The sequence below is a fragment of the Providencia sp. PROV141 genome, from assembly GCF_028481645.1.
GTDB lineage: Bacteria > Pseudomonadota > Gammaproteobacteria > Enterobacterales > Enterobacteriaceae > Providencia > Providencia rettgeri.
The window spans coordinates 173,015-230,685 of sequence record NZ_JAMPPR010000017.1 but is presented as its reverse complement, the minus strand read 5'-3'; the positions used below and the strand labels follow the sequence as shown (position 1 = coordinate 230,685).

52 protein-coding genes and 1 other RNA gene (2 of these 53 running past the window's edge) are annotated in these 57,671 nt (G+C 40.2%); 17 read left to right on the top strand and 36 right to left on the bottom strand.

Annotation, left to right across the window (positions count from 1 at the left end; translation table 11 throughout):
- From PSF09_RS12125 to xerD, 7 genes are all read right to left on the bottom strand, one after another.
- Positions 1–854, bottom strand: part of the annotated coding region (locus PSF09_RS12125) for a hypothetical protein (RefSeq protein ID WP_272683952.1) (this coding region is incomplete at its 3' end). 748 nt of the annotated region lie to the left of the window's left edge; 854 of its 1,602 annotated nt are in view.
- A gap of 20 nt (positions 855–874) precedes the next feature.
- Positions 875–1,429, bottom strand: coding sequence for a hypothetical protein (locus PSF09_RS12120; protein WP_140170975.1), 555 nt, complete (start codon positions 1,427–1,429; stop codon positions 875–877).
- An 825-nt stretch (positions 1,430–2,254) separates the two neighbouring features.
- Positions 2,255–3,772 (bottom strand): lysine--tRNA ligase, encoded by a 1,518-nt coding sequence (gene lysS, locus PSF09_RS12115; protein ID WP_272683951.1) that lies wholly within the window; start codon positions 3,770–3,772, stop codon positions 2,255–2,257.
- 7 nt (positions 3,773–3,779) lie between these two features.
- A protein-coding gene (gene prfB / locus PSF09_RS12110; protein ID WP_210837139.1) for a peptide chain release factor 2 occupies positions 3,780–4,881 on the bottom strand; the annotation gives its coding sequence in 2 pieces (ribosomal slippage) (positions 3,780–4,802 and positions 4,804–4,881; 1,101 coding nt in all).
- A 129-nt stretch (positions 4,882–5,010) separates the two neighbouring features.
- A complete protein-coding gene (recJ, locus tag PSF09_RS12105) occupies positions 5,011–6,744 on the bottom strand; it encodes a single-stranded-DNA-specific exonuclease RecJ (protein ID WP_272665841.1) in 1,734 nt (577 codons plus the stop codon).
- Positions 6,745–6,753: 9 nt separating this feature from the next.
- Positions 6,754–7,458, bottom strand: coding sequence for a bifunctional protein-disulfide isomerase/oxidoreductase DsbC (gene dsbC, locus PSF09_RS12100; RefSeq protein ID WP_272665840.1), 705 nt, complete (start codon positions 7,456–7,458; stop codon positions 6,754–6,756).
- A gap of 21 nt (positions 7,459–7,479) precedes the next feature.
- Positions 7,480–8,382 carry a site-specific tyrosine recombinase XerD gene (gene xerD / locus PSF09_RS12095; protein WP_109912915.1) on the bottom strand — a complete coding sequence of 301 codons (903 nt, stop codon included), beginning with the start codon at positions 8,380–8,382 and terminating at the stop codon, positions 7,480–7,482.
- Between the two features lie 117 nt (positions 8,383–8,499).
- Here xerD and fldB point away from each other — a divergent pair, with 117 nt between their 5' ends.
- Positions 8,500–9,018 carry a flavodoxin FldB gene (fldB, locus tag PSF09_RS12090; protein ID WP_004913034.1) on the top strand — a complete coding sequence of 173 codons (519 nt, stop codon included), beginning with the start codon at positions 8,500–8,502 and terminating at the stop codon, positions 9,016–9,018.
- A gap of 90 nt (positions 9,019–9,108) precedes the next feature.
- On the opposite strand, the gene PSF09_RS12085 is transcribed toward fldB, so the two are convergent.
- On the bottom strand, positions 9,109–9,519 hold the full coding sequence (locus tag PSF09_RS12085) for a protein YgfX (RefSeq protein WP_042851636.1): 411 nt from the start codon (positions 9,517–9,519) through the stop codon (positions 9,109–9,111).
- Positions 9,500–9,766 carry an FAD assembly factor SdhE gene (gene sdhE, locus PSF09_RS12080; protein WP_004913039.1) on the bottom strand — a complete coding sequence of 89 codons (267 nt, stop codon included), beginning with the start codon at positions 9,764–9,766 and terminating at the stop codon, positions 9,500–9,502. The genes PSF09_RS12085 and sdhE overlap by 20 nt, the downstream gene beginning before the upstream one ends.
- A 247-nt stretch (positions 9,767–10,013) precedes the next feature.
- Here sdhE and ygfZ point away from each other — a divergent pair, with 247 nt between their 5' ends.
- From ygfZ to PSF09_RS12065, 3 genes are all read left to right on the top strand, one after another.
- Positions 10,014–10,997, top strand: coding sequence for a tRNA-modifying protein YgfZ (gene ygfZ / locus PSF09_RS12075; protein ID WP_272683950.1), 984 nt, complete (start codon positions 10,014–10,016; stop codon positions 10,995–10,997).
- A gap of 11 nt (positions 10,998–11,008) precedes the next feature.
- Positions 11,009–11,629, top strand: a complete 621-nt coding sequence (locus tag PSF09_RS12070; RefSeq protein WP_272665837.1) for an HD domain-containing protein — start codon at positions 11,009–11,011, stop codon at positions 11,627–11,629.
- A 243-nt stretch (positions 11,630–11,872) separates the two neighbouring features.
- Positions 11,873–12,769: a YncE family protein gene (locus PSF09_RS12065; protein WP_272683949.1), complete on the top strand. Its 897-nt coding sequence runs from the start codon at positions 11,873–11,875 to the stop codon at positions 12,767–12,769.
- Between the two features lie 96 nt (positions 12,770–12,865).
- On the opposite strand, the gene gcvP is transcribed toward PSF09_RS12065, so the two are convergent.
- The 7 genes from gcvP to PSF09_RS12030 all read right to left on the bottom strand — a co-directional run bounded on the left by gcvP (position 12,866) and on the right by PSF09_RS12030 (position 22,770).
- Positions 12,866–15,742 (bottom strand): aminomethyl-transferring glycine dehydrogenase, encoded by a 2,877-nt coding sequence (gcvP, locus tag PSF09_RS12060; protein WP_272683948.1) that lies wholly within the window; start codon positions 15,740–15,742, stop codon positions 12,866–12,868.
- A gap of 414 nt (positions 15,743–16,156) precedes the next feature.
- Entirely contained in the window at positions 16,157–16,549 is a 393-nt protein-coding gene (gene gcvH / locus PSF09_RS12055) for a glycine cleavage system protein GcvH (RefSeq protein ID WP_123382449.1), read from the bottom strand.
- A 45-nt stretch (positions 16,550–16,594) separates the two neighbouring features.
- Positions 16,595–17,689, bottom strand: a complete 1,095-nt coding sequence (gcvT, locus tag PSF09_RS12050; RefSeq protein ID WP_272683947.1) for a glycine cleavage system aminomethyltransferase GcvT — start codon at positions 17,687–17,689, stop codon at positions 16,595–16,597.
- Positions 17,690–18,208: 519 nt separating this feature from the next.
- The gene (gene ubiI, locus PSF09_RS12045) at positions 18,209–19,438 is read right to left on the bottom strand and encodes an FAD-dependent 2-octaprenylphenol hydroxylase (RefSeq protein WP_272683946.1); all 1,230 of its coding nucleotides are present in this window, start codon (positions 19,436–19,438) and stop codon (positions 18,209–18,211) included.
- Between the two features lie 26 nt (positions 19,439–19,464).
- Positions 19,465–20,643, bottom strand: coding sequence for a 2-octaprenyl-6-methoxyphenyl hydroxylase (ubiH, locus tag PSF09_RS12040; protein ID WP_272683945.1), 1,179 nt, complete (start codon positions 20,641–20,643; stop codon positions 19,465–19,467).
- Between the two features lie 34 nt (positions 20,644–20,677).
- Positions 20,678–22,000, bottom strand: a complete 1,323-nt coding sequence (gene pepP, locus PSF09_RS12035) for a Xaa-Pro aminopeptidase (protein ID WP_272665831.1) — start codon at positions 21,998–22,000, stop codon at positions 20,678–20,680.
- Between the two features lie 191 nt (positions 22,001–22,191).
- The gene (locus tag PSF09_RS12030) at positions 22,192–22,770 is read right to left on the bottom strand and encodes a YecA/YgfB family protein (protein WP_272683944.1); all 579 of its coding nucleotides are present in this window, start codon (positions 22,768–22,770) and stop codon (positions 22,192–22,194) included.
- A gap of 139 nt (positions 22,771–22,909) precedes the next feature.
- On the opposite strand from PSF09_RS12030, the gene zapA reads away from it, so the two are divergent.
- The 3 genes from zapA to PSF09_RS12015 all read left to right on the top strand — a co-directional run bounded on the left by zapA (position 22,910) and on the right by PSF09_RS12015 (position 24,245).
- The gene (gene zapA, locus PSF09_RS12025) at positions 22,910–23,239 is read left to right on the top strand and encodes a cell division protein ZapA (protein ID WP_004913067.1); all 330 of its coding nucleotides are present in this window, start codon (positions 22,910–22,912) and stop codon (positions 23,237–23,239) included.
- A gap of 111 nt (positions 23,240–23,350) precedes the next feature.
- Positions 23,351–23,532, top strand: a non-coding RNA gene (gene ssrS / locus PSF09_RS12020) — 6S RNA.
- A 119-nt stretch (positions 23,533–23,651) separates the two neighbouring features.
- Positions 23,652–24,245: a 5-formyltetrahydrofolate cyclo-ligase gene (locus tag PSF09_RS12015; RefSeq protein WP_272683943.1), complete on the top strand. Its 594-nt coding sequence runs from the start codon at positions 23,652–23,654 to the stop codon at positions 24,243–24,245.
- 38 nt (positions 24,246–24,283) lie between these two features.
- Here PSF09_RS12015 and serA read toward each other — a convergent pair whose 3' ends face one another.
- Both serA and rpiA read right to left on the bottom strand, forming a co-directional pair.
- Entirely contained in the window at positions 24,284–25,534 is a 1,251-nt protein-coding gene (gene serA, locus PSF09_RS12010; RefSeq protein WP_004913072.1) for a phosphoglycerate dehydrogenase, read from the bottom strand.
- Between the two features lie 444 nt (positions 25,535–25,978).
- Positions 25,979–26,641 (bottom strand): ribose-5-phosphate isomerase RpiA, encoded by a 663-nt coding sequence (rpiA, locus tag PSF09_RS12005; RefSeq protein WP_102137421.1) that lies wholly within the window; start codon positions 26,639–26,641, stop codon positions 25,979–25,981.
- Between the two features lie 203 nt (positions 26,642–26,844).
- On the opposite strand from rpiA, the gene PSF09_RS12000 reads away from it, so the two are divergent.
- Positions 26,845–27,756: a LysR family transcriptional regulator ArgP gene (locus PSF09_RS12000; protein WP_210837163.1), complete on the top strand. Its 912-nt coding sequence runs from the start codon at positions 26,845–26,847 to the stop codon at positions 27,754–27,756.
- Here PSF09_RS12000 and PSF09_RS11995 read toward each other — a convergent pair.
- The 4 genes from PSF09_RS11995 to PSF09_RS11980 form a co-directional block, all read right to left on the bottom strand.
- Positions 27,753–28,487, bottom strand: coding sequence for an oxidative stress defense protein (locus tag PSF09_RS11995; RefSeq protein WP_272665829.1), 735 nt, complete (start codon positions 28,485–28,487; stop codon positions 27,753–27,755). The two genes, PSF09_RS12000 and PSF09_RS11995, sit on opposite strands and share 4 nt — an antisense overlap.
- 151 nt (positions 28,488–28,638) lie before the next feature.
- Positions 28,639–29,274, bottom strand: a complete 636-nt coding sequence (gene argO, locus PSF09_RS11990; protein WP_198641443.1) for an arginine exporter ArgO — start codon at positions 29,272–29,274, stop codon at positions 28,639–28,641.
- A gap of 197 nt (positions 29,275–29,471) precedes the next feature.
- The gene (gene mscS, locus PSF09_RS11985) at positions 29,472–30,344 is read right to left on the bottom strand and encodes a small-conductance mechanosensitive channel MscS (protein ID WP_210837166.1); all 873 of its coding nucleotides are present in this window, start codon (positions 30,342–30,344) and stop codon (positions 29,472–29,474) included.
- A 142-nt stretch (positions 30,345–30,486) separates the two neighbouring features.
- On the bottom strand, positions 30,487–30,852 hold the full coding sequence (locus tag PSF09_RS11980; protein WP_272665827.1) for a YacL family protein: 366 nt from the start codon (positions 30,850–30,852) through the stop codon (positions 30,487–30,489).
- A 190-nt stretch (positions 30,853–31,042) separates the two neighbouring features.
- On the opposite strand from PSF09_RS11980, the gene PSF09_RS11975 reads away from it, so the two are divergent.
- Positions 31,043–31,420 carry a VOC family protein gene (locus tag PSF09_RS11975; RefSeq protein WP_210837168.1) on the top strand — a complete coding sequence of 126 codons (378 nt, stop codon included), beginning with the start codon at positions 31,043–31,045 and terminating at the stop codon, positions 31,418–31,420.
- A gap of 65 nt (positions 31,421–31,485) precedes the next feature.
- On the opposite strand, the gene acnB is transcribed toward PSF09_RS11975, so the two are convergent.
- The 9 genes from acnB to nadC form a co-directional block, all read right to left on the bottom strand.
- Positions 31,486–34,083, bottom strand: coding sequence for a bifunctional aconitate hydratase 2/2-methylisocitrate dehydratase (gene acnB, locus PSF09_RS11970; RefSeq protein WP_272683942.1), 2,598 nt, complete (start codon positions 34,081–34,083; stop codon positions 31,486–31,488).
- 441 nt (positions 34,084–34,524) lie between these two features.
- A complete protein-coding gene (locus PSF09_RS11965; protein ID WP_272665823.1) occupies positions 34,525–34,878 on the bottom strand; it encodes a VOC family protein in 354 nt (117 codons plus the stop codon).
- Between the two features lie 393 nt (positions 34,879–35,271).
- A complete protein-coding gene (locus PSF09_RS11960; protein ID WP_042851637.1) occupies positions 35,272–35,595 on the bottom strand; it encodes a hypothetical protein in 324 nt (107 codons plus the stop codon).
- 16 nt (positions 35,596–35,611) lie between these two features.
- Complete coding sequence (locus PSF09_RS11955; RefSeq protein ID WP_272683941.1) at positions 35,612–36,985, bottom strand: hypothetical protein; 1,374 nt, start codon at positions 36,983–36,985, stop codon at positions 35,612–35,614.
- Between the two features lie 294 nt (positions 36,986–37,279).
- Positions 37,280–38,707 (bottom strand): dihydrolipoyl dehydrogenase, encoded by a 1,428-nt coding sequence (gene lpdA / locus PSF09_RS11950; RefSeq protein ID WP_272665821.1) that lies wholly within the window; start codon positions 38,705–38,707, stop codon positions 37,280–37,282.
- A gap of 204 nt (positions 38,708–38,911) precedes the next feature.
- Entirely contained in the window at positions 38,912–40,771 is a 1,860-nt protein-coding gene (aceF, locus tag PSF09_RS11945) for a pyruvate dehydrogenase complex dihydrolipoyllysine-residue acetyltransferase (RefSeq protein ID WP_109912932.1), read from the bottom strand.
- A 13-nt stretch (positions 40,772–40,784) separates the two neighbouring features.
- A complete protein-coding gene (gene aceE, locus PSF09_RS11940) occupies positions 40,785–43,451 on the bottom strand; it encodes a pyruvate dehydrogenase (acetyl-transferring), homodimeric type (RefSeq protein WP_004913119.1) in 2,667 nt (888 codons plus the stop codon).
- A gap of 171 nt (positions 43,452–43,622) precedes the next feature.
- Positions 43,623–44,393 (bottom strand): pyruvate dehydrogenase complex transcriptional repressor PdhR, encoded by a 771-nt coding sequence (pdhR, locus tag PSF09_RS11935; RefSeq protein ID WP_004261987.1) that lies wholly within the window; start codon positions 44,391–44,393, stop codon positions 43,623–43,625.
- A gap of 726 nt (positions 44,394–45,119) precedes the next feature.
- Positions 45,120–46,022, bottom strand: coding sequence for a carboxylating nicotinate-nucleotide diphosphorylase (nadC, locus tag PSF09_RS11930; protein WP_272665819.1), 903 nt, complete (start codon positions 46,020–46,022; stop codon positions 45,120–45,122).
- Between the two features lie 107 nt (positions 46,023–46,129).
- Here nadC and ampD point away from each other — a divergent pair, with 107 nt between their 5' ends.
- The 7 genes from ampD (at position 46,130) to yacG (ending at position 51,704) form a co-directional block, all read left to right on the top strand.
- Positions 46,130–46,672: a 1,6-anhydro-N-acetylmuramyl-L-alanine amidase AmpD gene (gene ampD, locus PSF09_RS11925; RefSeq protein WP_272665818.1), complete on the top strand. Its 543-nt coding sequence runs from the start codon at positions 46,130–46,132 to the stop codon at positions 46,670–46,672.
- Positions 46,673–46,940: 268 nt separating this feature from the next.
- Positions 46,941–47,366, top strand: a complete 426-nt coding sequence (gene ppdD, locus PSF09_RS11920; RefSeq protein ID WP_272683940.1) for a prepilin peptidase-dependent pilin — start codon at positions 46,941–46,943, stop codon at positions 47,364–47,366.
- A gap of 12 nt (positions 47,367–47,378) precedes the next feature.
- The gene (locus PSF09_RS11915; protein ID WP_272665816.1) at positions 47,379–48,779 is read left to right on the top strand and encodes an ATPase, T2SS/T4P/T4SS family; all 1,401 of its coding nucleotides are present in this window, start codon (positions 47,379–47,381) and stop codon (positions 48,777–48,779) included.
- 1 nt (position 48,780) lies between these two features.
- A complete protein-coding gene (locus tag PSF09_RS11910; RefSeq protein ID WP_272665815.1) occupies positions 48,781–49,968 on the top strand; it encodes a type II secretion system F family protein in 1,188 nt (395 codons plus the stop codon).
- Positions 49,969–50,117: 149 nt separating this feature from the next.
- Positions 50,118–50,723: a dephospho-CoA kinase gene (gene coaE / locus PSF09_RS11905; protein WP_210837418.1), complete on the top strand. Its 606-nt coding sequence runs from the start codon at positions 50,118–50,120 to the stop codon at positions 50,721–50,723.
- An 8-nt stretch (positions 50,724–50,731) separates the two neighbouring features.
- Positions 50,732–51,490, top strand: coding sequence for a cell division protein ZapD (zapD, locus tag PSF09_RS11900; RefSeq protein ID WP_210837387.1), 759 nt, complete (start codon positions 50,732–50,734; stop codon positions 51,488–51,490).
- 16 nt (positions 51,491–51,506) lie between these two features.
- On the top strand, positions 51,507–51,704 hold the full coding sequence (gene yacG, locus PSF09_RS11895) for a DNA gyrase inhibitor YacG (RefSeq protein ID WP_004262008.1): 198 nt from the start codon (positions 51,507–51,509) through the stop codon (positions 51,702–51,704).
- 77 nt (positions 51,705–51,781) lie between these two features.
- On the opposite strand, the gene mutT is transcribed toward yacG, so the two are convergent.
- The 3 genes from mutT to secM form a co-directional block, all read right to left on the bottom strand.
- The gene (mutT, locus tag PSF09_RS11890) at positions 51,782–52,189 is read right to left on the bottom strand and encodes an 8-oxo-dGTP diphosphatase MutT (protein ID WP_272665814.1); all 408 of its coding nucleotides are present in this window, start codon (positions 52,187–52,189) and stop codon (positions 51,782–51,784) included.
- 61 nt (positions 52,190–52,250) lie between these two features.
- Positions 52,251–54,962, bottom strand: coding sequence for a preprotein translocase subunit SecA (secA, locus tag PSF09_RS11885; protein WP_272683939.1), 2,712 nt, complete (start codon positions 54,960–54,962; stop codon positions 52,251–52,253).
- Between the two features lie 98 nt (positions 54,963–55,060).
- Positions 55,061–55,591 (bottom strand): secA translation cis-regulator SecM, encoded by a 531-nt coding sequence (gene secM, locus PSF09_RS11880; protein WP_004913160.1) that lies wholly within the window; start codon positions 55,589–55,591, stop codon positions 55,061–55,063.
- A gap of 75 nt (positions 55,592–55,666) precedes the next feature.
- Here secM and PSF09_RS11875 point away from each other — a divergent pair, with 75 nt between their 5' ends.
- Positions 55,667–56,188, top strand: a complete 522-nt coding sequence (locus PSF09_RS11875) for a DUF721 domain-containing protein (RefSeq protein ID WP_272665813.1) — start codon at positions 55,667–55,669, stop codon at positions 56,186–56,188.
- A gap of 38 nt (positions 56,189–56,226) precedes the next feature.
- Here the strand turns inward: PSF09_RS11875 and lpxC are convergent, their stop codons facing one another.
- Together lpxC and ftsZ are read right to left on the bottom strand one after the other, a co-directional pair.
- Positions 56,227–57,144, bottom strand: a complete 918-nt coding sequence (gene lpxC / locus PSF09_RS11870) for a UDP-3-O-acyl-N-acetylglucosamine deacetylase (RefSeq protein WP_004262020.1) — start codon at positions 57,142–57,144, stop codon at positions 56,227–56,229.
- A 99-nt stretch (positions 57,145–57,243) separates the two neighbouring features.
- Positions 57,244–57,671, bottom strand: the end of a protein-coding gene (ftsZ, locus tag PSF09_RS11865) for a cell division protein FtsZ (RefSeq protein ID WP_004262022.1). Its footprint extends 730 nt past the window's final position; the window shows 428 of its 1,158 coding nt (coding positions 731–1,158); its start codon lies beyond the right edge, outside the window — the gene reads right to left on this strand; the stop codon is at positions 57,244–57,246.

The window sequence follows — 57,671 nt, the reverse complement described above, 5'->3', positions numbered from 1 at the left end:
GCATCTGCCAATTTAGTCTTTAATGTGTCAACTAAAGACTGGTCATCTGATGAATCTACAATCGCCTGTAATTGAGCTATTTGCTCTTTATTCTTCAGAACCTCATCATTTAATTTATCAATCTCAAATTGCTTTTCGGTAATTGTATGCGTTAATTGCGCAATACTCTTATTATGATTAATAAGTTCAGAAACGAGTTGTTCATCATTGAGTAAATGATTATAGGCAATAAGTTGGCCTACTCCTTGAGCAATACCAAACTTATATAAATGTGTTAATTGCTGACGTTCAATTAATTGCGCTAACTGCTCAAGATAAGCAGAGGCATTAATACCGGTTGGCTTAGCAAATTTAGACGCATATAAGCCGAGAGGGTCAAGAACCAATTGATACTTTGCAAAATCTTTTGCTAGATAAGCAGGATCCCATTGGTTACTTTGAAAAAAGTAAGGGTAAGACGACAATAAAATAGGGGCTACGCCATTTTCTGTCGTCACCGCACACACTTCAGGAAACGTCGTTTTTTCAGGCTCAGTAGGATCTGCTTTCACTACATCTGTTTTCTTTGTTGATGTAGCCGCAGATTTATTTTTCCCTGTTGCTTTGCCTTTAGTTCCTTTATTAGCTTTAGCTGCCGCAGATTTTTGTTTCTCTTTCGGCGCAGGAACAGTAGATAGCGAAGAAAAAATATCATAACCTTGGTTTTGTGTATTAACTGGCAATTGTTGCTTTTGCTCTTGCACTTTACCTTCTTTTTCCATCTGAAGGTAAGTATCAAAATCATCAATTACATTGTTAAAGCGCTCTGCTTTTGGAGCATGACTAAAAAAAGTCGTAACAAGTGCCAGTGACACACAAAGCCTAAGGTTTATTCTCATAATCCACTAATTTTCTTCAATGTTGATTCGGTAGACAATACTGAGTTATAACGAACTTTTGCGCACAACACTTTAGTTTTAGATTCTATCGCCATTTGTAATAATTCAATTGTGTCTGGGCTAGCAGTACTTTCAACTTGTCGATATAGACGGTTGATTTCGCTAACTTCTTTAAATGAACCTACTAAGCGATTGTAATCTTTAGGTGAGAGTGTTTTGAGCGCATTTAATTCTTTAACACACGTATTTAAATGGGCAAATGATTGCTGATCAGCACCATTTTCACCATAGCTTGTTGATGCTATTGGTGTACGACTAATGGCACTATTTAAAACTTTTTGAGATTCAGGGTATGTGTTATCGGTCTGACCTGAATTAGTATCCGCCGTTGGTTGTGTTACCGGCTGAGCGGGACTTGTATTGACTGTCTGTTTACTTGGGGTATTCGGTGTTGCTGTATTGTATGTGTCTGAGCCAAATGTACAACCTGAAAGAAGAGCTGTACCTGCTATAAGCAAAGATGCAACATGAAATTTATTTTTTAAAAACATATGGTTACCTTACCAGCACTTTTCTTCGCTATTATAATGATGTCCAAAAAACCTAGTGTAAGCTAAAAATTAGCTATTTTCTATAAGTCCGAATGTAGAAATAGAGTCATCTCATAAATTTAGATTAACTTAACTTTAGTTTTAAAATTATTTTATTGCTACATTTTCATTAATTTTATGAGCTAATTCTCACTAGTCGTCCTATAAAGGGATAAATTAACACCTTTGCCGGAATTTTTTATTATTTTATGTCAGATAACGATCAGGTTACTTGGTAAGCCTTACTAGCAATTCAATACCTTTCAAGTAAACTCTTATTTTAGTTCTGTCACCTGTAACAATTGTTAACAAATAAAATGTTCTCTAACGAAAAAATCCTATTTCATTTATCAAGTTGCTGACACATTTAAACCGATGACATGGCAATTTTCGCCATCACACCAAATATGAGTAACTTGCTTAATTCAATTCTACAGGCTAACAGTAATTAAAAATTATAAATAGAATCAAATTTTTATCAAAAAACGTATTTATAGACAGTCAGCTACGTAATAAAGCATAGCAGTTATCTGTCAGAATTACTTATATTAAATTGATACGATTCGTAACTCAAATTTATTTTTAATTAAAACATAGTGATTACATAGTCATAATCACTAAAAAAATACTTTTTAGTGATTTTATTTTGCGTTACTCATTTAACGTCTAGTAAATGGTGTTTTATCTTTAAACTAAAATGAACGACTTGAATAAAACATGTGAAGAGTAATATTGATAGCTTATAAATGTAAATATATGCCCGGAATTAACCGGGCATAATGGCATTTAAGCTTTGCTAGGACGTAAAGCAGGGAATAAAATAACGTCACGAATAGTATGGCTATTCGTGAATAACATCACCATACGGTCAATACCAATACCTAAACCGGCCGTTGGCGGTAAACCATGTTCTAATGCAGTAACATAGTCTTCATCATAGAACATTGCCTCGTCATCACCTTCGTCTTTTTGACGAACTTGCTCAGCAAAACGCTCAGCTTGGTCTTCTGCATCATTTAATTCCGAGAAGCCGTTACCAATTTCACGGCCACCAATGAAGAATTCAAAGCGGTCTGTAATGAATGGATTATCATCGTTACGACGTGCTAATGGTGAAACTTCAGCTGGATACTCAGTAATAAATGTTGGCTGAATCAAGTGGCTTTCTGCAACTTCTTCAAAAATTTCACACTGAATACGGCCTAAGCCCCAGCTCTTTTCAATCTTAATACCGATAGACTGAGCAATCGCTACCGCTTTATCCATATCATCCAAATCAGCAACATTGGTTTCTGGACGATATTTACAGATAGCTTCTTTCATAGTGAGTTTGGCAAAAGGTTTACCAAAATCAAACTCTTGTTCACCATACTGTACAACGGTATTGCCTAATACATTTAGTGTCAGTGTACGGAACAAATCTTCTGTCAACGCGATTAAGTCACGGTAATCCGCATAAGCCATATAGAGTTCCATCATAGTGAACTCTGGATTATGACGTGGAGATAGCCCCTCATTACGGAAGTTACGGTTGATTTCAAATACACGTTCAAAACCACCCACAACTAAGCGCTTGAGGTACAATTCAGGCGCAATACGTAAATACATATCAATATCTAATGCATTATGGTGAGTCACAAATGGACGTGCAGAAGCACCACCTGGAATGACTTGCATCATCGGTGTTTCCACTTCCATAAAGCCGTAGCTAACCATAAAGTTACGTACTTCAGCGAGGATCTTCGAACGAACAATAAAAGTATGACGAGATTCATCATTAGCGATTAAATCAAGGTAACGCTGACGGTAACGTGTTTCTTGGTCTGATAGACCGTGGAATTTGTCAGGTAATGGACGCAACGCTTTGGTTAATAAACGAACTTCATGACAATGAACAGTTAACTCGCCAGTTTTGGTTTTAAACAAACGGCCTTTAGCACCTAAGATATCGCCTAGGTCCCATTTTTTAAACTGTTCGTTATAGATGCCTTCTGCTAAGTCATCACGCGATACATAAATTTGAATGCGTCCGCCAACGTCCTGTAACGTGGCAAACGATGCTTTGCCCATGATACGACGCGTCATCATACGACCAGCAATCGATACTTCAATATTTAAGTCTTCAAGCTCTTCGGATGTTTTATCATCATATTGCGCATGAATTTTGTCGGAAATATCTTCACGACGAAAATCATTTGGAAATGGAATACCCTTTTCACGCAGTGCCGCTAATTTTTCTTTACGGGCTTTAAGTTCGTTATTCAAATCAGGTGCTTGTTCAACACCTTGTTGTTCCTGAGACATTTTTCCCTCACAGGCCAGCTTTTAAACTAGCTTCAATGAATTTATCCAAATCACCATCCAGTACGGCTTGCGTGTTACGCGTTTCCACACCAGTACGTAAATCTTTAATTCTTGCATCATCAAGGACATAAGAACGAATCTGGCTTCCCCAGCCAATATCAGACTTGTTCTCTTCCATCGCTTGCTTATCTGCATTTTTCTTTTGCATTTCCAGTTCGTATAGCTTCGCTTTTAACTGGCGCATAGCTTGGTCTTTATTTTTATGCTGCGAACGGTCATTCTGGCATTGCGTCACAATATTGGTTGGAATATGTGTGATACGTACCGCTGATTCCGTTTTGTTTACGTGCTGACCACCAGCACCAGATGCACGGTACACATCGATACGCAAATCTGCTGGATTGATTTCGATATCAATATCATCATCAACTTCAGGATAAATAAACGCAGAACTAAAAGAAGTATGGCGACGCCCACCCGAATCAAACGGACTCTTACGAACCAAACGGTGAACACCCGTTTCCGTTCTTAGCCATCCGTAGGCATAGTCACCAATAATTTTGACTGTTGCTGACTTTAGCCCAGCAACATCACCATCAGACTCTTCGATAATTTCGGTTTTAAAGCCCTTTGACTCGGCCCAACGCAAGTACATGCGTAATAACATACTTGCCCAATCTTGAGCCTCAGTACCGCCAGAACCCGCTTGTAAGTCAATGTAGCAGTCTGCGCTATCGTATTCGCCTGAAAACATACGACGAAATTCAAGTTGCTCTAACTTGCCTTGTAATTGCTCTAATTCAGCTTCTGCTTCATTGAATGTATCTTCATCATCTGCTTCAACCGCTAGCTCTAATAAACCTTCAACATCTTCAAGGCCTTGCGTCATCTGGTCAATCGTTTCAACAATTGCCTCAAGCGATGATCGTTCTTTACCAAGGGCTTGTGCTCTCTCGGGTTCATTCCAGACATCCGGCTGTTCAAGCTCAGCGTTGACTTCTTCTAAGCGTTCTTTCTTGGCATCATAGTCAAAGATACCCCCTCAGAACCACTGTCCGTTCAGACAGGTCCTGAATCTTACTTTTTACTGGGTTTATTTCAAACGTCATTTTTCAATATCTTATGGTTAGTCAAAAATAATTTTTTATTCACAAACCGCTTAGTATAGCGGAATTTATCTCATGTTTATAGCGCCATCAAACGCTATTTACTGGTTATTCTTCTGGTTTATACCCCGCTTAATCCGGCCAAATATGCTCAATCATTAATTGTACGTTTTTTTGTCCACGATATTCGTTTACGTCTAATTTAAAGGCTATTTTAGCTTTTTTGACACTGTTGTCTGGCCACCTACGGACATCAATATTAAACATAATTGCATCTAACATAGGCCCACCATTCACAGGTTCTAGCATCAGTTTCAGATGACGTTCGCCGACCAGCCTTTGCTGTAATAATTGAAACTCACCATCAAAGACAGGTTCTGGAAATGCTTGCCCCCAAGGACCGCTTTCTCGAATAAGTTCTGCTGTTTCTAAACAAAACTCATGCCGTGAAAGCTCACCATCACTCCAGATTACTCCAGCTAATTGTTCAGGTTGAACTAATTCACCCATCAATAATTCGAAATGATGTTTAAAGGCGTCAAACTGTTCAACATGCAAAGTCAAACCTGCTGCCATAGCATGCCCCCCAAATTTTTGCATGATGCCGGGTTGTAACGTATTCAACCGTTCTAGTGCATCCCGCATATGAACACCTTGAATAGAGCGGCCAGAACCTTTTAATAAACCATCACCTGCAGGGGCAAATGCGATAACTGGACGATGATATTGTTCTTTGATCCTTGAGGCGAGTATACCGACAACGCCTTGATGCCATTCAGGATGATATATGGCTAAGCCATTCGGTAACTGGCTTTCACCGTATTCGAATTGATTAAAAAGCACGAGTGCTTCTTGTTGCATACCCGCTTCAATCTCACGACGGGTTTGATTTAACCCATCTAATTCATTCGCCAGTTCCCTTGCATACGCCATATCGTCTGTCAGTAATAATTCAATACTCACTGACATATCATCTAATCGACCTGCCGCGTTTAACCTAGGACCGAGAGCAAAACCAAAGTCATTTGCCACTAACCTGGATAAATCTCGTTTGGAAACCTCAATGAGGGCTTTAATACCTGCGCAACAACGCCCTGCTCTAACACGGTTTAGCCCTTGGTGAACTAAAATACGGTTATTGGTGTCAAGAGGCACCACATCGGCAACGGTTCCTAGTGCAACCAAATCAAGGTATTCTGCTAAATTAGGCTCTGCTAACCCTTGTTTCGCAAACCATCCTTGCTGACGTAAATACGCACGTAAGGCTGACATTAAATAAAATGTGACACCCACCCCCGCTAATGATTTAGATGCAAAGCAACATTCATCTAAGTTCGGGTTGATTATCGCATCCGCAGCAGGCAACGTTTCCCCCGGCAGATGGTGATCGGTAATAATTACATTCATTCCATAATGATTAGCAGCGGCAACCCCTTCATGAGATGAAATGCCATTATCAACCGTTATAATGAGATTTGTTCCGCGTTTACTAGCTTCTTCAACAACCAATGGCGTTAAACCATAACCATTTTCAAAACGGTTCGGAACGATATAATTGATATTTCTATATCCCATTGATTTTAGAGCTCGAATCGCTAATGCCGTACTCGTTGCTCCGTCGGCATCAAAATCGCCAACAATGGTAATAGCTTCATGTTCATTTAATGCGCGATAAAGTAGTGGTAGTGCCTTATCAACACCCGATAATGTCCGATAATCCAATAAATTAGCTGCTTTACGCTCTAGCTGAGTTATGTCCGTGATGCCCCGATGTTGGTAAATCCGTTGTAATAGTTCAGGCAAGCCAGGGAGTTGAGCCGCAGAGCTTTGTTGCTGTCTTTGTTGTAAGAGCGTTTCTACATTCACAATAATTAACTATTTTTCGTTGAGTAATTGAACAAGGGCATCCGGTTTCATATAGCCAGGTAACATTTGCCCATCAGGTAGGATGATTGCTGGAGTTCCCGTCACTTTAAATAAATTACCCACACTCATGTGCTTACTTAGGTCAATTTTACAGTCATCAATGATCGCAACGTCCTCACCTTTAAACGCTTGAGTTAGTGCCTTTTGTTGTAGGCCATTACACCAGATAGACGCCATTTTTTTTCCTACGTCACTATCTGCGCCTTGGCGTGGATAAGCCAGATAACGCACAGTGACACCTTGGCGGTTTAATTCATCAACAGACTCATGTAATTTTTTACAATAACCACAGCTAATATCGGTAAAAACGGTCACAACATACTTTTCTTGAGGGGCTTTAAAGATAATCATTTCATCTTTTAGCGCCTCTACTTTTTTCAATAACGGCTGGTTACTGATATTAACCGGGGTTTTACCGCTCATATCATAAATTGGCCCTTGCAATAAATACTTGCCGTCATCTGTGATGTATACAACGCCGGTTGATGTTTCAACAACATTCAACCCAACAATGGGTGAAGGTTTAATCACCTCAACAACCATATTGTATTTTTCCAATGTATCACGGATAACTTTTTCTTCCGTTGCCCCATAAACTGTGGAAGTAAACGACGCAATACATGCGGCAGCCAATAATAACAATTTGCGTTTCATAGATAGTCCTTTAATCATGCATCACCCCCTTGGATGATGCTGCTCATGCAATACTCGTAACCGTTCAGTCGCAACATGAGTATAAATTTGTGTGGTTGATAAATCGCTATGACCTAACAACATTTGTACCACGCGTAAATCGGCCCCATGATTGAGTAAATGGGTGGCAAATGCGTGTCTTAGAACATGCGGTGAGAGTAGCTCACTGTCAATATGAGCAAGTACGGCGTAATATTTTATTCGGTGCCAAAACGTTTGCCGAGTCATTTTCGTGCCACGCTTACTTGGGAATAGAATATCGCTCGTTTTGCCATTTAATAAATCAGGGCGACCTTCATCAATGTATTTCTCTAGCCAATATATTGCCTCTTCCCCCAAGGGAATCAATCTTTCTTTATCGCCTTTACCGACAACACGAATAACCCCCTGCCGCAAGCTTATATCTGAAAAAGTTAAGCCGATTAATTCAGATACACGTAAACCACATGCATATAGTACTTCTAACATAGCTTTATCACGTAGCTCTAAAGCATCTTCGGTAGCAGGTGCGTTTAATAAATCTTCAACTTGTTTTTCACTTAAATCTTTGGGTAAACGCTGCGGGATTTTGGGTGCTGCAATCACTGCTGAAGGGTCATCCAGTCGGATTTTTTCCCGATACAAATATTGGAATAACCGACGCATCGCGCTTAATAAACGTGCTGAACTAGTTGCTTTATATCCACAATCAATGCGTTCAGCAAAAAAAGATTGCAAGTCAATTGATTGAACATTTTCTAAATGCAGCTGGTGAGCATCAAGCCATTTATCTAATAATTGAAGATCATTACGATAAGAAGCTAATGTATTTTCGGCAAGATCTTGTTCAAGCCAAATTGTATCAAGAAATTGTTCAATTAATGGATTAAGTTGTTTTGTTTCCACGACAAATCTACTTCCTTTAGATAATACCACACGATTCTATTATGCCTGAATGTGGTTGCTTCTGTTACAATACATCTCTTGTGATGAAAACCATAGCTGGACATAGTAATAATATATATGAAAATAGGTCTTTTTTACGGTTCTAGTACCTGTTATACCGAAATGGTTGCAGAAAAAATACGTGATATTCTCGGCGATGATTTCGTCACACTGCATAACGTTAACGATACACCGCCTGCAGAAATGGAACAGTATGATGTTCTTATTTTGGGAATACCTACGTGGGATTTTGGTGAAATACAAGAAGATTGGCTTGAAATTTGGGAAGCGCTTCCCAATCTTAACCTCGCAAATAAAATCATTGCGATGTATGGTCTTGGTGACCAAATAGATTATGGCGAGTGGTTTCTTGATGCCCTTGGCATGCTCTACCATCAACTAAAACCAACTGGTGCTAAATTTGTTGGCTTCTGGCCGACCGAAGGCTATACCTTTGATAGCCCTAAACCACTCAATGAAACTGGTGATATGTTTGTTGGGCTTGCATTAGATGAAGTCCACCAGTTTGAACAGACCGATGAACGCATAGCGCAATGGTGCGTACAGATTTTTCAGGAAATTGAAGCGCTATTATGATGCAAACTGATGTTTGCTTGCTGAATCGATAACCCAACGTGAGGGCTATCTAGCCGTATTTAGGCCACCAATTTGGTTGTTCTTGGTAGCCTAAATATCAGGGTATTGCAGCAATAACTGGTTTAAATTACGCCAGTTTTCCTCCGAAAGTGCGTCTTTAGCTACCCATAAATGGATCTTTTGCGGTTTACCTTGTAAGGCTTCTAATGTCAGCAATATGCCGTAACGAGTAAGCCAAGGTGCTTTCAGTATTCGCCACTCGTTTTTCTTCCACTGAAGCTTATTGCCATTAACCAGTACAGCAACCCCTTTTATTTTACTGATATTTTTCTGACTCTTCGCCCAACTCGCAACGACCACCACTAGTAGCGGCAGCCATATCATTGAGTTACCAGGAGACCATGGAGTCAGAAGTAAAAACATCCCAATGACCCCATGAACACAGGTTGAGAACAATTGAGTTTTCCATGAAATGGAGAGATTAGATTTCCACAGGACCACGATTTTTATTTTTTTCCTGAATCAGTTTAATCATACGAAAAAGTTCGTCATCATCTGGGCGACCATGATTCATTAACCAGTTGAATAAATCAGGGTCCGCACATTCTAATAATCGAACAAATACCTGCTTATCTTGGGTTGTCAGGTTATCATATTCATACTCAAAAAACGGCATGATTGAAATATCTAATTCACGCATACCACGGCGGCATGCCCAATGAATTCGCGCTTTATTCTCAATATCCATTCTACTACGGCCTTTTTTGCAGTTAACTGATTAGATTGATTATTTTCCATACTCTAACAGATTATCTGCCAAGAAAACATGTTATAGACTACATAGTTGTAATTTTAGTAGTAAAATACCGTTTTTCTACAAACAGCTGATGAAAAACTATTAGATAATACAGGTTCATCATAATAACTACTTGCAATGTTATCTAGCTATTTTACCATTAGGCACCCTTATCTATCAAAGAACAATAGGTGAAATCATGACTAACCACATTGATAGTACACAGCAATTTCCTCTCGGATCTCAGTCTTTACCACTCGTTTTGATTTCACTGGAAAACTGGGAACTTATTCACCTTCACGGCGCCGATGCAGAAAAATACCTGCAAGGCCAAGTGACCGCGGATATTGCCATACTCACGCAATCGCACACATTAACAGCACACTGTGATCCCAAAGGTAAGATGTGGAGTGACCTCCGCTTATTCCATCACTTAGATGGCTATTCCTATTTATTAAGAACTAGCGTTGCCGATTCACAACTCGCTGAACTGAAAAAATATGCCGTTTTCTCGAAAGTCACTTTTGAAAAGAAACCGGATCTGAAATTAATTGGGGTCGCAGGTAAAGGCGCTAGAGAAGCGCTGGCAACACTATTTACTGCATTACCTGACGACCAAAACCAAGTGGTTACTGACGGCGCTTCCACCATATTGCATTTTGCATTGCCCACAGAGCGTTTTCTGGTAATCACCAGCGAAGAAACAGCACAAAAAATGGCTCAAACCTTGGGTGCTATTCAAGCCAATGATGAACAATGGCTAGCCCTTGATATCGAAGCAGGTTTTGCGGTTATCGATCAACAAAACAGTGCCCAACATTTACCTCAAGCAACCAATTTACAAGCCTTACCTCATGGTATTAGCTTTAAAAAAGGCTGTTATACCGGTCAAGAAATGGTTGCCCGTGCAAAATTCCGCGGTGCAAATAAACGTGCGATGTATACCTTAAAAGGCACAGGTACCACCATTCCTACCATTGGTGAAGGTGTGGAATGGCAGCTTGGTGATAAATGGCGCCGAACAGGAACGGTACTAGCGGCTATTCGCTTAGGTAGTGGCGAAATCTATGTACAAGTCATTATGAATAACGATATGGAAGCCGATAGCGTTTTCCGTGTTATGGGTGATGAGCAAAGTCATCTAACTATCGCACCATTACCTTATTCATTAGAAGAGAATTAATTGGAGTTTTTATGTCATCTGCATTAGGTAGTAAGCCCGTAGAGGTGGTTAATTTTGGGGCTTTTACCGAAGTCGTCCAATTTTTGATGGAATTAGATAAACTCAAAAGTGTTTATCGTAAAAACAAGTTATTAAACCGTGAACGCCAAGAAAATACGGCAGAACACAGTTGGCAATTTGCGGTTGCCGCAATGAGTTTTGCACCTTATGTACAAGGCGTTAATATCGAACATGCGATAAAACTTGCCCTTGTGCATGATATTGTTGAAATTGACGCAGGTGATGTATTGGTATTTGATAATGCCGCTCGTGATGCTATTCATGAAGAAGAAGTTAAAGCGGCTAAGCGTATTTTTAACTTACTACCTAGCCCGCAAAATGAAACATTGCTAGCTTTATGGAATGAGTATGATGCATTAGAAAGCCCGGAATCTGTGTATGCGAATGCCATTGACCGAGCAATGCCAATGCTGATGAACCTGCACAATCAAGGGCAAAGCTGGGTCGAAAACCACATTCGTCTGGAACAAGTTCTCAGTAAATGTGATTATATTCAGCAGATCCTCCCTGAATTCTATCAACAACTTAAATTACAATTGGAGCTAGCTCAGCAAAAAGGCTGGTTGCTGTAATTGTCACCAAAGCGGCTGAAAAGCCGCTTCATTTAACGTTTTACACTCATCTAATCTAATGTGTATTGCTCGTAGCAAGATATACCTTTCACTAATTCATTATTTCAATTTAAATAATAAACCACTTTATATTTTTTAATAATTATTAATCTCGACTTATATAGAAATGCCAATATTAATAACTTGCCAATTATTAATATCACTCCTATCTTTATCATTGAACATTTGCCCGTGAGGTTTAAAATGCAAAAATTCAATGAATATTCAAATCCTTACCTTTTACTACTAGATGTCCATTCACCCGCTATAATTCAATTCAATAAATCAACGCGTCAAACAATCCCAATTATCGAAGGACTTGGCGGAACCCCTGATGGTATAGCCATTGACCCTGCTAATCGATTAATTTATTGGAGCAATATGGGGAATGATTATGAAGCTGACGATGGCTCCATCAACGTGATGAATTTTGATGGTACTGGCAGAAAAATGCTATTAGGCAATGGAAAAATAAGAACGCCAAAACAATTACACCTTGATTTAGTGAATCAACGATTATATTGGTGTGACCGTGAAGGAGGTATGGTTTCATCATGTAATATCGATGGTTCTGATTTATTCGTCCATGTAGCAAGACCTCGAGATAAACACAATAAAGTGAATATCTTAGACCAATGTGTTGGCATTACTGTTGATGTCGCAAATAATTGGCTCTACTGGACTCAGAAAGGAACCCCTAAAGGCAATTTAGGTCGTATTTTTAGGGCACCATTAACGCCTGAAACCCAACAATTAGCCAATCAACGAAACGATATTCAATTACTCCTTCAAGACCTCCCCGAACCTATTGATTTATTGCTTGATAAAGAAAACCATATTTTATATTGGACAGATAGAGGCGCTGAGCCCGATGGTAATAGCTTAAATTGTGCCAATATTTCTGCTGATGGATTAAGCCATTACAAGGTGATAAGCCGTGGTTTTAAAGAGGCTATTGGACTCACATATGATAAGCCTGCACAACTGATGTATGTGGCTGACCTTAATGGAGGGGTTTACCGAGTCATTATAGAAACAGGTGCTGTGGAAAAGCTACACCAAGGTAAAAATTATACGGGTATCTCACAATATTTAGGTTAAATAAATCCTAAATAAAGGCTTGAATTCAGTAACTCACCGAAATCAAGCCTAAAGAGTATTTAATTCACACTATTTAATGAAAGGTGTGAATTATTCCTACATATAATCTTCAATCGGTACGCACGAACAGTGTAGGTGACGGTCCCCATACACATCATCAAGGCGTTTTACCGCAGGCCAATATTTATTCGCTTTCGTTTGTTCAGTAGGGAATACGGCAAGCTCACGGCTATAACTATGAGGCCATTCCCCAGCTAACTCTGTTTGCACATGAGGCGAATTCACTAATGGGTTATCTTCTAGCGTCCATTGGCCTTTCACTACTTGGTCAATTTCATCACGGATAGCTAACATGGCATCAATGAACCGATCAATTTCCGTAATACTTTCCGACTCTGTCGGCTCAATCATTAATGTTCCCGCCACAGGGAAAGACATGGTTGGTGCATGGAAACCATAATCAATTAAACGCTTAGCAATATCGAGTTCACTGATACCCGTGTCTTTTTTAATCGGACGTAAATCGACAATACACTCATGAGCCACATAGCCTTCTTGTCCTGTATATAAAATGTCATAACGGCCAGAAAGACGCTTAGCAATATAGTTCGCATTCAAAATAGCAACTTGGCTGGCTTTGCGTAAGCCATAAGAGCCCATCATACGAATATACATCCAGCTAATTGGCAAAATTGATGCACTGCCAAATGGGGCGGCGGATACCGCACCTTGGTCAGTTAACATTTCTTGCTCAACCACGGAGTGCCCCGGTACGAATGGTGCTAAGTGTTTTTTCACACCAATAGGCCCCATACCTGGGCCACCACCGCCATGAGGAATACAGAATGTTTTATGTAAATTTAGGTGAGAAACATCCGCACCAATAAAGCCTGGCGTTGTTAACCCAACCTGAGCATTCATATTTGCGCCATCAAGGTATACTTGGCCGCCATATTGGTGAATAATTTCACACACTTCACGAATACTTTCTTCATATACTCCGTGGGTTGATGGGTAAGTTACCATCACACAAGAAAGAGCTTCGCTATGTTGCTGGGCTTTTTCACGTAAATCAGTTAAGTCGATATTGCCTTCATCATCACAACGCACTACCACCACTTCCATACCTGCCATATGTGCAGAAGCTGGATTAGTACCGTGAGCAGACGCTGGGATCAAACAAATATTTCGCTCTCCTTCATTGCGACTTTCATGATAGCGACGAATAGCTAATAAGCCTGCATATTCACCTTGAGCCCCTGAGTTAGGCTGCATACAAACCGCATCATAACCGGTCAATTGCACTAACCAATGGGAAAGCTGTTCTATCATTTGATGATAACCTTGCGCCTGCTCAGATGGGCAGAACGGATGTAGCTCGCCAAATTCAGGCCAAGTAATTGGGATCATTTCCGCAGCCGCATTAAGCTTCATGGTACAAGAACCGAGTGGGATCATTGCTTGGTTTAATGCTAAATCTTTGCGCTCTAAGCTATGCATGTAGCGCATCATTTCGGTTTCACTGTGGTAACGATGAAAGTTGGGATGTACTAAAATTTCATCATCACGTCGCATCGTGTTTGGAATTACTTGTTCTGCTGCTGACACTGACTGGTCTAGTTTTTCAAAATCCAGCTTAGTTTCGACACCTGTTATCACTGCAAACAATTCATTTAAATCTTGGCGGGTCGTGATTTCACTAAAAGTCACGCCGACTGCACCACGAATGTCAGTGCGTAAATTCACTTTGGCTTTTTCAGCACGCGCTAGCACTGCTGTTTTGTCAGTAACTTCAATGCAGAGCGTATCAAACCAAGTTTTATGACGTAAAGTGACCCCAGCGTCTGCTAATGCCTTGGCAAAAATAGAGCTGAAGCGATGAATGCGCTCTGCAATTATTTTCAGCCCTTTTGGTCCATGATAAACCGCATACATGGCTGCAATATTGGCTAACAGCACTTGGGATGTACAAATATTCGAGTTCGCTTTTTCACGGCGAATATGCTGCTCACGGGTTTGCATTGCCATACGCAGTGCGGTGTTACCTGCCGCATCACGCGACACACCGATAATACGTCCCGGCATTGCCCGTTTAAATTCGTCGCGGCACGCAAAAAATGCCGCATGTGGCCCACCATACCCCATGGGAACACCAAAGCGTTGCGCTGAACCGAAGACAATATCTGCCCCTTGCTTACCCGGTGCAGCCAGTAATACTAGTGCCATCATATCTGCAGCAACACAGCTGACAATTTTACGCTCTTTTAGCTGAGCAAAGAGCGCACTGTAGTCATGGACATTACCTGTCGTGCCAACCTGTTGAAGTAACACACCAAAAACACCTTCGTGTTCCAATGCTTTCTCTGCGCTATCCACAATCACTTCAAAACCAAAAGTACCCGCTCGCGTGCGAACGACATCTAGCGTTTGCGGATGAACATCATCCGCTACAAAGAAACGTTCTGCGTCTTTCAGTTTGCTGATCCGTTTTGCCATTGCCATAGCTTCAGCCGCAGCAGTGGCTTCATCCAATAACGACGCTGAGGCAAGGTCTAAACCAGTAAGGTCGATAGTTAACTGTTGAAAATTCAATAATGATTCTAAACGGCCTTGTGATACCTCCGGTTGATATGGCGTATAAGCGGTGTACCAACCCGGGTTTTCTAATAAATTACGCAAGATAACTGGCGGAAGCACCGCTGGCGTATACCCCATACCAATGTAGCTTTTGTAGCGCTTATTGAGTGACGCTATCGCTTTTAATTCCGCTAAGGCTTCTTGCTCAGTTGCTCCCCCACCCACTCTTGGCGGCTCTGCAAGCAAAATGGCTTTAGGGACAATTTTGTCCATCAAAGCATCTAATGACGTTGCACCCACGGTGTCTAACATGGTTTTTAATTGTTGTTCTGATGAACCAATGTGGCGCGAAATGAATTCTGAACGGTTTTCTAATTGACTCAGTGACATCGACATATCTGTGTTCCCATCCTTTGTCTGCTATGCATAAGTTGTAGGGCGGTTATTACGGAACTTGCGAGATAACGCTTAAAATCAATGATATTGCGGTTGTTTCTTGTTTCTAACTAATTAGATTTTATCAATCGTCTAAATAGCTCATCTTATGGCTATCACTAAAAAGTGTTTATTCTAAATAGTTTGCGTTATGGCTAGGCGGTAAACGAAGACAATCTTGGGGAACATACACAAGTATGTAACCCGAGTTGTTGAGTGCATCCACCCATAAAACAAGCGTATTAATAAATCCCATAAATAGTTCATCTTGTGGCTAGGCGGCAAACGAATAAGACCCTAGGAGCATACATCAGTATGTGACTAGGGCGAATGAGCGAAGCCAACGCCGCCACAAGAAGAAATATGACTAGGATTTTATTCTTCGGCTTCGATCATAGAGGTATAACCCGCCGCATCAATTAAATCCGCCAGCTCTGCGGTATCGGATGCTTTAATACGGAAAATCCAACCTTCTTGGTATGGCTGTTCGTTCACGAGTTCTGGTGCGTCATTCAGTTCGCCATTAACCGCCACAATTTCGCCACTCAGTGGTGCGTAAATATCGGATGCCGCTTTAACTGACTCGACGACTGCAACGTCATCACCTGCACTTACTGCAGTACCTACTTCGGGTAAATCAACAAACACCATGTCACCCAACGTTTCTTGCGCATGCTCGGTGATACCAACCGTAAATTCACCATTACCTTCATCACGCAGCCACTCATGTTCACGGGTGTACATTAATTCTTTAGGTGTATTGCTCATCATTAGCCTCTCAATTTTTAAATTTATTAATTAGATTCGCCCAAATTACACTAAGCATTTTCCTTCACGGACAAAGCCTGGTTTAACGACTTCAACTGGCATTTCTCTTTGTCTGATTTCAACTATTGCTTTGTCTTGAATTCCGTTCGGGACACGCGCTAACGCAATACTAAAGCCAAGGGTTGGCGAGAAAGAGCCACTGGTTATAACTCCTTCTTGTAATTTCCCTAGCTCATCAGTAAAGCGGACAACTTGCCCCGCACGCAGTATACCTTTTTCACGCATCACAATACCGACAAGTTTTTCAGTACCTTGTTCGCGTAATTTTTCCAATGCTTCACGGCCAATAAATTGGCGATCTTCTGGTTTCCAAGCGATCGTCCAGCCCATATTCGCGGCAAGGGGAGAAATGCTTTCATCCATATCTTGCCCATATAGGTTCATACCGGCTTCAAGGCGTAAAGTATCACGTGCCCCTAGGCCCGCAGGGTGAACCCCTGCGTTGAGTAACTTATGCCAAAATTCAACAACCTGCTCTTTAGGCATGGCAATTTCATAGCCTTTTTCACCCGTATACCCAGTGGTTGCGATGAATAAATCACCGGCTTGAACGCCATAAAATGGTTTCATTCCTTCAATAGCACTGTTTTGTTCCGCACTGAGTAATGAATGAACTTTTTCTGGTGCTTGTGGCCCTTGAACAGCCAATAGCGCTAAATCATCACGAACACGAATTTCAACCGCATAGCCTTTAGCATGCTGTTCAATCCAATCGAGGTCTTTATCACGCGTTGCTGAATTGACGACGAGACGATAAAAGTCATCAGCGAGGTAATACACAATCAAGTCATCAATAACACCACCAGAAGCATTCAGCATGCCTGTATATAAGGCTTTACCTTGCTCTGTAAGTTTATTGATATCATTGGCGAGAAGATAACGCAGAAAATCACGACAGCCTTCGCCGTGTAAATCGACAATAGTCATATGGGAAACATCAAACATCCCTGCTTCGGTTCTGACAAAATTATGTTCATTGATCTGTGAACCATAATGCAACGGCATCATCCAACCATGAAAATCGACCATTTTTGCACCGCAGGCTATATGTTCATCATATAGTGTTGTTTGCTTTACCATGAATACCCTCTTTACATTATTAATATGACAGGGTGATTGCGTGGTGAAAATTACCCATCTGCAACAAAATCACGTGATAATTTTAACCCGACGCAAACGATAACTTTTTAAAAACCTACCACTGTTTGCGGTTCTATTCTATAAAAAAAAATAGGGCTACCATTCCTCTGTATTACTGATTGCGCTCTGCTTTTGCCAGCGATTTTTGTTAAATAATTGAGAATGATCACTCAAAACCCTTACATTTAGAGTCCAACGGTGCAAAATATCACCAAAACTAGAGTTTGAATGATGGCTTAATAAATAAAGCCCACCATAGCAATATAAATAAAACTAATGCGAAAAAACGAATGTAATTAGTTTTTTTCAGTCAGGAAATAAAAGAAGCGGTCTACTACTCATATTAAAACGAGGTCATTAGGATTATTTCTTATACAAAAATCAGTGATGACACTATGTGTATTGAGATAAATATAGAAAAGGCACAATTGATAATATTGCGCCTTTACAGAAAGGGATTTAGAGAGCGTCTTCGACTTGTAACTGTTCCAGCCACTTAGGCATATCAAATAGCCCCATCGCATGGTTCAACAATTGCGGTTTAATCCCCGGTAAGCTATCCGCTAACACTAACCCAATATCACGCAGCAACTTCTTCGCAGGGTTATTACCATCGAATAATTCACGGAAGCCTTGCATACCGGCTAACATCAACGCTGCACTGTGCTTACGACTACGTTCATAATCACGCAAGTATAAATATTGACCAAAATCTTTGCCTTCACGGTGCAAACGTTTAATTTCCCCCATCAACATCGCGACATCCATAAAACCAAGGTTAACCCCTTGGCCCGCTAATGGATGGATGGTATGAGCCGCATCCCCTAACAAAGCTAAACGTTGCGCCGCAAATTGCCTTGCATAACGCCCCGTAAGAGGAATAGTTAATCGTTCACTTTCCACTTGGCAAAGACCAAGACGAATATCAAATGCAACTGCCAATTCTTTATTAAAATCAGCAGGTTCTAAAGATTGGCGCCTTGCTGCTTCAGTGGCAGGCTGAGACCAGACAATCGAGCAAAGATTAGGGTCACTTAATGGTAAAAACGCCAAAATACCTTCACCATCAAAAGCTTGGCGAGCAACACCTTCGTGAGGTTTTTCAGTTCGGACCGTAGCAACTAACGCGGTATGTTCATAATCCCAAAAGGTTAATGGGATATCCGCATGACTACGCAACCACGAGTTTGCCCCGTCAGCCCCCACAATTAACCGTGCTGTTAACATGTTTTCATCATCTAACGTAATAAAAACATCATTTTCTCCCCACACCACTTTTTTAATCGTTGCGGGTGCTAATAATGTCACATCGCGAAGCTGCGACGCCTTTTGCCATAGTGCATCACGTACGACATTATTCTCAACAATATGCCCTAAATGCGTTAAGTTGCGCTCTTGAGCGGTAAAAGTAATACGCCCAAAACTGTCGTTATCCCAAACTTCCATGCCATTATATGCAGAAGCTCGCATTCCTTTAATCGTTGACCAAACACCTAAATGGGACAGTAACTTTTCACTTGCCGCATTAATAGCTGATACCCTTAATGCGTGCGGTTCTGCTGCACTAAATGGTGCCTTAGGTGGATGATTTTCAATTACCGCAACACGTAGCCCACTCCCTTCAAGCCCACAAGCGAGTGCTAACCCAACCATACCACCACCGGCGATAACCACATCAAATGATTGCATATTCTTTATTCCTCTTTATTTCGTGGTTATTGGTGTGCAACCCAACCCAATGTTTGGCGAGCCAAAACATCACGAGCTGGCGGTAACATTTCCATTGCCATTAAACCTAAGTTACGCCCGACAATAAGCGGTAAACAGCGATTCGCAAATAAACGAACCAAACCGTCGGTTATCGTAACCGTTTTGTCTCTATCTAACGCCCGAGCTTGCTGGTATTGGCTTAAGAGTGAATAACGTCCAATATTTTGCCCCTTGGCGTCTGCATTTACCACCATGTGAGCCAATTGCATCACATCACGGATACCTAAATTAAAACCTTGCCCCGCAATAGGATGCAAAGTCTGAGCCGCATTTCCAACTAACACAACTCGATGACTGACTGGGTTAAGTGCTTTACGCAATACCAGTGGATAGCAATGGCGCTTACCTGCCATAACGATTTCACCTAACCGCCAGCCAAATGCTTGCTGTAATTTATCCATGAATGTTGCATCATCCCAAGCCCTAATGGTGTCTGCTTGCTCTTGTTGATGGCACCAAACCAATGAACTACGCCCTTGTGACATCGGCAATAGTGCTAATGGACCAAATTCAGTAAAACGTTCAAAAGCTTGGCCTTGTGGGTCAATGGCGGTTTTCACATTCGCGATAATAGCCACTTGCCCATAGTCATCCTGTTGCCATTGCATATGACAGGCTTTACCTATCGCGGAATGGCTGCCATCCGCAGCAATGAGTAATTCCCCGGTTACCTTATCGCCGTTATCCAAGGTGACCGTCACAATATCTTGTTCACGATGAACATTTTCTACTTTTGCAGGGCAATAAAGAGTAACTCCAGGGGCTTTACGTAACAACGAAAACAGGCGCGCGCCAGCTTCGTGCAATTCAATGACATTGCCTAGAGCATCGATATGATAATCATCGGCAGCAATGTTCACAAAACCAGCATGGCCTCTATCAGACACATGAACGTGATTAATGGGGGTCACACAATCCGCTAAAGCAGGCCAGACGCCTATTTTTGCTAACGATTGGCAAGTACCGTGGGCTAACGCAATCGCTCGTGCGTCGAACCCGGGATGTTTGCCATCCGGCAAAGCTGCCTCGATTAATGAAACCGATAATTTTCCTTGGCTAAGGGATGATATCGCCAGTGCTAATGTTGCACCCGCCATACCGCCCCCCACGATGATCACATTCATGCGTTGTTTATTACCTTTCTATGATGACTGACATCTACCCTAAATTGTGTGTTGCTGCTGCCATTAGGGCTTCAATTTCATCAGGGTCTTTCACGACTAAGTCTGTTAAATTTTCATTTCCGTTTTCGGTGATCACAATATCATCTTCGATACGTACACCAATTCCGCGATATTGTGGTGGCACATCGGCATCTGGAGCAATATACAAACCAGGCTCGACAGTTAACACCATCCCGACTTCAAGTATACGGTCCCGATCTGTGCCGTAAAAACCTACATCATGTACATCTAACCCCAACCAATGACTTAAACCATGCATAAAGAATGGCTGATATGCTTTGTTTTCGATCAATTGATCCACATCGCCTTGTAAAATTCCAAGTGCGACGAGGCCTTCAGTTTTGATACGAACAATTTCACGAGTCACTTCATGGATACTGGTTCCCGGACGATATAGCTCTAACGCGGTATTTAATGCTTTTAGGACGATATCGTAAATTTCACGTTGTGCTTGGCTAAATTTACCATTAACTGGGAAAGTACGTGTGATATCCCCTGCATAACCTTCAAACTCTGCACCCGCATCAATTAAGACTAATTCGCCATCCTTCATTAAGCTCTCATTTTCGGTGTAATGCAAAATACAGGCATTTTCACCGCTGCCCACAATGGAGTTGTACGAAGGAAAACGCGCACCATGGCGAGTAAATTCGTGCTCTAACTCACCACAAAGTTGATATTCATACATATTAGGTCGGCAAGTTTCCATGGCTCTGACGTGTGCTAGAGCAGAAATTCGCCCAGCCATACGCAGGGTGTTAATTTCTTCTTCCGACTTAAATAAGCGCATTTCATGAACAATTGGCCGCCAATCTACCAATGTTTGTGGTGCTCGTAAGTTGCGGCGGCTGCCTTTACGTAAAATATCTAAGGCATCAAATACCAATTTATCGGCATAGGCAAACTCACCTTGTGCATGATAAACCACGTCGAGGCCATTCAATAATTGATAAAGCTGCTCTTCTATTTCATTGAAAGGTAACGCTTTATCAATACCTAGCTTTTCAGGAGCAGCATCTTGCCCAAGGCGACGACCAAACCAAATCTCAGCAGTTAAATCACGAACACGGTTAAAAAGAACAGTATGGCTATGTTTTTCATCGCTTTTAATCAGGACTAATACTGCTTCAGGCTCACTAAACCCCGTCAAATAAAGGAAATCACTGTGTTGACGGTACGGGTATTCGCAATCCGCATTACGCTGCGCAGGAGGCGCTGAAAAAATAATTGCTGCACTGCCTGATTGCATTTGAGCCAATAATGCATTGCGACGAGAAATAAATTCCTGTTTATTCATACCGTTTTTGCCTTATTATCAGAATAATTAGATTGCTGAATATATTGCTTGTGTTTAACCAATCACATACAACATACACTGGCGAAATGACTTAAAACTGGATACATCCCGTTTTCAAGCACTTAATTTTATCAGTAATAAATTATTCATCGACAAAGTTAAGTGGCTTTGAAAACGCACATTAATAGAAATTAATGAAGAACGGGCTTATCATTTTCCACTGCCGTTAGGCCTTTAGTTGGCTCAATCAATGCAATGTAACATAATTGTACCGCCACCCTGACGTACTCAATCACTTCTTCTAGCGCTTGCTCAAGTTCTTCTTGGTCTTCGTCTTCATCATAACCAAGCATACCAATATTGCGTAAATCGGTGATAACTTCACTTATCTCTTTTTTATCAGCCAATTTCGGTTGTGTAACTCCAAGCCCTAATAAAAAGTGATTAACCCAACCAGCCAGTGCATCAGCATGGTCAAAAACAGAAGCGTCTTCGTCAGGGAATAGCATGGCAAATGCAAACTCGCTGTCATCAAGTGCTTCAAATGTGGTATCAAAAAGTTCTCGCAGTGGCTGTGCAACAGTTTGAGGGAAAGCTAAACCATCGTTAGCAAGGTCATGGACTAACGTTTGCCAGCTATGGTCACGACCCCCACCGCAGATCAACCCGGTTATTAGACCATGGATTTCCGCGGCAGTAAGTGCGATTGAGTGCTGTTGCAGAAGTTTGTCCAGTGATTCATAGTTTGGTAAAGATTTTTGTATAGACATCTGAATTCGTCATGTTAGCTTATGATTCGTGATATGCTACCATCAAGGATAGCCGCTAGACCAGTATGCTTTTGTCTTATCTATTAATTGCGCCAAATATGATGTATTTACGGCGAGTATTATTCAGTATGGAGGTATCATGTCCGCACAACCTGTCGACATCCAGATTTTCGGGCGCTCAATGCGAGTCAACTGCCCATCAGAACAAAAAGAAGCCCTTCTTGAGTCGGCTAAAGAATTAGAACAACGCTTGCAAAATCTGAAAGATAGAAGCGGTGTCACCAATATGGAACAGCTTATTTTTATCGTAGCATTGAACGTCTGTCACGAATTAGCACAAGAAAAGACAAAAACGCGTGATTATGCTTATAATATGGAAGAGAAAATAAAAATGTTGCAGCACACAATCGAACAAGCGTTGCACGATCAGGTGAAAATTACTGAGAGGCAGGTATTGCCCCTAGAGTAAATCTGCTTATTAATCAGACACTAGTAGAAAAAAATATACAAAATTAAGGTTGCATTTTAAATCTAGTTTCGTACAATGAAATCACTGAGTAACGATAAGTTCTCAAACCAAATTTCTCTGAGATGCGCGTGAGTGGGCGAGTCCCCTGAGCCGATATTTCAACTAAATAGAATGTGGTTATGGCGCTGGTGAGCATGCCTGATTCGCTCAGGAAGCCTAAAGGTTGCTAAACTACGTTCACCTTGAACCAAGGGTTCAAGGGTTACAGCCTACAACGGCATCTTGGAGACCCTCAATTAAGTTTCTGCTTATTTTTCATTTGGTTTCTACATAACCGTTCATCTTACGATATACTCTAAGTAATATAATTACTGGGTTAACTGTTTTTATCGTATTTATAACAGGTTATCACATGCAAAATTCTCTCTCGACACAACGCCAGCTGGTACGTCAAACTATCCGTCAGGCACGCCGCCAACTAAGCCTTGAACAACAACAAAGTGCCGCTGAGCAAGTCATGCATAACGCATTACACCACTCGAAAATTGCACAAGCCAATAATATTGCTCTGTTTCTTTCTTTTGATGGGGAAATTGACACAAAGCCGCTTATTCATGCACTTTGGGCTCAAGGTAAGCAAGTGTATCTTCCTGTTTTACATCCTTTTAGTCGTCACCATTTACTGTTTCTTCACTATCGTCCAGATAGCCAACTCGTTAAAAACCGATTTCATATTGATGAGCCACCACTTGATGTCAGAGATGTGCTACCACTCGAAAAACTGGATATCATGCTTATCCCATTAGTGGCATTTGATGCTCAAGGACAACGGTTAGGTATGGGAGGTGGGTTTTATGATAGGACTCTAGCAAATTGGCAACAAACCGGTTTTTATCCGATTGGGCTTGCCCATAATTGCCAGCAAGTAGAAAAACTCCCTATAGCTCACTGGGATGTACCTTTACCCGAAATTATTACGCCGCAAAAAATATGGCGCTGGTCATAAATACCCGCGCCATTATTTCACTCAATTTTTAGCGTAGTTTAGAATAATAAACGCGCACGAATGGTGCCTGGCAAGTCTTTTAATTTCTGAAGCGCTTCATCTGTTTGGTTTGGCGTTTGCATTAATACGTCAATAACCACATAACCTACGTTACCTGATGTACGTAAATACTGGCCGACAACGTTAATGTTATTTTCCGTGAATACTTGGTTAATACTATTCAGAATACCTGGACGGTTTTCATGAATATGCAAGAAACGGTTTGTATCTTCAGTATGCACTGGCAGAGAAACTTCAGGGAAATTAACCGCAGATAAGGTTGAACCATTATCTGAGTATTTCGCCAACTTACTTGCCACTTCTAGTCCAATATTTTCTTGAGCTTCTTCTGTAGACCCCCCAATGTGCGGCGTTAAAATCACATTGTCGAACTTAATCAATTCAGAGATAAATGGGTCATTAGGGTCATTATTTGCAGCAGGCTCACTTGGGAAGACATCCACCGCAGCACCAGATAAATGCTTGCTTTCTAACGCTTCAGCCAGTGAAGGAATATCGACCACCGTTCCGCGTGATGCGTTAATGAAAATAGAGCCGGGTTTCATACGGTCAAATTGTTCTTTAGCAAACATATTTTTCGTACTTGGTGTTTCAGGTACATGTAAGCTCACAACATCGCTCATATTCAGCAGTTCAGTTAAAGAACGAACTTGTGTTGCGTTACCTAAAGGTAGCTTGTTTTCAATATCATAAAAGAAAACATTCATACCGATACCTTCAGCTAAGATCCCTAACTGAGTACCAATGTGACCATATCCAACAATACCAAGGCGCTTACCACGCGCTTCAAAACAGCCTTTAGCTTGTTTTTCCCAAATACCGCGGTGTGCTTGCATATTGGCTTCAGGAATGCGACGCAGTAAAAGTAATAACTGGCCTAATACCATTTCTGCAACAGAACGTGTATTCGAAAATGGTGCGTTAAAAACAGGAATACCGCGCTTTGCAGCGGCATCTAAATCAACTTGATTGGTGCCGATACAAAAGCAACCTACTGCAACGAGTTTTTCTGCTGCAGCGAAAATTTCTTCAGTAAGATGAGTACGGGAACGGATACCTACAAAACGTGCATCTTTAATCGCTTCTTTTAATTCTTCGTCGGATAACGCACTTTTGTGATATTCAATATTGGTGTAGCCCGCGGCTTTTAAGTTATCAACCGCACTTTGGTGCACACCTTCTAGCAGTAAAAATTTAATTTTGTCTTTTTGCAAAGATACCTTAACCATTTCCCTACCCTATCGTGAACGTACTTAAGATTTATAACAGATGAACATATGTGTTTGCCTAACATAGCTCAAGAGAGATGACATCTATCTACCTTGAGCTATGAGCGTATACCAACATAGCAAAAAATAGCGCAGTAGCAATACAACCGTTTGCTTAATGGGTACTAAAAAGCGCGAAGAAAAAGAAGTTAAATGGTAGAAAATCAGGGGCGGTAACACAAAATAAGGATTTTTCCTGCACAATGCCTATTTGTGTGAGATATATCACCAAAATAGCTCGATATTAAAAAAAATAAAATAAATTTCAAATTGATGATATTTATAAAACTGGTTAATTAATTTAGCGTTTATCAGCTCATAAACTAACTGCAAAATATCAGTAAAACAAAAAAGCCAGTGGGTATAATGCCACTGGCTTATTAGAATAATTGAATACGATATAGATTATAGCTTGATGGTTTTAACGCCTTCGTTTGCAGTTCCCATCAAAACGACGTCAGCCCCACGATTCGCGAACAACCCAACAGTCACGACCCCCGCAATTCCGTTGATGGTATTTTCGAGTGCCACAGGGTCAACAATATTTAAATTATGGACATCTAAAATGACATTGCCGTTATCTGTAATTACATTTTGACGGTACTCTGGCGTGCCACCCAGTTTAACCAATTCACGTGCCACGTAGCTACGCGCCATTGGGATCACTTCAACAGGCAGTGGGAATTTACCCAATACATCAACTAACTTAGATTGGTCGACGATACAAACAAAGGTTTTTGCAATTGCAGAAACAATTTTTTCACGTGTTAAAGCGGCACCACCGCCTTTGATCATATTCATGTGGTGGTCAACCTCATCAGCGCCATCAACATAAACATCTAATGAATCCACTTCATTACAATCAAATACCGTAATACCCAATGATTTTAATTTTTGAGTTGATGCCTCTGAGCTTGATACCGCACCTTCTATTTGACCTTTCATTGTTGCTAATGCATCAATAAAGTGTGAAGCCGTTGAACCCGTTCCAACACCAACAATCGTGCCCGGTTTTACGTAATCAAGTGCTGCCCAACCTACCGCTTTTTTTAATTCGTCCTGAGTCATGCTCATGCCTTTTAAGATTTAATTGAGTCGTGATTAAGGTTATTAATAACTAGTATATACCGGACACCCAATAAGTGGCAGCCTTGTTCGTTGTATTTGTGTCATGGTTATTGGGATTTACGCCACAACAATAATATTTTTAAGTGTTGCGTGTAAAAATATGGCATAGTGCTTGGTAGAATAACAACAAGGAGATCTTTTTGATGAAGCGCCCTGACTATCGCGCATTACAAGCACTGGATGCCGTTATCCGTGAACGCGGCTTTGAGCGCGCAGCTCAAAAGCTCTGCATCACGCAATCTGCTGTTTCACAACGCATAAAGCAGTTAGAAAATCTATTTGGGCAGCCATTACTTGTGCGTACCGTTCCGCCACACCCAACTGAACAAGGGCAAAAATTACTAGCACTGCTTCATCAAGTCGAATTATTAGAAGAGCAATGGTTAGGTGATGAAAATAGTGGCTCCACCCCGTTGTTACTTTCACTTGCCGTCAACGCCGACAGCTTGGCAACTTGGTTTCTTCCAGCCCTAAACCCTGTATTAGGCAATAGCCCTATTCGGTTAAATATTCAGGTTGAAGATGAAACACGAACCCAAGAACGTTTAAGACGTGGCGAAGTGGTAGGTGCTATCAGTATTCAACCCCAAGCCTTACCCGGTTGCTTAGTCGATAAACTTGGCGCACTGGACTATATTTTTGTCGCGTCACCCGGCTTTGCGGCAAAATATTTCCCTGATGGCGTTACTCGCTCTTCGTTATTAAAAGCGCCTGCGGTTGCTTTCGACCATTTAGATGATATGCACCAAGCCTTTGTTCAACAAAACTTTGGCTTGTCACCGGGCAGTGTTCCATGCCATATCGTGAACTCCTCGGAGGCCTTTGTACAGTTAGCGAAACAAGGTTCGACCTGCTGTATGATCCCACATTTGCAGATAGCCAGTGAATTAGCGAATGGTGAATTGGTTGATTTAACTCCAGGGTTATGCCAACGACGCATGCTCTACTGGCACCGCTTCGCACCTGAAAGCCGTACAATGAAAAATGTGACTGACGCCCTATTAAAAACCGGGCGCCAGATGTTAAAACAAGAAGATGAATCAGTAAAAAGCTAGCGTTTTAATTCAAATACCACATCGACTTGGTCATTAAAATCAATACTCTGTTGTTCATAGGTTTCATCAATCTTGAGGTCTTGAGCAACAGAGGCTTTCATTGCCCCGCCGTAATTTCTTGCAGTAATTGGATATGGCACCGCCGCTGGCGCATTATAGTTAATGCTATACACTGGGCCTAACTGAACATTAAAGCCTTTCGCTAAGATATTGGCTTGTTCCGTCGCATTTTTAATCGCTTGAGACCGTGCTTCATCACGATACTGTTGCGGGTTAGCCACACCAAACTGTACTGAATTTATTTCATTGAGACCCGCAGCTAAAGCGCCGTCTAACAAGACATTAAGTTGGTCTAATTTCTTCACTTTCACTTCAACAGAACGTGTTGCCGTGTAGCCTTCGATAGTTGATTTTTGTTTCACACTGCTATAATCATATTTAGGCTGAGTTCGGACATTTGCTGCGTTAATATCTTGTTTTTCAATACCATTTTTCTTAAGAAACTCAAAATACTCTGCAACTCGCTTATCGACCCCAGCTTTTGCCGCTGCCGCATCTTTTGCAGTAACTTCCACCAAAATATTCAGCGTCGCCATGTCTGGAGCCGCCTTCACGATTGCGTTACCCGAAGTAGTAATGTGTGGACCATTCGGTAACGGGTCAGCCAATGATATGGTCGGAACCGCAGCACCTGCTACCATCGCAGCTAAAACTAAAGATTTTAATTTCACAGAACCTCCCAAGAAAATTATTTATCGCTAAAAAAGGGATAATTAGTGCAAACTATCCCTGCGCTCAATTTAACAGTAACACATGAAACAAAAAGTACAGTCAGAATAATGAGAAATTGAACGTTATTGCTTGTCTGTTGAAGATATATTGTTATTGAGAAAGCAAACCGAGCCCTTTAAGCCCCTGTATAGCGAGTTGAAATGCAATAAACCACATCACGCTACCGACAAAAACATTAATAATGCGCTGTGAACGCGGTTTATTTAACACGGGTGAAAACCAAGCAGCAAGTATTGCTAACGCAAAAAACCACACAAAGGAAGCTGTTAAAGCACCCGCCGTAAACCAAGGTCTCAGCTGGCTTTCTAATTGGCCTCCCACACTGCCCAAGACAACGAAGGTGTCTAAATAAACATGAGGGTTCAACCAAGTGACAGCAAACAATGTGACAATCACTTTCCATCTCGTGATAGCTCGGTTTTCCGTTTGAAGTATTACCTCATCAGGGCTAAGGGCAGTACGAAACGCACCATAGCCATACCACATAAGAAATGCTACACCAGCCCATGTAATCAACTGCATTAATATTTCAGACTGGCTTAATAAAGCACTCCCACCAAAAACACCCGCGACAATTAAAGCGGTATCACTTAATGCACATAATAATGCGCTCATTAAATGAAACTGCTTTCGGCTGCCTTGCTGCAAGACAAAAGCATTCTGTGGACCTAAAGGTAATATCATTGCGGCACCTAACAGTGCGCCCTGTAAATAGATAGAAAACATGCATTAATTCCGGTTTTTTATTCAATTAATATGCATGAATATTAACGAGAAAAAATTATTAGTGGAAATGATTAAGTCTAATAGGTCATAAGCTTCACTTATAACTAAAAACAATTCAGTAAGAAAAATAGAGGTGTGAGAAATGAATAAGAGCCCATCAAAGACAGGCTCTTATTTTCAATAAATACGACTAAATATTACTCTGCAGAATCTTGCTTGATAGGCGTATTTTGTTTATGAACATGAACATCCATTTGTGGGAATGGGATACCAATATTATGTTTATCCAATGCCCGCTTAAACTCTTCAAGCAAATCCCAATACACCGGCCATGCATCACCATTGGTGGTCCAAAAACGGACTAAATAATTTAATGAGGATGGCGCCATATCATGTAAACGGATAGTCACGCCTTTCGCATGCTGAATACGGCTATCCGCAGCGACGATATCCCCTAATACTTTTTTCACCACATCAATATCAGAATCGTAAGCAACACCGACAATAATATCTTGGCGGCGATTAGGCTCACGACTGGTATTAATAATGTTATCGGCAATTATCTTTCCATTAGGAATAACAATAATACGGTCATCTGCCGTTCTTAGCGTCGTTGAAAATATTTGTACATTTTGCACTGTGCCTTCGACTGCACCAATCGAGACATATTCTCCCGCTTTTAGTGGTCTAAATACCACCAGCAAAACACCTGCTGCAAAGTTACCCAGTGAATTCTGTAATGCTAGGCCAACCGCTAAACCGGCCGCACCCATTACCGCAATCACCGAGGCAGTTTGTACACCAATTTTCCCTAATACAGCAATTAAGGTGAACGCAATGATGGTATAGCGTGCAATTGCCGATAAAAAGTCACTGACTGTTGAATCAATGCCTTTCATGGTCATCACGCGATGTAAACCACGTCCGACCCATTTTGCAATCATCATCCCGACAATCAAGATAACGATAGCAGACACGATATTCACAACATACTGAACGAACAGATCTTGGTTTGCCACAAACCAATTCGTTGCATCATTCAACGCGCCTGTAACATCATCAGTATTCATATATATATGCCCTTTAGGATCCAATTATCAATATTAATCCCAGCCAATTAATCTTTAACAAAGCGTTTAATGGCTGGCCGCACATTGCAAATAATAGCGATGATTTATTAAAACACAAAACAAATCACTAAATAAAATTATTTTATCTATTTTCTATAACAAAAACTCGATAATCTTTTAACATTAATAGGAAGTCATCAATCCCACAAAATGCAACACTTTCGTTATCGTAATAGCTCATACCTTCTTCCAACCCTTCAGTTTCAAATGACAACTGATTAGCACGGACCATCACCTCTTCGTCATCTAACAACAATGTGTACTCATGACCAATTAATTCCCATTGTTTTTCACTACCTTTAATTTTTTCGTAATTTTCCTCAATAGCATCTAACAGACTAAGGTCATTTTTAACCTCTTCATTAAGCCAATATCCAATAGCCTCATGATCCATCGAGAATTTAGCGGAGATAGCTCCGGTGATATCTTGGAAAAATTGGTAGTCCATATGCAGTCCCTCTACTCTTGCGTTATTGAACCTAGTATAACGCGAGTCAAACCGCTTTGTTGAGAGGTATTACCACCAGAAAAAATAAAACTGAGTAAAGCATCGGTTTCAACACATAAATCATATGATTCATTTACTATTAAATAGGCAAATAACTAAAATAGTCATAGTTCAATCAATAGGGACCATAATGATCAATCGCTTAGACCATATAGTACTCACCACAACTAACCTTGATGCCTGCCTTGATTTCTACCAACGTGTATTAAAAATGGAAGTTGTTACCTTTGGTGAACAGCGCTACGCACTAAGTTTTGGGCAACAAAAAATCAATATCCACCAATATGGAAAAGAATTCGAACCGAAAGCGCACTTGCCTGTACCGGGCTCACTCGATTTATGCTTTATTAGTGATATACCGCTGTGTGACGTACAAAAACAGATTGAACAACAAGGCATAAAAATTATCGAAGGGCCAGTAAATCGTACAGGGGCAACTGGGGCGATCAGATCAATTTACATACGTGATATCGATTTAAATCTAATCGAAATTTCTGAATATATTTAACTAACTTATTATATTGAAACAAAAAAGGCTCCTAATCAGGAGCCTTCATTATTAATATTACCTTATTACACGGCTGTTTGGAAAATCACGCCATCCGCTTTTTCGGTATATTGTGATAATTGGTCAAAGTTCAGGTAACGGTAGGTATCCGCTGCTGTTTCATCGACCTTATCCATAAATTGCAGATATTCTGACGGCGTTGGCAAACGACCTAATAAAGAAGCTACCGCAGCCAGTTCTGCTGATGCGAGGTAAACATTCGCACCTGTCCCTAAACGGTTCGGGAAGTTACGTGTCGAAGTGGAAACAACTGTTGCACCATCTGCCACACGTGCTTGGTTACCCATACACAGAGAACAACCTGGGACTTCAATACGCGCTCCACTCTTACCAAAGACGCTGTAATAACCTTCTTCGGTTAACTGTGCTGCGTCCATCTTAGTTGGAGGCGCAACCCATAAACGTGTTGGTAATTGGCCTTTGTGGGAATCCAATAACTTACCTGCTGCACGGAAGTGACCGATGTTTGTCATACAAGAACCGATGAAAACTTCATCAATTTTCTCGTTTTGAACATCAGATAATAAACGTGCGTCATCTGGGTCATTTGGTGCACACAGAATTGGCTCTTTAATATCATTGAGGTCAATTTCAATCACTGCTGCGTATTCCGCATCTGCATCACCTTCTAGCAGCTGTGGATCCGCTAACCAGCTTTCCATTCCTTTGATACGGCGTTCGATAGTACGACGGTCGCCATAACCTTCAGCTATCATCCATTTTAATAGAACGATATTCGATTGCAGGTATTCAATAATTGGCGCTTTATCCAATTTGATAGTACAACCCGCCGCTGAACGCTCTGCTGACGCATCCGCTAATTCAAACGCTTGTTCAACTTTGAGCTCAGGTAAGCCTTCAATTTCTAAGATACGACCAGAGAAAATGTTTTTCTTACCTTTTTTCTCTACGGTCAGAAGGCCGTCTTTAATTGCATACAGTGGAATTGCATGAACGAGGTCACGTAAAGTGATACCCGGCTGCATTTCACCTTTAAAGCGAACCAATACTGACTCAGGCATATCCAGAGGCATCACCCCTGTTGCCGCAGCAAATGCGACTAAACCTGAACCCGCAGGGAATGAAATACCAATTGGGAAACGCGTATGTGAGTCACCACCTGTACCGACGGTATCTGGCAGTAACATACGGTTTAACCATGAGTGGATAATGCCATCGCCTGGACGCAGAGAAACACCGCCACGGTTCATGATGAAATCAGGTAAGGTGTGGTGTGTTGTCACATCAACAGGTTTTGGATATGCCGCGGTATGGCAGAATGACTGCATGACTAAATCTGCAGAGAAACCCAAGCAAGCCAAGTCTTTGAGTTCATCACGGGTCATTGGGCCAGTTGTGTCTTGTGAACCTACAGAGGTCATTTTTGGCTCACAATATTCGCCAGGGCGAATACCTGGACGACCGCAAGCACGACCAACCATTTTTTGTGCTAATGAGAAACCACGATTGCTTTGTGCAACGGATTTCGCGTGACGGAACACATCTGTTGCTTCTAAGCCCAGAGATTCACGTGCTTTACTGGTTAAACCACGGCCAATAATCAGTGGAATACGACCACCTGCACGAACTTCGTCAATCAGCACATCTGTTTTTAATTCAAATGTTTCTAGCAGCTCGCCCGTTTCATGGTTACGAACTTCACCTTTAAATGGATAGATGTCAATCACATCGCCCATATTCAGTTTAGAAACGTCCACTTCAATCGGTAATGCACCCGCATCTTCCATTGTATTAAAGAAGATTGGTGCAATTTTGCCACCTAATACCACCCCACCACCACGTTTATTTGGTACAAATGGGATATCGTCACCCATAAACCACAGCACCGAGTTAGTCGCTGATTTACGAGAAGAACCGGTACCGACGACATCACCCACGTAAGCTAATGGGAAGCCTTTTTTATTCAGCGCATCGATTTGCTTGATTGGGCCAACATTGCCCGCATCGTCTGGTTCAATACCATCGCGTGCGTTTTTCAGCATTGCTAACGCGTGTAATGGGATATCTGGACGTGACCATGCATCAGGAGCTGGCGATAAGTCATCTGTGTTAGTTTCACCAGTCACTTTGAACACAGTAACTGTCATTTTTTCTGCTAGCGCAGGGCGCTCTTTGAACCACTCGGCATTTGCCCATGATTCAATAACTTGTTTCGCGTGAACATTTCCCGCTTTCGCTTTTTCTTCTACGTCGTAGAAGTTATCAAACATCAGTAAGGTGTGGGAAAGTGCTTTAGCGGCAATTGGCGCTAGTTTTTCGTCATCCAACGCTTCAATCAGTGCGTGGATGTTATATCCGCCCTGCATGGTACCTAACAGTTCAATGGCTTTTTCAGGGGAGATAAGAGGGGAGGAAGTTTCGCCTTTAGCTATCGCGGCTAAAAATCCAGCTTTTACGTACGCTGCTTCGTCAACACCAGGGGGGACGCGGTTGGTCAGCAGATCTAACAGGAAATCTTCTTCACCTTTGGGTGGGTTTTTGAGTAACTCTACCAGTGCAGCTACTTGTGACGCATCTAATGGCTTAGGGACAATCCCTTGAGCGGCACGCTCGGCTACGTGCTTACGGTATTCTTCTAGCACGACGTTCTCCTCGCTTCTTTGTTATTTATATACCCGGCTGTCTGCACCATACTGACAAAATTATCATCCGGTGCCAGGTCAGAGGAATTTGCTCGCATAATCTCAATGGCGGTAAAATTATGCCCAGCTTCGGGCGATCAGCATAGCAGAATTTAAACGTAATGTTAATTCATTCACAAGAAAGCAACATTTAACTACTAACTTTACGCCTTAACACTTCATTACTGGTTAGTTTTCAGCTTAAGATACTATTAACCATCGTAAAACGCCGAAAAAACCATACTTTTTATAATGCATTTTAAAATTTAAAGCACCCTAATTAGTGCCTTTTTTCATCAGCTATCACAAATTATATTTTTTATCGCAATTTTATTTATATTACTAATTGATAAGGTAAATCATTGCGATTGGTTTTAATTTTTTTAAATATTTTAATTGGTTTTATTGTCCTTTTAGGCCAATTAAGTTACCAAATGGATCTTCCACTTGGCACATTCGATTGTTACCATCTATTAACATTGGTCCGCGGTACAGTTTTGCCCCTAGTTGAGTGAAATGCTCAAAAGCCAAATCAAAATTATCGACTTGCCAATACAATACCGTTCCTTTTTTACCTTCACTGACTTTTTTATCCGCTTGCACCACTTCTATCGTGAAGTCTCCGACATGCAGTAAGGTGAAATCAAATTCAGGCAAGTATTCTGCCTTTGCTTGTGGAAAAGCTTGCTGATACCAAGCCAAACCCGCTTGAACATCAGGTACATGAATTAAAATTGCAGTGGGTTTTAGTTCCATAGCGCTTTCTTATTGATATGTATTATTTTGTTTTATCTACACGAATGATTGAAAGCTAGTAGATGTAGATAAAGTGTAAACAATAGCCAAACCAGTATTTGCCTACACCTTTAGCATCATCAAGTCAGACCATATTACGTGTTTTTCTGATAAATAACGAAGAATGGCAGATGAACAGCCCTTATAAATACACAAAAATTATTTATAGGTGCCCAACCGCGATCCCCCCAGCCCACTGCTCACCTCAAGCTGTAAGTAACTGAGCGAGCCCGGATTTAAAATAGGTAGTCGCTATATCCTTACATGCCAAGCTGAGCAACTGTTCATCCAGCTAGCTGAGGATGAGTAAAACCGTTAACAGAGATCCCAGCACTTGCTGGGATCTTTTAACTTTTAAAAATCAGACCACTCTGCGTAGCTAATATCATCTTCGGTTAATTCAGTGAATCCGTCTTGACTTAGCATTTTATTAAAATAAAGGATCGTGTCTTCTAGTGCCTTCTCAATAGTATCTCCATACCCAATAGCACATTCGGGAGAACCATCAAATTTTCTTTTTATTGCCAAGTCAGTCATTCCAGTAAAATTTCCGGATTGACTTTCATAAATTTTCACTTTCATTTTTGAATAAGGCAAAATAGGGATCATTGTAATTGTGAATTCAGCAACTGTTTTCTCTATACGGCCCACATTTTTAATGTTTAAATCATGCCACATAACGTATTCCTCTCTATTATTGTTTTCCAAACGATATTATCTTTCCTTCGATTGTTTTATCTAAATATTTCCCGTTCTTATAATAACGAGTTACGTTGTCTGTAGCCCCTCTTATCTTAGAGGCTTTAGCGCCTTTTAAACTTCTTGAAAACTCTTCAGCTTTTCGTTGATATTGTTCAATATTACTTGCACCAACTTCTTTTCCATGCTTTTCATAATGTTTCTGTAACGATTCTTCAGGTGAATTAAAACTACCTTTATGCCATTGCTCCTTAATATTGTTCTTATTCTCAGATAAATAAGCAATATCTTCTACTGTAATCTGATTAGGCTGTGGGGTTACATGTGTATTATCTATACGTTCAGGTATTTGATCTCCGCCAGTATTCATCCGCCCTTTTTCGGGTATCTGGTTTCCACTCGTATCAATTTTTCCTTGCTCAGGTATTTGGATTCCACCTGTACCTATCCGGCCTTGTTCAGGTATTTGGTCCCCACCAGTATGAGGTTTCTCAACACTTGAATTTTTTGCTGCTTTATCTAAATCATTTGAGCAACTCATGCCAAAAGAGCAATCAAACGTTTCCGCTAGGCCATCACGAATATTACCTAATGTCTTTTCGATACCTTTTACAATATTGCTATTTGCCGTTTGTGTTACTTGTGAATTTGAAGCAACGCCATGAGGTAATGTAGGAACATTCGGTGTGGGAACAACAAATACACTACTTTGGGCTATTTTCAGCTTATTTAATTCATTTACATTAAACTGAATTTTATCCGTAATACTTTTATGTTGTCTCTTAATTTCGAGCAATTGAATTATAGCATCACGGTCAGCTCGCTTATTAACCGCATCTATATATAGATTTATATTATCAAAAGGAAACCTCGGTATACCCGGTATATTATCGTCAAAATCATCTGCGAGGAGCCTGTCTCTATCTTCAATTGTGCGAAATTTAAAGGTTGCTGAAATTTTTAATTTTGAGGAGTCTGAAGATTGAAAATTCCATTTATATGTACAAGGGTACTTTTGCGGATCAATGATAAATTTCCAGCCAGGCGATTTCTCAATTTCCGCAATATCCTTTCTCAATGTAATTAAATCATTTTCAATTAATATTTGTTTAGATTTTAAATCATCCTTAATTGTAGTAGAAGAATCTTGAAAAGCATCGACTTTGTGATTATCAACATCATCATGGATATGAGCTATATTTTTATTATCATAAAGATTTTCATTTAAAACATTTTTTAATTCTTCATACCTCCCAGTTAAATCAATATCTTCATGAGCATTATCATAATTATTAAAATAATCATTAAAATGTTCTCTTGGATTGTTTCCCCATACAGTTATTGTACCTAGGTGTGTCACATCATCCATAAACTAACTTCCTTATTAGTTATCAATAAAAAATAGAATAAAGAAATTAGAATTTAATATTTTTATAGTCAACTAACCGTTATTATTAATAAAGATTCGGCCATTTAAAATTAAACACGTATTACTTATAAAACAATTAATATTGATTTTAATAAATAACAGAACAGAGCTATGTGACTGATTGTATATATTCAAAAAAACAAAAAAAGCCAATGTGTTTCCACATTGGCTTCAATTCGCTTTGGCGATAAACAGCATACTAGAGATACTGTTTATCTGTGCGATTAAAGAAAATTATTTTTTCTTTTTCGCTTTTGCGTTTGGTAAATCAGTAATGCTACCTTCGTAAATTTCAGCAGCCATACCGATTGATTCGTACAGTGTTGGGTGAGCATGGATAGTCAATGCTAAATCTTCAGCATCACAACCCATTTCAATTGCTAGGCCGATTTCACCCAGTAATTCACCACCGTTCACACCGACAACCGCACCACCGATAACACGGTTAGATTGCTTGTCGAAAATCAGTTTAGTCATACCTTCAGAGCAATCAGATGCGATTGCACGGCCTGATGCTGCCCATGGGAAAGTCGCAACTTCATAGCTGATGTTTTGTTCTTTCGCTTCTTTCTCAGTTAAACCAACCCAAGCAACTTCTGGTTCAGTATAAGCGATAGATGGAATAACTTTCGGGTCAAAGTAATGTTTCAGACCAGAGATAACCTCTGCGGCAACGTGACCTTCGTGAACACCTTTGTGAGCCAACATTGGTTGACCAACGATATCACCGATAGCGAAAATGTGCGGAACGTTAGTACGCATTTGTTTATCGACATGGATAAAGCCACGATCGTCAACTTCAACGCCTGCTTTACCTGCATCTAAGTTTTTACCGTTAGGAACACGGCCGATAGCCACTAATACAGCATCATAACGTTGTGGTTCTGCGGAAGCTTTTTTACCTTCCATAGAAACGTAGATACCGTCTTCTTTCGCTTCAACAGCTGTGACTTTAGTTTCTAACAGTAGGTTGAATTTTTTACTGATTTGTTTGGTGAATACTTTAACCACATCTTTGTCAGCCGCTGGGATGACTTGGTCAAACATTTCAACCACATCGATTTGAGAACCCAGTGCATGATACACAGTTCCCATTTCTAAACCGATAATACCCCCACCCATAACCAGCAGACGCTCAGGAACTTCTGTCAGTTCTAACGCATCAGTTGAATCCCAAATACGTGGGTCTTCATGAGGAATGAATGGTAATTGAATTGGACGTGAACCCGCTGCAATAATTGCGTTATCGAAGTTGATAGTCGTGCTACCGTTTTCGCCTTCAACAACCAGTGTATTTGCACCAGTGAATTTACCTAGACCGTTAACCACGTTAACTTTACGGCCTTTCGCCATACCAGCCAGACCACCCGTCAGCTGATTGATCACTTTTTCTTTCCATAAGCGAACTTTAGAGATATCCGTTTTTGGCTCACCAAATACGATACCGTGTTCTGCTAATGCTTTTGCTTCTTCGATCACTTTTGCAACATGCAATAAAGCTTTTGAAGGGATACAGCCAACGTTTAAACAAACACCACCAAGGGTTGAATAACGTTCTACTAAAACAGTTTCTAAACCTAAGTCAGCGCAACGGAAAGCCGCAGAATAACCTGCAGGGCCTGCACCAAGCACAACGACTTGGGCTTTAATTTCAGTACTCATCATGACCTCTTTTTGTTTTGTCCAGCGGTACTGCTGAATAAACGATCTTCCACTGGAAAAGTACACACCGAGAGCAGTTTACAGAATTGTTAACACCCTGAAAAGGCTCATTTCGTGATGTAACTCCCAACCTTTCGTAGCAGCAGCAAAAAATTCTGCCTCAGCCTAAATAAGACAGACCGGCTTATTCGCCGGTCTTATTATTTACATCACTAAACGGCGAATATCGCTCATTAATTGCCCTACTAGGGTGATGAAGCGCGCTCCATCAGCCCCATCGATGACACGGTGGTCAAAGGACAGTGACATTGGCAGGATCAGGCGAGGAACAAACTCGCTACCATTCCAAACAGGTTTCATTGAAGAACGTGACAGCCCCATAATAGCAACTTCAGGTGCGTTCACGATTGGTGCAAAACCAGTTGTACCGATACCACCAAGGCTAGAAATGGTGAAACATCCGCCTTGCATATCAGACGCAGTGAGTTTACCTGCACGCGCTTTCTTAGAAACTTCCATCAGTTCACGAGATAACTCTAAAATACCTTTTTTGTTAACGTCTTTGAAGACAGGAACAACGAGGCCATTTGGAGTATCAACTGCAATACCGATGTTGATATATTTTTTCAGGAACAGACGCTGCGCATCTTCAGAAATGGAGCTATTAAAGCGTGGCATTTCTTCCAGAGCACGAGCAACCGCTTTCATGACAAAAACTAATGGTGTGATTTTCACATCCAGTTTTTTCTTCTCAGCTTCTTTGTTTTGTTGCTTACGGAACTCTTCAACTTCAGTGGTATCCACTTCTTCCATCAGTGTAACATGTGGGATCATCACCCAGTTACGGCTTAAGTTAGCGCCAGAAATCTTTTGGATACGCCCCAGTTCAACTTCTTCGACTTCACCGAATTTGCTGTAATCCACTTTCGGCCATGGCAGCATACCTGGTAAACCGCCACCTGCAGCTGCAGGAGCTTCCGCACGTTTTACTGCATCTTTCACGTAAGCTTGAACGTCTTCACGCAGGATACGACCCTTACGGCCTGTACCTTTCACTTTCGCTAAGTTAACACCAAATTCACGCGCTAAGCGGCGAATGACTGGAGTTGCATGGATGTATGCATCATTTTCAACAAATTCAGTTTTGTTGTCAGTTGCTTTCGCTGGCGCTGCTTGTGCAGGAGCTGCCGCAGGAGCCGGAGCAGACGGTTGAGCAGCTGGAGCCGCTGCTGGAGCTGCACCTGCCACTTCAAAGGTCATAATCAGCGAGCCAGTTTTCACTTTATCGCCAGTCGCAATTTTAATTTCTTTAACTGTTCCCGCAAATGGCGCTGGTACTTCCATTGAAGCTTTGTCGCCTTCAACCGTAATGATTGATTGCTCAGCGGAAACAGTATCACCCACTTTGACCATCACTTCGGTAACTTCAACTTCATCGCCGCCGATGTCAGGAACATTAACATCTTTAATTGCTGAAGCTGTTGTAGCTGCTGGTGCCGCTGCTTGTGCAACAGGAGCCGCAGCAGGTGCCGCGCCTGCAACTTCAAATACCATGATCAGCGAGCCAGTTTTCACTTTATCGCCAGTCGCAATTTTGATTTCTTTGACCGTTCCAGCAAATGGCGCAGGAACTTCCATTGAGGCTTTATCACCTTCAACTGTAATTAAAGATTGCTCAGCTTCTACTTTGTCACCGACTTTAACCATGATTTCAGTAACTTCAACTTCATCGCCACCGATATCTGGTACAGCAACATCTTTAGATGCTGCTGCGCTTGGTGCTGCCGCTGGAGCCGCAGGGGCTTCTGCAGGAGCAGGCGCTGCGGCGCCCGCCTCTGCTTCGAATACCATGATTAATTTGCCTGTTGTCACTTTATCGCCAACAGCAATTTTAATTTCTTTTACCACACCCGCTTGTGGAGATGGGACTTCCATAGAAGCCTTATCACCTTCAACGGTAATAAGTGATTGCTCCGCTTCTACTTTGTCGCCAACTTTAACCATCACTTCGGTGACTTCAACTTCATCAGCACCGATATCAGGCACTTGGATTTCAATAGACATTGATTTTTACCTCTTATGCCAAACGTGGGTTAACTTTATCTGGGTTGATGTTGTATTTTTTAATCGCTTCTTCAACGACTTTTACATCAATCTCACCACGTTTAGCTAATTCACCTAACGCTGCAACGATCACATAGGATGTATCCACTTCAAAGTGGTGACGCAGGTTTTCACGACTGTCTGAACGACCGAAACCATCTGTACCCAGAACACGGTAATCACTTGCAGGAACATATGTACGAACTTGTTCTGCGAACAGTTTCATGTAGTCAGTTGATGCAACGGCTGGTGCGTCATTCATCACTTGTGCAATGTATGGAACGCGTGGTGCTTCAGATGGATGCAGCATGTTCCAACGCTCACAGTCTTGGCCATCACGAGCCAATTCAGTGAAAGAAGTCACACTATAGACATCAGAACCAATTCCATATTCTGCAGACAGAATGTCAGCGGCTTCACGCACGTGGCGCATCATAGAACCTGAACCTAACAACTGAACTTTACCTTTGCTACCTTCAACAGAAGCCAGTTTATAGATACCTTTACGGATACCTTCTTCTGCGCCTTCTGGCATTGCTGGCATATGATAGTTTTCATTCAGCGTCGTGATGTAGTAGTAAACGTTTTCTTGTTTCTCACCGTACATACGCTCTAAACCGTTTTGCATAATGACAGCAACTTCATAAGCAAATGCAGGGTCATAAGAAATACAGTTAGGGATAGTCAGTGATTGAATATGGCTATGGCCATCTTCATGCTGTAGGCCTTCACCATTCAGTGTTGTACGGCCTGAAGTACCACCGATTAAGAAACCGCGTGCTTGCTGGTCACCCGCTGCCCACATCAAGTCACCAATGCGTTGGAAACCAAACATTGAGTAGTAGATATAGAATGGGATCATTGGCAGGTTGTTAGTGCTGTATGATGTCGCAGCCGCTAACCAAGAAGAACCCGCACCCAGCTCATTGATACCTTCTTGCAGGATTTGACCTTTCGAGTCTTCTTTATAGTAAGCAACTTGCTCACGGTCTTGCGGAGTATATTGCTGACCTTTAGGACTATAGATACCGATTTGACGGAATAGGCCTTCCATACCAAATGTACGCGCTTCATCAGCGATAATTGGTACTAAACGCTCTTTGATCGATTGGTTTTTCAACATGACGTTCAACGCACGAACGAACGCGATAGTTGTTGAAATTTCTTTAGATTGTTCTTCCAATAATTGGCTGAAATCTGCCAGTGCTGGGATATCTAATTTTTCGTCAAAGGTTGAGCGACGAGCGGGTAAATAACCACCTAACGCTTGACGGCGCTCATGCAGATATTTGTACTCTTCGGAATCTTTTTCAAACGTAATGTATGGCAGTTTTTCAATTTGCTCATCAGCAACTGGTACATTGAATTGATCACGGAAATGACGAACGCCATCCATGTTCATTTTCTTCACTTGGTGAGCAATATTTTTACCTTCTGCAGTTTCACCCATACCATAACCTTTGATGGTTTGCGCTAAAATAACAGTTGGTTTACCTTTCGTTTCTTGTGCTTTTTTGAATGCTGCGTACACTTTCTTCGGATCGTGACCACCACGGTTCAGAGCCCAAATTTCATCATCAGTCATATCTTTAACTAATGCTGCAGTTTCTGGGTAACGATTAAAGAAATGCTCACGTACATATGCACCGTCACGTGATTTAAAGGTTTGGTAGTCGCCGTCTAAGGTTTCGTTCATTAATTGAACAAGTTTACCGCTCGTGTCTTTACGCAGTAATTCATCCCAACGGTCGCCCCACATAACTTTGATAACTTGCCAGCCAGCACCATTAAAGATACCTTCTAGTTCATTAACAATTTTACCATTACCTGTAACTGGGCCATCTAAACGTTGCAAGTTACAGTTGATAACAAATACTAAGTTATCTAATTTATCGCGAGTGGCGATAGTAATTGCACCTTTAGATTCTGGCTCATCCATCTCACCATCACCTAGGAATGCATATACGCGCTGAGCTGATGTATCTTTCAGTCCACGGTTATCAAGATATTTCAGGAACTTAGCTTGATAGATAGCATTAATTGGACCCAGACCCATTGATACGGTCGGGAACTGCCAGAAGTCAGGCATTAATTTAGGGTGTGGATAAGAAGACAGACCATTTCCACCAATTTCTTGACGGAAGTTATTCATTTGCTCTTCAGTTAAGCGACCTTCCAAGAACGCACGTGCGTAAATACCTGGAGAAATGTGGCCTTGGAAGAAGACTAAGTCCCCGCCGTCATTGTTATTATGCGCGCGGAAGAAGTGGTTAAAGCACACTTCATACAAAGTTGCTGATGACTGGAAAGAAGCCATGTGGCCACCCAGCTCTAAGTCTTTTTTGGAAGCACGTAAAACAGTCATTACTGCGTTCCAACGAATTGCAGAGCGAATACGGCGCTCTAAATCCATGTTACCAGGGTATGCCGGCTCATCTTCAACAGCTATTGTGTTGATGTAATCAGAATGACCAGATGCGCCAGCGGCAATATTAACACCGCCTTTACGCGCTTCGCTTAATACCTGTTCGATAATAAACTGAGCACGATCAACACCTTCTTCACGGATGACCGATTCAATCGCCTGTAGCCAGTCGCGAGTTTCAATCGGATCCACGTCATTTTTTAACATATCTGACATGGTGTATTCCTTATCTGTTATCTATTTTATATGTTTATGTGGAGCCTATCTTCCTGCTATTTTTCCAGTTGCCGTAAAACAGCGGGAAGATAGGCCCTGATGTAGTTGCCGCTTTAACTCTCAATTAGAGTATTCACAATAATATAGACGCAGCAGTCAGGATCTATATTATTAATTCAAATCAGGATGTTGCTGTAACCGACGTAAAGAACGTTCTCTGCGAGTTTGCTCTCGGCTAATATCCAACAGTAAATCTTCGATAAAGGCTAAGTGACGATGAGAAGCTTCACGTGCCTTTTCGGGCTCTCTTGCCATTATAGCGGCAAAAATCTGTGCTCGATGTTCACTAACTGCTTTATACATTTCTTTACGGGTATATAAGAACTCAAAATTCTGACGAATATTTTGTTCTAACATCGGGATCATACAGCGCAATAGGTGCAGCAAAACGACATTATGAGCAGCTTCAGTTACAATTAATTGATATTGTAATACCGCATCTGACTCTGCTTCTAATCCACCATTTTCTTGCGCTGTCTTAATTAATTCATAGCTTTGGCGAATCCGCTCAAGATCCTCATCTGTACCACGAAGTGCCGCATAATACGCAGCAATACCTTCAAGGGCATGACGAGTTTCAAGAAGATCGAATTGAGATTCAGGATTGCCTTCAAGTAGCTGAGCTAAAGGGTCACTAAAGCTTTGCCACATTTTCTTTTGCACGAATGTTCCGCCACCTTGGCGGCGAGATAAAAGGCCTTTCGCCTCTAACGTTTGAATTGCTTCACGCACTGATGGTCGAGATACGTCAAACTGTTTTGCAAGTTCGCGCTCAGGAGGCAGCTTTTCGCCAGGGCGTAGTGTCCCTTCGAAAATAAGATGTTCGAGACGCTGCTCTATTACATCTGATAACTTTGGTTGGCGAATTTTACCGTAAGTCATAATCTGCCATATTCATGAGTGAGTAATTATTGATTACGTATTACCCAGTGTTAATTGGTAATACCAATTTATTTATGGGTTAATAAAGTAACAAAGTATTCACTATCTGTCCATAAAGACCTTGCGCTAAATCATAAAATCCTGCAAATCTTAACAATTTTTTTTAATATTTAGCATGAATTGATAACTAAATATGCAATTTGACATGACATATTTTAACATTAAAACCGACTTATTATGCTTTAAAATAGAAACTGAATCGTTAAACCAACCAATAAATTGAATTTAAATTCATTAATAGTAATTATTTAACCAAATAATGCCATTGGCAGTACTTTTTACTCATCAAGACCACAATGATGTTAATAAATCGTTAAATTCACAACCGCTTTTAAACTTAACTTAAATTCATTTGGTTAAATTACACTCAAATCTATCCCTTATCATCTTAGAATAAAGTTGATGTAGAAAATAAAATAGCGTTGTAATGTTTCAATTGATAGGTGGATAAAGGAACTGCATAATGCGCCAACTGACTAGGGGCTACAAAATATTTTGTTGTAACCCCATAAAGATTTAAATCAACACCAAGATACTGTTAGTTAACAAGTGAGCTAGATTCCTAAAACCTGCTTAACGTAAACAGCTACTCAAGATAAAGCTACATCAACAATACTATAACTTAGGATCTTAGCTGAGATAGCTTGGTGTGTCACACCATATAGCTTAATGATTTTTATCAATAAAACGCATAGATAAATCCATGGCTTTAATATGTTTGGTTAGCGCACCAACAGAAATAAAATCAACCCCTGTTTCTGCGAACTCTGTTATTGTGTCTAAGGTAACATCGCCAGAAACTTCAAGTGCAGCCTTTCCTGCCGTTAACACCACAGCTTCTTTCATCATGACTGGAGTAAAGTTATCTAACATGATGATATCCGCTTGCGCTTTTAAGGCTCGTAATAACTCATCTAAACTTTCAACTTCAATTTCTATTGGGACATCTGGATGCGCGCTACGCGCTAATTCAACAGCTCGTTCGACTGAACCAGCTGATATAATATGGTTTTCTTTTATTAAGTAGGCATCAGATAAACCTAAGCGATGGTTAAACCCACCCCCCATCAATACTGCATATTTTAAAGCAGTCCTTAAGCCCGGGATAGTTTTACGTGTATCAAGTAACTTAGCTCTTGTACCTGCGATTTGTTTTACATATTCAGCAGTAATACTTGAAACAGAAGAAAGCGTTTGAATAAAATTCAAAGAGGTGCGCTCACCTGTTAGTAAAATTTGTGATGGCCCCTGCATCTCGCAGAGAACTTGGTTAGGAGTAACGGTTTCACCATCTTGAACTTTCCAATCAATTTTGACTTGCCCACCAAGTTGAAGAAAGACCTCATCTAACCATTGCTTCCCACAAAAAACGCCATGTTCGCGGGTAATAATTCGAGCACTCGCTTGCGCATCTATGTTTAACAGCTGACCAGTGATATCTTTTTTATAATCAATAGACTGACCTAAATCTTCTTTCAAAGCCACACTGACCATAAAAGGAATATCAATTTGTAACCGCTCAAAAAGCATTTCACGTCTTTGCTGTTCATCATATCGCCGTATCGTCATTTTTAACTCCAAAATATGCACTCGCTTTGTTTCATCTATGCTAATCTTTTCGTTTGCAGATAACGAGTGTTAACGAAAAAAGAAAAGAGAATACTATGGATAACGATATGAAAATACACAATGGTTGGCTAAATAATGTGACTCATATCCCTTCTCCACATTATGATGAGCGCCCCACAAATACCATACCTTCTCTGTTAGTCATTCATAATATCAGCCTTCCACCTGGCCAATTTGGTGGCCCTTATATAAATCAATTATTTACAGGGACTTTAAACCCTGATGAACATCCATTTTTTAATGAAATCAAACATCTTCGCGTTTCAGCTCATTGCTTAATACGCCGTGACGGCACCATCATTCAATATGTCCCCTTTCATTTACGAGCTTGGCATGCTGGGCAGTCTTCCTACCAAGGCCAAGAAAAATGTAACGATTTTTCTATTGGTATTGAACTAGAAGGTACTGATTTTGAACCATTTACCGAAGTACAATATCAATCCCTTACTTATTTAACTAATTTACTTATAGTTGAGTATCCACTAATTAAAAATAATATTACCGGCCACAGTAATATTGCTCCTGGTCGCAAAACAGATCCTGGCCCATTTTTTAATTGGACACATTATAAAAGTAAACTAAATAATTAATGATTGAATTATTGCTCCGGGTAATATCTATATTGATCTTACCCGTGAATACAAAACAGGCGCATTTATCTTCACTTAATTTATCAACAAATCCCACTTTCTATTTTATCTTTATTATTTATTGCGAAGCTGCTCGAATAAAAATGCAATCTAATTTATTTTTCAATAAACATTTACAAAGTGCTTCGCACTGCTTTTTTTAACCTCTAACTTTAACTAAAAAATCTAATTATGATAAAACCTCACTTAACAACGGAGGTTTTTATTTATGAATCAACAAGGATTTTCACTTATTGAAATTATGGTAGTAATTGCAATTATATCAATTCTAAGTGCTATTGCGATCCCAGGCTATCAAAGCTATATGCAAAAAGCAGCAATTACCGATGTACTCCAAACCGTTATTCCTTATAAGAACAGTATAGAAATATGCAGTTTTAATCGAGGAAGCTTATTACAATGTAATGGAGGTAATGATGATATCCCTACCAATATAACGGGGAAATACATTAGTAAAATAGAAGTTAAATCTGGGGTTATTACGTTTTCTACTGACAAATCATTATCAGACTTAAAAGTCACATTAACACCAACCCTTCCAACCTTAGATAAACCCTTTAATTGGGCAGTTGTTTGCGAAAATAAAACTAATGCTAACTTAAAATCATTATGTGAAAAAACATTTATCTTCTAATTGGGAATGTTTATGAATATAACTAAGAATGACCAATTTATTTATAAAGAGCTTAAGAGTTTATGCGATAGAAACTACATTATAATCATCGATTATAATCAAAAAAGGTTATCTATCGCTGTTGTTAAAAAACCAGATGATAACTTAATAGCCACATTGAAATTTATTGCTAGTGTCCCTGTTTGTTATGACATTTGGCCAAAAGAAAAAATAGACCATTATTTTAATAACACAGTACATGAAATAAATGAGGAGGAAACAAATTATCAATCACAAGAGCCTGAACTATTAAACACGTCATCACCGGCTATTAATTTCGTTGAAGAATTATTAAAAACAGCGGTTCATAAACGCTCATCTGATATACACCTTGAGCCAACCAAACAGGGGTTAAAAATTAGATTACGTGTAGATGGGAAGCTATATTTTATTTCTTCTCCCCCTTATGAAATTAATAGTGAGATCATTGCTCGTATAAAAATACTTGCAAAAATGAATATTGCGGAAAAAAGGCTTCCACAAGATGGTCAAATGAATTGGTACTTTGACGGACAAAATTATAGCATTCGCCTTTCGAGTATTCCGACCATTCATGGTGAAAAGTTAGTCTTACGTATTTTGAATACGCAATTAAAATATTCTTTAGAGCACATAGGGATGTGCTCTTCCCTTCTTGAGCGGTTAAAAGAATATTTAAATCGTCCACAAGGATTAATTTTAGTCACAGGGCCAACAGGAAGTGGTAAAACAGTAACACTTTATAGTTATCTAGAATATTTAAATCAATCCTCAAGAAATATAACAACCATTGAGGACCCTATTGAAATCCCCCTACAAGGGATCAACCAAACCCAAGTCAATGAAAAATACAAACTTAATTTTTCTTTTATTTTGAGGGCACTTCTACGGCAAGACCCTGATGTTATTATGATTGGTGAAATCCGTGATGAAGAAACTGCTAAGATTGCGACCCGAGCGGCTCAAACTGGTCATCTAGTTTTGTCAACATTGCACACCAATTGTACAATTAGTGCTATAGAGCGAATGAATCAATTGGGGATAGAAAATAGTCAACTTAAATCCTGTTTAAAAATGGTTATTGCACAGAGGTTGGTACGAAAACTTTGCCCTCACTGCAAAGAAACAATACCTACAAAAACTGAATTGCATAATAACCATATAATCAATGAATGGTCCTCAAAAGGCTGTGAGCTTTGTTTTTCTGGTTTTATGGGAAGAACTGCAATTTATGAATACATAGATCAAAGCAATATCTGTGAAATCCTTAAAAATAATACATTAGAAAACCAAAATAATTTTGTTAGCCTTTTTAATGCAGGTATAGAATGCGTTGAAATGGGTAAAACCACGCTTCAAGAAATCTATTCTATTATCGGAAATGGAGTAAATTAACATGTTTATTTATTCATATATCGCCATTGATTTTAAAAATCAATTAAAACACAGTACACTAGTAGCAAAAAGTAAAAAACATGCTTTTATCAACATATCTGAAAGAAATTTAATTCCTATACAAATAAAATTAAAAACATTATTTACATTAGATAAGAAAAACATTAATTATCGAATTCATTTTTTTCATCAATTATCTTTATTATCATCATCAGGTATTAACCTAATACAATGTTTAAAAATATTGCATACTAACTGCCCCCTTCCCTTTTGGACTGATATCATTGAAAATTCAATAATCCATATTGAAAAGGGAGAGAAATTTTCACAATATTTAAAACAATACCCTACCATCTTTAATGACACAGTAATCAGTATTATTAGCATTGCCGAGAAAACAGGGCAGTACGAGGAAAGCTTTAGTACAATCAATTCAATTTTAGAGCATAACAATAAAGTATCTTTACTCATCAATAAATCGACACGATACCCAATAATTCTATCATCTTTTTCTATAATATTATTAGTCATTATGATGACCTATGTTGTTCCCCAATTTGAAAGTATCTATCAAAATGTTAGACACGAACTACCACTCATTACAAAAACTATAACTTTCATATCAAGTTTCCTAAGGGAATATTTACCCTACTTACTTAGTCTTATTCTATTTTTATTACCTTTCATATTTAAATATAAGGAAAAGGCACTGACCTTATTAAAAAAAACAATAATTCATTTACCTATATTAAAAAAATCATTACAACTTCATAATTTAAGTTTATATTTTTTAACGATGCATTCAACTATTAATGTAGGGTTATCATTATCTGAATGCTTAAAGTGCGCTATTCAAACCATTAATAATAATCAATATAACAAAGACTGCAAACACGTACATATGTCGGTACATAAAGGAGAATTACTCTCCTATGCTATGAGGCAAACTAAGTTTTTTCCTGATTTAGCTGTACAGCTAATGTCTATTGCTGAAGAATCTGGAAAAATACACTATTTTTCCAATTATTTATTCAAATATTATTCAGAGCAATATATTTTCATTACCGAAAAAAACCTAAAAAACCTTGAACCCATTTTACTCGTTTTAATTGCTATACTCGTGGGTATCGTCATGCTAGCAATGTATCTACCTATATTTAATTTAGGTAATGTTATAACTGAGTTATAAATAATTTAAGATAGATATTATATTTTTTCTTTAAGATATAATATATCGATTTGTTTTTTAACCTATTCACAGTAATATTACTTTGGGTGAAGACAAATGATTTATTTCAGTGTAATCTGTTTTTTTTCAACGAGTAAATGAATAATCATATGCCTTATATAGTTGCTTTAACAGGTGGTATTGGAAGTGGTAAAACAACTGTTGCAAACGAGTTTGCTAAACTTGGGGTTCCCCTAGTTGATGCGGATGTGATTGCACGACAAGTTGTTGAGCCTAACAGCCCAGCTCTAGAAAGCATTACACGCCACTTCGGTAAGGATGTCATTCTTCCCAACGGGGCGCTAAATAGGCAGCGCTTAAGAGAAATTGTTTTTTCCAAACCCGATGAAAAAAAATGGCTGAATTCTCTGCTTCATCCATTGATCCAACAAGAAACGCAAAAACAATTTCAACAAATAAATTACCCTTATGTATTATGGGTAGTCCCTTTATTAATTGAAAATAATATTCATCATTTGGCAGATAGGGTATTAGTTGTTGATGTTACTGTTGAAGAACAAATTCAACGAACTCTAAAAAGAGATAAGACCAGTTTAGAACAAGTTACTAATATACTTAATGCACAAGTCAGCCGTGAAAAACGACTTGATTATGCGAATGATATAATAACAAACTATTCTCATGACACGGATCTCTCAGACAAGGTAGCCGCTTTTCATAACCAGTACTTAACACTAGCAAAAATAAAAAAATAGGAATTAAAATGGGCGAATTAATTGCAACAAATTTTATTACTTATGAATACCCAATGAATGAAAAAATTCGTTCGTGGTTGCGCCTTGAAACACTTGTATCTCAAATTTATGAGCTAAGTAATATTACTTCCTACTCTACTGGTATTGCCTTTTTTCGTTCTGTTTCAGAATTAATTGAAATCCTTGATAGAGGAGAAGTACGTTCTGAACTCATGAAAGAGCTAGAAAAACAACGAGTTCAATTAGCTAATTGGGCCGAGGCTCCTAATGCCGATAACCAATTAATTTCTACATTGCTGGAACAATTATCTGATACAACTTCCAAATTGATGTCAGCCTCACGTTTTGGTCACCATTTACGAACAGATAAAATTATTAGTATGGTGCGCCAACGGTTAAGCATCCCTGGTGGCTGCTGTGGCTTCGACCTCCCCACTTTACAGCTTTGGTTAAATATTCCACAAATTGAAAGAAATAAAACCATCAATGGATGGCTGCAAAGCCTTGACCCTCTGAATAATGCATTAAAAACAGTCCTCACATTAATTCGTCAAAGTGGCAATTTTGAGGTAAAAGAATCTCATAATGGTTTTTATCAAGATAACGTCGAGGGCAAAGAGTTACTGCGTATCAAATTACCAATTGAGCACCTCATTTACCCACAAATTTCAGGTCATAAAACACGATTTGCTTTACGCTTTCTACATATCGACAGTGAGAATGGTATACTTCCAGATGTAATTAGTTTTGAGTTATCCTGTTGCTAGCTAGAGATAGATATTTATGAGTGAAATCATTGAAGTAAACTGCCCAACATGTAAAAAGATAGTTGTTTGGAATGAAAACAGCCCTTTCCGCCCATTTTGCAGTAAGCGTTGTCAACTTATTGACCTTGGTGAGTGGGCTAGTGAAGAAAAAAGAATTGCTAGTCAAGGGGATATATCTGACAGCGATGACTGGAGTGAACAACCAGATAAATAAAACGTTAAGTCGCGACACAGTAAATTAAGTGGAAAATATATCATTGTGTATTTTCCACTTAATATCGATATCAGTTATTAAGCTGATTCACTTCTCTGCGTTAATAAATCGACAATAATACGGTTTGCCGGTGGGAACTCATCAGCAATAAGGTCATGCTGACAAACCCAACGCGAATCTTGCCCTTCTTTACCGTACGGTTCATTTTCCCACGCAGAAACGATAAAAAAATAGAGCGTAATGAAACGGTCATCAAACTCATGATCAACGCGATGAAATAACTCGCTCTTAGTCACTACAATTCCGACTTCTTCTTCAAGCTCACGAATTAATGCTGCTTCAGGAGATTCATTAACCTCAAGTTTTCCGCCTGGAAATTCCCAAAAGCCAGCCATATGCGTGCCTTCAGGGCGTTTAGTAATAAAAATTTGTTGCTGGGAATTACGAATAATTCCAGCCGCGATATGCAAATGTTTTTTTTCCATAATTTTTTCGTCAAAAAGGCGGGTTATCCCGCCTTTTTTATATTAATGAGTTAGTAATAAATTAATTTAAGCGACCGTGACATTGCTTATATTTCTTACCTGAGCCGCAAGGACAAGGATCATTACGACCAATTTTGTGACCTTGAGTTGCTATTTTAGCCTCGGTTTCAGTCATTAAAGATTCAGCACCTGCTTCATGGCTTAATTGTTGCCTTTTCGCTAAACGTTCAGCTTCTTCACGACGCTGTTGCTCTAATGCTTCAACCTCTTCAGGTAAACGAACTTGTACCTTAGATAAAGTACTAATCACTTCATATTTCAATGCTTCAAGCATGTTAGCAAACATACTGAAAGATTCACGTTTGTATTCTTGTTTAGGATCTTTTTGCGCATAGCCACGCAAATGAATGCCTTGACGTAAGTAATCCATTGACGCTAAGTGCTCTTTCCATAATGTGTCTAATGTTTGCAACATGACACCTTTTTCGAAATTACGCATCGCTTCTGCGCCAACAATTTCTTCTTTACGATCATAAACTTCAATCGCTTTTGCCATAATACGTTCACGTAATGTTTCTTCGTGTAACTCTGGCTCTTTATCTAACCACTCTTTGATTGGTAAGTCGAGGTCAAAATCATTAACTAAACGTTGGTGTAACCCTTCGATGTCCCACATTTCTTCAAGTGATTGAGGTGGAATGTAAGCATCCATCGTAGTGGTTAATACATCTTGACGAATGCTATCAACCGTTTCTTTAATGTCACCGCCATCCAGTAATTCATTACGCTGAGTATAAATCGCACGACGTTGGTCACTTGCAACATCATCATATTCAAGTAATTGTTTACGGATATCAAAGTTACGGCTTTCAACTTTACGTTGTGCATTAGCAATAGCTTTGGTCACCCATGGGTGCTCAATAGCTTCACCAGGCTTCATACCTAACTTTTTCATCATTCCTGTAACGCGGTCTGAGGCAAAAATACGCATCAGCGCATCTTCCATTGATAGGTAAAAACGAGATGAACCCGCATCCCCTTGACGCCCTGCACGACCACGTAACTGGTTATCGATACGACGTGACTCATGACGCTCAGTACCAATAATATGTAAACCACCTGCGGCTAAAACAGCATCATGGCGAACTTTCCAGTTTGCTTTGATTTCATCAATTTGCTCTTGAGTTGGTTCTTCTAATGCAGCAACTTCAGTTTGCCAGCTGCCGCCTAACATAATGTCAGTACCACGACCGGCCATGTTAGTTGCAATCGTTACTGCGCCAGCTTGACCTGCGTTTGCGATGATATCCGCTTCCATTGCATGGAATTTTGCATTCAATACATTGTGAGCAATTTTAGCTTTTTTCAAAGCATTAGAAATTAATTCAGATTTTTCGATAGAAATCGTACCAACAAGAACAGGTTGCCCATTGGCGGTTCTCTCACGAATATCTTCAATAATTGCCGCAAACTTATCCGCTTCGTTCATATAAACGAGGTCTGGTAAATCTTTACGAACCATTGGACGGTTAGTTGGGATAACAATTGTATCAAGTTTATAAATTGAGCTAAACTCAAATGCTTCGGTATCCGCAGTACCCGTCATACCTGCAAGTTTTTCATATAAACGGAAATAGTTCTGGAAAGTAATTGAAGCCAAGGTTTGGTTTTCATTTTGAATTTCAACCCCTTCTTTTGCTTCAACTGCTTGGTGTAAGCCATCAGACCAACGACGCCCTTCCATTGTACGGCCCGTATGTTCGTCAACAATGACAATTTGGCCATCTTTTACAATATAATCAACGTCTAAGGTAAACAATGCGTGAGCACGTAAGCCTGCCATTACATGGTGCATTAACATGATGTTAGAAGGTGAATATAAAGATTCTCCTTCATCCATTAAGCCTTCTTTTGCGAGAAGTTCTTCGATTAATACTAGCCCACGTTCTGTTATGGTCACTTGGCGTGCTTTTTCATCGACAGAGAAATGACCTTCCCCTTGGAAAGTATCGGAATCTTCTTTCTCTTGACGTTGCAAATATGGAATAAGTTTATCTACTTTTTGGTACAGTTCAGAACTGTCTTCCGCAGGACCTGAGATAATCAGCGGTGTACGTGCTTCATCGATAAGAATTGAGTCGACCTCATCCACCAAAGCATAATGCAATTTACGCTGAACACGCTCTTCTGGACTAAATGCCATGTTGTCACGTAAGTAGTCAAAACCAAATTCATTGTTAGTACCGTAAGTAATATCTGCCGCATACGCTTCACGTTTTGCAGGTGGAGCCATACCTGGCAGGTTGATACCCACAGTTAAACCTAAGAATTCAAATAATGGGCGGTTATTCTCAGCATCACGCTTGGCTAAGTAATCATTCACCGTAACTACGTGAACGCCTTTGCCACTTAATGCGTTGATATAAGCTGGTAATGTTGCCGTTAATGTTTTACCTTCCCCCGTACGCATTTCTGCGATACAGCGTTCATTCAGTACCATTCCACCGATCAGCTGCACATCAAAGTGACGCATACCAAATACACGTCTGCTTGCTTCACGAACAGTTGCAAATGCCTCAGGAATGATGCTTTCTATACTTTCACCTTTCGTTAAACGCTCGCGAAACTCTACCGTTTTTGCTTTTAGTTCATCATCAGATAACTTTTCAAAATCAGGTTCAAGACGATTAATTTTTTCAACTTCTTTACGTAAACGGCGCAGCGTACGGTCATTACGACTACCAAAAACTTTGGTCAAAATCTTTGTTAACATATTTTAATCTCTAATAATCAATTAATTGTTTTAAATTTTAATAAATTTTATGGCACAAGACAGCACAGCAATAAAAGCTGGCTTGCCATCAATGAAGATTAAGCTGTTAACGGGCCGGCACGAATGCCGTGGACTTGAGCAATCCAAATTGCAGGTTGGTAGGCAATAATATGGGGATAGTTATAATGACTAAATTGGATAACACTTTCATCCCACTGAAGTGAACGCTGTGCTAACATGGCATACAGCGTATCTAGCATCAACTGTGGGACAATAAGCTTTTCAGTCTCTTCTGCTGCCGTGTTTACATCATCGTCTTCCGTTGCCGAAAAAGCAAAAGTAAGCTGCCGAATGACATTCCTTACCGCATGTTGCTGCCAGTAATTAACTGAATAGGATGACGATGAAGATGAAGAGCGCTGAGAATTCTGTTGAGAAAATAAATTGTCAAAGGCATTAACAGCTTGGCTCTGGCGATTAACGGGGGAAGAGTTAACCTGTGTGTGTTGAGATTCTGATAACGCATTTAAAATTGTAGGCAAACCGACACCCGTGGCAACCACACCTAATAGCAGGTGGGACCAAAAGTATTTTCTTCCGAGTTGTCGCCAAAAATTTAAAATGCCCATCAAACTCTTATATAATGAATAAGTGACAAAATTATTATTTGTAATTCGTTGTTTCATTCTCAGCCGGAGCTAAAAATGAGAGATAGTCATCCACAAGCACTTTTTGATGTTCTTGAAGGATCATTAGCAACATCATCGAACACTTTACAAACTATTCAGCGTAATGCAAAAGCGATTATCAAACTAAATCGTACTGTAAAAGGGTTACTGCCGGCTGAAATCAAACCCATGTGCCGTGTTGCAAACTACCGTAATAATATTATGGTCATTGAAGTGGCAAATGCCAGTTGGATGACCCGACTTAATTACGAAAAACTCAATCTTCTTTCCGCATTAAGAACGTCCATTCTACCATCTTTATCTTCTATCGACATCAGAATCAATCCCGATCTTATGCGAAAATCGAGGCAAAATAGCTCAGTAACTAAGCAAACGGCCTCAATGAGTCAAAAAACGAACGAACGTCAGATAAGTACACAAACCGCAAAAGCACTTTTGAAATTAGCAGAAAATAGTCCGAAAGGATTAAAAGAAAGATTTGAGCGGCTGGCTGCACTAGCCGGAGAGAGTACTAGTGCAACCAACAGAAAGGACTAACTTCGATTAGCTTTCGAAGATAGCTGCATAATTAAGTCTTATGCAAACACCGTTGAAGGTGCTTTGAATGCAACAGGCAATTGAGCTTCATCTTCAAATGTGACGAGATCCCAAGCTGATTCTTTCGCTAAAACTGCTTGTAACAGCTTGTTATTCAAAGCGTGGCCTGATTTAAATGCGGTGAACGCACCAATAATGTTATGCCCACACATGAATAAATCACCAATTGCATCCAACATTTTGTGACGAACGAATTCATCTTCAAAACGTAAACCATCTTCGTTAAGTACTTTATAGTCATCAACAACGATGGCGCAGTCAAAACTACCGCCTAAGCACAAGCCTTTTGATTGCAGATATTCAATATCACGCATAAAGCCAAAAGTACGCGCACGGCTAATTTGATTTACAAATGATTCCGCTGAGAAATCAAGTGAGTAGCGTTGTGTGCTACTATCAATCGCTGGATGCTGAAAATCAATTGTGAAATCAAGGCTAAACCCATTATAAGGTCGCATTTCAGCCCATTTATCACCATCTTCAACACGTACTGTTTCTTTTATACGTAAAAATTTCTTAGCACAATTTAATTCTTCAATACCGCCATCAAGCAGTAAGAATACAAATGGTGCGGCACTGCCATCCATAATAGGGATTTCAGGCGCATTGACTTCAATAACAATGTTATCGATACCTAACCCTGCTAAGGCAGCATTCAAATGCTCAACAGTCGAAATACGCACGTTATCTTCATTCACTAAGCAAGTACATAACATGGTGTCACGAACTGATTTCGCATCTGCCGGAAAATCAACCGGTGGATTAAGGTCAGTACGACGGTAGATGACCCCGGTATTGGCCGGCGCTGGACGTAATGTAAGCGTAACTTTCTTGCCGGTATGTAAACCAACACCAGTCGCTGTAATAATACGTTTTAGTGTCCGTTGTTTGATCATCGTATTTTTCTCGCAATGTTATAAGTCCTACTGATCATCATACAAGATAATCAGTAGGAAATTTTAGCACAAAAAGCGGAGAAACCAATATAAATAAAATTAATCGGCCTGCTTACGCAAGAACGCAGGAATATCAAGATAATCTGGTTCTTTATTTGTTTGCGTATTTTGGTCGTTGACCGCTTTAGCCGCTGGCTTCTCTTCTGTTAATGAAGACATGCTATTTTGCATTTGCTGATAGCGCTGTTCCATTGACGCCTGCTGAGACATCTTGTTGCTAACTAAAGTAATTTCTGGACGTTTGTCCATACCAATACCTGTAGCAACAACAGTGACACGCAGTTCTTCGTGCATTTCTGGGTCAAGGGATGTACCGATTACCACCGTTGCATTATCAGATGCGAAGGCACGAATAGTGTTACCTACCGTTTCAAACTCATCTAAACGCAGGTCGAAACCAGCCGTGATATTAACTAATACACCACGTGCGCCAGACAGGTCGATATCTTCAAGTAGTGGACTAGAAA

Coding starts and splice junctions, on each gene's coding strand:
- PSF09_RS12120 (WP_140170975.1), bottom strand. CDS start 1,429: ATGTTTTTAAAAAATAAATTTCATGTTGCATCTTTGCTTATAGCAGGT.
- lysS (WP_272683951.1), bottom strand. CDS start 3,772: ATGTCTCAGGAACAACAAGGTGTTGAACAAGCACCTGATTTGAATAAC.
- dsbC (WP_272665840.1), bottom strand. CDS start 7,458: ATGAAACGCAAATTGTTATTATTGGCTGCCGCATGTATTGCGTCGTTT.
- fldB (WP_004913034.1), top strand. CDS start 8,500: ATGAAAATAGGTCTTTTTTACGGTTCTAGTACCTGTTATACCGAAATG.
- sdhE (WP_004913039.1), bottom strand. CDS start 9,766: ATGGATATTGAGAATAAAGCGCGAATTCATTGGGCATGCCGCCGTGGT.
- ygfZ (WP_272683950.1), top strand. CDS start 10,014: ATGACTAACCACATTGATAGTACACAGCAATTTCCTCTCGGATCTCAG.
- PSF09_RS12070 (WP_272665837.1), top strand. CDS start 11,009: ATGTCATCTGCATTAGGTAGTAAGCCCGTAGAGGTGGTTAATTTTGGG.
- PSF09_RS12065 (WP_272683949.1), top strand. CDS start 11,873: ATGCAAAAATTCAATGAATATTCAAATCCTTACCTTTTACTACTAGAT.
- gcvP (WP_272683948.1), bottom strand. CDS start 15,742: ATGTCGATGTCACTGAGTCAATTAGAAAACCGTTCAGAATTCATTTCG.
- gcvH (WP_123382449.1), bottom strand. CDS start 16,549: ATGAGCAATACACCTAAAGAATTAATGTACACCCGTGAACATGAGTGG.
- gcvT (WP_272683947.1), bottom strand. CDS start 17,689: ATGGTAAAGCAAACAACACTATATGATGAACATATAGCCTGCGGTGCA.
- ubiI (WP_272683946.1), bottom strand. CDS start 19,438: ATGCAATCATTTGATGTGGTTATCGCCGGTGGTGGTATGGTTGGGTTA.
- ubiH (WP_272683945.1), bottom strand. CDS start 20,643: ATGAATGTGATCATCGTGGGGGGCGGTATGGCGGGTGCAACATTAGCA.
- pepP (WP_272665831.1), bottom strand. CDS start 22,000: ATGAATAAACAGGAATTTATTTCTCGTCGCAATGCATTATTGGCTCAA.
- PSF09_RS12030 (WP_272683944.1), bottom strand. CDS start 22,770: ATGTCTATACAAAAATCTTTACCAAACTATGAATCACTGGACAAACTT.
- zapA (WP_004913067.1), top strand. CDS start 22,910: ATGTCCGCACAACCTGTCGACATCCAGATTTTCGGGCGCTCAATGCGA.
- PSF09_RS12015 (WP_272683943.1), top strand. CDS start 23,652: ATGCAAAATTCTCTCTCGACACAACGCCAGCTGGTACGTCAAACTATC.
- serA (WP_004913072.1), bottom strand. CDS start 25,534: ATGGTTAAGGTATCTTTGCAAAAAGACAAAATTAAATTTTTACTGCTA.
- rpiA (WP_102137421.1), bottom strand. CDS start 26,641: ATGACTCAGGACGAATTAAAAAAAGCGGTAGGTTGGGCAGCACTTGAT.
- PSF09_RS12000 (WP_210837163.1), top strand. CDS start 26,845: ATGAAGCGCCCTGACTATCGCGCATTACAAGCACTGGATGCCGTTATC.
- argO (WP_198641443.1), bottom strand. CDS start 29,274: ATGTTTTCTATCTATTTACAGGGCGCACTGTTAGGTGCCGCAATGATA.
- mscS (WP_210837166.1), bottom strand. CDS start 30,344: ATGAATACTGATGATGTTACAGGCGCGTTGAATGATGCAACGAATTGG.
- PSF09_RS11980 (WP_272665827.1), bottom strand. CDS start 30,852: ATGGACTACCAATTTTTCCAAGATATCACCGGAGCTATCTCCGCTAAA.
- PSF09_RS11975 (WP_210837168.1), top strand. CDS start 31,043: ATGATCAATCGCTTAGACCATATAGTACTCACCACAACTAACCTTGAT.
- PSF09_RS11965 (WP_272665823.1), bottom strand. CDS start 34,878: ATGGAACTAAAACCCACTGCAATTTTAATTCATGTACCTGATGTTCAA.
- PSF09_RS11960 (WP_042851637.1), bottom strand. CDS start 35,595: ATGTGGCATGATTTAAACATTAAAAATGTGGGCCGTATAGAGAAAACA.
- PSF09_RS11955 (WP_272683941.1), bottom strand. CDS start 36,985: ATGGATGATGTGACACACCTAGGTACAATAACTGTATGGGGAAACAAT.
- lpdA (WP_272665821.1), bottom strand. CDS start 38,707: ATGAGTACTGAAATTAAAGCCCAAGTCGTTGTGCTTGGTGCAGGCCCT.
- aceF (WP_109912932.1), bottom strand. CDS start 40,771: ATGTCTATTGAAATCCAAGTGCCTGATATCGGTGCTGATGAAGTTGAA.
- aceE (WP_004913119.1), bottom strand. CDS start 43,451: ATGTCAGATATGTTAAAAAATGACGTGGATCCGATTGAAACTCGCGAC.
- pdhR (WP_004261987.1), bottom strand. CDS start 44,393: ATGACTTACGGTAAAATTCGCCAACCAAAGTTATCAGATGTAATAGAG.
- nadC (WP_272665819.1), bottom strand. CDS start 46,022: ATGACGATACGGCGATATGATGAACAGCAAAGACGTGAAATGCTTTTT.
- ampD (WP_272665818.1), top strand. CDS start 46,130: ATGAAAATACACAATGGTTGGCTAAATAATGTGACTCATATCCCTTCT.
- ppdD (WP_272683940.1), top strand. CDS start 46,941: ATGAATCAACAAGGATTTTCACTTATTGAAATTATGGTAGTAATTGCA.
- PSF09_RS11915 (WP_272665816.1), top strand. CDS start 47,379: ATGAATATAACTAAGAATGACCAATTTATTTATAAAGAGCTTAAGAGT.
- PSF09_RS11910 (WP_272665815.1), top strand. CDS start 48,781: ATGTTTATTTATTCATATATCGCCATTGATTTTAAAAATCAATTAAAA.
- coaE (WP_210837418.1), top strand. CDS start 50,118: ATGCCTTATATAGTTGCTTTAACAGGTGGTATTGGAAGTGGTAAAACA.
- zapD (WP_210837387.1), top strand. CDS start 50,732: ATGGGCGAATTAATTGCAACAAATTTTATTACTTATGAATACCCAATG.
- yacG (WP_004262008.1), top strand. CDS start 51,507: ATGAGTGAAATCATTGAAGTAAACTGCCCAACATGTAAAAAGATAGTT.
- mutT (WP_272665814.1), bottom strand. CDS start 52,189: ATGGAAAAAAAACATTTGCATATCGCGGCTGGAATTATTCGTAATTCC.
- secA (WP_272683939.1), bottom strand. CDS start 54,962: ATGTTAACAAAGATTTTGACCAAAGTTTTTGGTAGTCGTAATGACCGT.
- secM (WP_004913160.1), bottom strand. CDS start 55,591: ATGGGCATTTTAAATTTTTGGCGACAACTCGGAAGAAAATACTTTTGG.
- PSF09_RS11875 (WP_272665813.1), top strand. CDS start 55,667: ATGAGAGATAGTCATCCACAAGCACTTTTTGATGTTCTTGAAGGATCA.
- lpxC (WP_004262020.1), bottom strand. CDS start 57,144: ATGATCAAACAACGGACACTAAAACGTATTATTACAGCGACTGGTGTT.